This is a genomic window from Dactylosporangium aurantiacum (assembly GCF_000716715.1).
In the GTDB taxonomy this organism is placed as follows: Bacteria; Actinomycetota; Actinomycetes; order Mycobacteriales; family Micromonosporaceae; genus Dactylosporangium; species Dactylosporangium aurantiacum.
Genome location: NZ_JNYJ01000020.1, coordinates 115344 through 170805, shown reverse-complemented (window position 1 = coordinate 170805; position 55462 = coordinate 115344). Strand labels below are relative to the sequence as shown.

The following is a 55462-nucleotide window of genomic DNA, read 5'->3' as shown; positions in this document are numbered from 1 at the left end:
ACCGACTGCGCCGACGGTACGAGCACCGCCTGCCCCTCGCGGTCCCGCACGTGGGCCGGACCGCCGGCGGCCGTCCAGAACACCTCGCGCGCGAACGGGTCGGCGGACACGGCCACGGCGGTGCCCGCCGGGGTGCGCAGGGCCACGTTGACGGCGACGAGCATGGCGCCGGCGGCGTAGTTGAGCGTGCCGCACAGCGGGTCGACGAGCCACGTGCGGTCCCCGCCGCCGCTGCGGCCGCTCTCCTCGCCGTGCACGGCGTCGCCGGGGCGGGCGGACCGCAGCACGTCGAGGATCGCCCGCTCCGCCTCGATGTCGGCGACGGTCGCGAAGTCGCCGCCGCCCTTCGCGAAGCGGTCCAGCCGGGTGCCGAAATGCGAACGGACCACCGCCGCGCCGGCTTCGGCGGCGGCGATGGCCAGTTCGAGGTCGTCGATCGTCACCGTCCGACCATAGCCGGGACCGGATCCGGCGCCGCGGCGATCGGCGCCCGGTTGCCGGGCCGCAGGGCGAGAGCGGCGGCGGCCGCGACGGCCACCGCGAGCATGCCGGCCGCGAGCAGGGTGCGGGCGTCCGGCTCCAGCAGCGGCTGGCCGCGCAGCGCCTGCCAGGTCAGCAGGGCGATCAGGCCGCCGTACCCGAGCGCCGCCGCCCGTACGAGCCCGCGGGCGGCCCGCGGCGCGCCGAACGGCCCGTCCGGGCGGCGCCGGGCGGCCGCGGCGAGCAGCAACGCCAGCAGCGGCAGCGCCTGCAGCGCGTGGATGCCGACGAAGTGCGCGACGCGCAGGTCGCCGCCGGTGGTCGACCAGCCGGTGACCGGCATCGCCGGGCCGCCGTCGGCGACGCCGACGCTGTGCGCGCCGACCATGCCGACGGTCTCGCCGCGGTCGAGGGCCGCCCGCTGCTCGTCGGTGGCCGTCGTCATGAGGAACGCGACCAGCATCCCGGCCAGCGACAGGGTGAACCCGAGCCGGGCGGCCGACTTGAGCACCGGGTCGCCGCCGCGCTGCACGGCCACGACGACCGCGACGACGAGGCTCGCCGTCCACAGCACCACGACCATGTTGCCCATCAGCGACCAGACGGCCTCGTCGAACGGCGTGCCCTGGTTGAAGTGGCTGGCCCGGCCGCGCACCGCCTGCAGCACGATGAGGACCATCTCCACGGTCGCGGCGAGCGCCACGACGGTGCCCGCCCACCAGCCGGTCCGCCGCGCCCGCCGGGCGGCGCGCAGCAGCCAGGCGAGGGTCACCGCGTACACCCCCATGGAAACGGCGAACTTGAACGGCTTGAGCCATGCGGGGCTGCCGACGACGAGCCGGTCGTCGACGAGGACGCCGACGGCGGCGACGAGCGCGAGCAGGCCCATCACCGCCGCGAACCACAACAGCGGGCGGTGCCATCGGAGGGGCTGCGGACCGGTCATGGCGGACTCCACGATCGAGGACTGATGATGCCCTCAGCCTGCCGGGCGCGCGACACCCGGCACGATGCCGTCGCCCCCCGGATCCGGCGTCCCGTCCGCCCCAGCCGCGATGGTGTGGCTGTCCCTACCACCTCGGTGCATCTTCAGGCGAGCATGCCGGCGACGAAGGCGAACGCGGCCGGCACGAGCGTGCTCCAGTACCCGAAGTCGTGCCGCCCGGCGCTGTACCCGCCCGCGGCCGGCGCCTCGGGAAGGCGGCGGTGCAGGGCGCGGACGTCGCCGTACAGCGGGTCGTCGCGACCGCACCACAGGCCGACCGGGGTGCCGCGGAGCCGGTCGGCGCCGGCGAAGACGTCGTCGCCGGGCGCGACGGCGGGGGAGAACGCGGCGACACCGCGGGCGAAGCCGGGGAACGCCTCGGCGAGCCGCAGCGCGCCGGCACCGCCCATGGACCACCCCCACACGGCGACGCGGGCGGTGTCGAATCCGCGGGCCGCGCACCAGCCCGGCAGCTCCTCGTGCGCCATGCGCTGCGGGTCGTCGCCGCCGGAGGGCCGCCACGCGAGCCGGTCACCGGTCGCCCCGGCCAGCACGAACGGCGCGGCACCCCGCTCGACGGCCGCGGTCAGGTGCCGGCCGAGGCCGAGCGCGGGGAAGTCGCGGGCGGTCTTCGACCCGCCGTGCAGCACCAGGCAGACCGGCAGGCCCCGACCGTCGCCGTGCCCCGCCGGCACGCACGTGTACACGTCGACGGTGCGCCCCCGCGCCGCGGACCGGCGCTGTTCGAGGCGCTCGTCGCCGAGGGCCGCGGCCGGCACGAACGGCGCCGCGCCGGGCCCGGCGCCGGGGAGCCGGACACCGGCGTACCGCGCGCCGCCGACCGCCGCGCCCGCCACGAGAGCGGCGGCGCCGGCGAGCACGTGCCGCCGCCGCATCCCGCCTCCTCGCGTCGCCTGTCGTACCCCCTCCGCGGTGCCCAACGACGCGCGCCGTGCTCAGGTGACCGGCACCGGCGGTGACCAGCGGGCGCCTCGGGTCAGTGGTAGAAGCCCACGATGCCCTTGTGCTCGGCGGTGGCCGCGGTGGCCCAGGCGGCGACCGTGCGGACCTCCTCGGTCGTGCCCGACTGCAGCGGGCCGGCCGCGGCCTCGACCTCGCCGGCCGTCCAGTACCCGATGCCGGGGAAGTCGTCCGGTGGTGGGAAGTCGACCGGGGCGCCGCGGAAGATGAGGTCCGACATGCTGATCGCGGCGCCGGTCGCCCGCAGTGCCGGGTCGACGGTGCTGTCCAGGTACGACGACGGGCACGGGTAGAACGGCCGGTTGTCCAGGAACCGGCCGGAGAACTCGACCATGTACTTGAAGCCGTAGCCGTACAGGTGCCGGGGCAGGGTCTTTTCGCCGCCCATGACGAGGTGCTCGACCGCGGTGAAGACCGACGGCGCGCCGCGGTCGTTGGAACAGTCGAGGTCCTCGTTGAGCCGGGCGATGTCGGCCCGGAACCTGCCGCAGATCGCCCGCCGCGCCTGGTTGTCGCCGCTGCCGCACAGCGCGCGGAGCCTGTCGATGTCGACCCGGTAGGCCATCACGCCGTACCCCATGCCGTGTTCCTCTCGCGTCGATCGATCCGGTGCGTGCCCGACCCGGACCCTAGCGCCTTCCGGCGGTGAAGGAGTCGTCGCCCGCGTGGCGATCAACCCGACACCATGCTCAAGGCGTACCGCGAGCTGGAGTACGAGGACCTCGTGCCGGCCCGGCCCGGCATCGGCGCGTTCGTCACCCGGACCCTCGGCGACGACACCCTCGCCGCGCACGAGCCGCTGCGCCGGGACCTGCGCCGCTGGCTCGCCGCCGAAGCCCGCGGTGCCGGGCTGGACGAGGAGAGCATCGAGGCGCTGTTCGTCAGCACGTTCCGTGAGCCGGTCGGGGACCGGGCATGACTTGGCCTGCGCTTCGGGCTTGGTTTGCGCTTCGGGCTTGGTTTGCGCTTCGGGCTTGGTTTGCGCTTCGGGCCTGGTTTGCGCTTCGGGCCTGGTTTGCGCTTCGGGCCTGGCTTGCGCGGAGTCGCCGGGGACGGGCATGACCCCGGCGGCTCCGCTGGTCCTAGCTTGACATCAACCGTGCGATGCTGGGGGGCGTGCCGATCATCGGGTTCCTGCACACGGCCGAGGTGCACGTGGCGACGTTCCGCGACCTGCTCGCCGACCTGGCGCCCGGCGCCGCCGACGTGCACGCCGTCGACGAGACGCTGCTCGCCGACGCCCGGGCCCACGGGGTCGGCGCCGACGTCCGGGCCCGGCTCGCGGCGCACGTCCAGGCCCTCGCCGACGCCGGAGCCCGGGTGGTCGTGTGCACCTGCTCCACACTCAGCGGCCACGCCGAGACCCTCGCCGCCGCGGTGCCGGTGCTGCGGGTCGACCGGCCGATGGCGCAGGCCGCCGTCGCCGCCGCGGCGGCCGGGGGAGGGCGGGTCGCGGTGGTCGCGGCGCTCGCCTCGACGCTCGCGCCCACCACCGCGCTGCTGCGCGAGTGCGCCGGCGATGCCGCCGTCGAGCTGGTGGAGGCGCCGTGTCTCGACGCGTGGCCGCTCTTCGAGTCGGGCGACATCGACGGGTACGTGCGCCGGATCGCCGGACACGTGCGTGCCGTCGCCGCGCCGGTCTCTTCCGCGCCGGTCTCTTCCGCGCCGGCTCCTTCTGCGCCGGCCTCTTCCGCGCCGGCTTCTTCTGCGCCGGCTTCTTCTGCGCCGGCTTCTTCTGCGCCGGCTTCTTCTGCGCCGGCTTCTTCCGCGCCGGCTTCTTCTGCGCCGGGGGGTTCGGCGGTGGGGTTCGACGTGGTGGTGCTTGCCCAGGCAAGCATGGCGCCGGCCGTCGATCTGCTGCGTGACCTGCCCGTGCCGGTGCTCAGCAGTCCCCGCGCGGCGGTCGCCCGGGCGGTCGCCGTTGCCGGCTCCCCGGGTACCGGCGTATACGGTTGACGGGTGATGGCACAGCAGCCCGAGCGTCGGGCACCGCAGGCACACGTCGGGCGGGTGGTGCGCACCGAGCGGCTCACCCCGAACATGCACCGCGTGGTGCTCGGCGGCGAGGGCCTCGCCAGGTTCGACGCCGGACAGTACACCGACCACTACGTGAAGCTCATGTTCCCGCCCGCCGGCGCCACCTACCCGCACCCGTTCGACCCCGCCGTGATCCGCGCCGAGCTGCCGCGCGAGCAGTGGCCGGTGACCCGCACGTACACGGTGCGCGACTGGGACCCGGCGACCCGCGAGGTCACCCTGGACTTCGTCATCCACGGCGACAGCGGCCTCGCCGCCCAGTGGGCGATCGCGGCCCGCCCCGGCGACGAGATCGTCTTCGGCGGCCCGGGCGGCAAGTACGCACCCGACCCGGCCGCCGCCTGGCACCTCCTCGCCGGCGACGAGAGCGCCCTGCCGGCCATCGCCGCGTCCCTGGAACGCATCCCTGAGGGCGCGACCGTCGAGGCGTTCGTCGAGGTAGCCGACGCCACCGAGGAGCAGAAGATCCCCGGCGTGACCTGGGTACGCCGCAGCGGCCGCCCGCACGGCGAGGCCCTGATCGAGGCCGTGACCACCGCCCCGTGGCACAGCGACGACGTCCACGTCTTCGTCCACGGCGAGGCCGGTTTCGTCAAGGAGCTGCGCCGGTACCTGCGCCTCGACCGCCGAGTCCCGCTCGACCGCCTGTCCATCTCCGGGTACTGGCGCCTCGGCCACGACGAGGACGGCTGGCAGGCCTCCAAGCGCGACTGGAACACCCAGGTCGAAGCCGAGCAGGAACGCTGACGGCACCTTACGTCCCGACCCGGCCGGAGCAGTGGCCCTGACGCGGCGGTGCTCTGGCGCGGCGGTGCTCTGGCGCGGCGGCGCTCTGGCGCGGCGGCGCCCTGACGCCGGCGGCGCCCTGGCGCGGCGGTGCCCTGGCGCGGCGATGCTTTATGCGCGGGTGCGTTGGTGAGCGGCGTAACGCGGTCGTTGGCCGGTCACGGTCTCCGGGATCCGCGACCCTAGGCTGCCGCGGTGACGCTGCTACTGAAGCTGGTGCTGGCTCCTCTCCTCGTCGTCGGCTCCTCCCTGGCGGGCCGCCGCTGGGGCGCCGCGGTCGCCGGGACCCTCGTCGCCCTGCCGATCGTCGCCGGCCCGATCCTGTTCATCACCTGCCTCGAGCAGGGCCTTCGCTTCGGCGCCCGCGCCGCCTCCGCGTCCCTGCTCGGCCTCGTCTCCCTCGCGACGTTCACGGTCGTCTTCGCCTGGTGCTCCCGCCGGACGGGCTGGCTCGCCTCGCTTTCCGTGGCGTGGCTCGCCACGCTCGCCCTCGACCTGGGTCTCGCCCGCCTCGACCTCCCTCCGTTGGTCGGTTTCACGCTCGTACTCACCTCCGCCTGGCTCGCGCTGCGCGCGTTTCCACACGTACCGACGCAGACGACAACCACGACGTCGGGCTGGCCGTGGTGGGACCTGCCCGGACGCGCCCTGGCGACCGCCGGCCTCGTCGTCGCCGTCACCACCGCGGCAGCAACCCTCGGCCCGTCGATGACCGGCGTCCTCGCCCCGTTCCCGATCGCGACCAGTGTCGTCGCCGCGTTCGTCCTGGCCCAGCAGGGCACCGACGCCACCGTGCACACCCTGCGGGGCGTCCCCCGTGGGCTGCTCGGCTTCGCCGTGTTCTGCCTGCTCGTCGCGATTCTCGTTGAGCGTCTCGGCACCGCCGGCGCGTTCGCCGTGGCTGTCGCCGGCACGTTGACCATACAACTCATCTGGCGCCGAGTGCTCGCGTCGACCGCCTGATTCGACGTGGCGTGATGGTTTGGTGGCTTTGGGTGATGGCGCTGGACGTGGGGTTGTGCGGCCTCGAGAATGGAGGGCAGCGCCTACAGGGGGGAGGCGGCAAGTGCCACGACCATGCTTTTCTTTGGACGCACCGGGTGCAGGCCGGGTGACGTCGTTCGATGCGATCGACTGGGACGCGCGGTTCGCGGCGGCCCGAGCTGAGCGGCAGCGGCAGCGCGATGAGAAGGCGCGGGCCCGGGCGGAGTTCGCTGAGGCCCGGCGCCACGGACTGGCCGCGCGGCATGCGACGAAGCTGGCACGGCTGCGGACAGCCAGACTGCTGGCCGCGACGGACGCTGCGGCGCGGTCGGGAACGTGCGCCGAGGTGCGGGCCGCAGCTGAAACCGAGGCGCGGGCTGCCATCGAGGCGCCGGCTGCCGCCGAGGCGCGGGCTGCGGCTGAGGCTGGTGCGGCCGCGGTTGGGGCTGGTGTGGCCGCGATTGGGGCTGGTACGGCTGCGGCCGTGCGGGTTGCGGTGGATGCTGTGATGCCGGCTGGCGAGGCGACGCGGATGGCGGACGGTGCGGACGTGCCCGATGCGACCGGCGCCTCGGCCCCGCCGAATGCGGCGCCCACGTCCATCTCTCCATTTTCTGCTGCTCCCGCGTCTTTGCCTGCTGTTCCTGGCGTTGCGATGGCGGTGACGCATGTCGCCGCTGAGGTTGTTCGTCCGCATCGGCAAGGGGACACGCTGCGTTCGGAGTGCTCATTATCGGAGGCGGCCGTGACGGTGCCGTTGGTCGCGGGTGCAGGGCGGCGTCGCGTTGCGGGGGAGTGCGGCAGTCTGGGTGCCTCAAAGGGCTGCCACGGTGTGCATGCCGTGTGCAGACCGGGGCGGGTCTTGCTCGATGCGTGTGGCTCGCGACTTGCAGCGGCATCGAAGGCGCGAATCGTGTGCCGGATCCGGGGTTGGCTTGGCGGATCTGTGTGCTTGTCGGCCGCGTTCCGTGTCTGTCCTTTGTGGACTGGTGTACGTTCCGGTGCGTGGCCTGGCGGAGTGGTGGTCGCTTGTGTCGGCTGTCGCTGTGGGTGCGCAAGGTGGCGCAGTGGTGGCAGCGGAAGGTGTACACCCGTAGGTCGGGCTCGCCGTCGGGCGCCGCCAGGCCGTGGGTCCAGGCGTCCTCCATGATGGCTGGGTCGAGGACGGTGACGATCTCGGTGGACAGGTCGTAGGGGTGCCTGGCGGGGGGCTTCGAAGTCGGGCTGGGTCCACTCGCCGAGGTGCGGCGTCGGGGGTGTTGTGGCAGTGCAGCCAGCGTTCGCCTTGAAAGGTTGCGTAGCGCAGGGCCCGGCTCAGCTGAAGGGTGGCGTCCCCAGGGAAAGGTGGTGGCGATAGCGCCTGCTGCGTCGACAGCTCCGGGTGCGGTGGCGCCGAAGGCTGCGCCGACATCGGTCGTCGGGCTGGCTGCGCTGGCTGCGCTGGCTGCGCTGGCTGCGCTGGCTGCGCTGGCTGCGCTGGCTGCGCTGGCTGCGCTGGCTGCGCTGGCTGCGCCGGCTGCGCCGGCCGTGTCGACTGTGTCGGGCGCCCCCGGGGACGCCGGAGCCGTCGATAGTGCCAGAGCCGCTGGTCGTGACGGAGCCGCCGATAACGCCTGAACCGCTGGGGTCGCCGGACCGTGGCTGTGCTGGGGTAGTCCGTCGTGCTGGAGCCGCTGGCTGTGTTGGGGCCGGTCGTGCTGGAGCCGCTGGAACCGTTGGCTGTGTTGGGGCCGGTCGTCGTGCTGGAGCCGCTGGAACCGTTGGCTGTGTTGGGGCCGGTCGTCGTGCTGGAGCTGCCGGAACGGCTGGCCGCGGTGGAGCCGGTGGCGTGTTCGAGCCGACCGTGGGGCTGGAGGTGCGTGGTGGGGTGGTGGCTTCGGCTGTGAGGGGTCCGCTTGGTTGAGGCCGGCTGTCGGGGCAAGGAGAGCCGGCCTCGGTGGTGTGGGGTTCGGTCCAGCGGCCGGCTCGTCGGCAGGTGATGCACCCGCGGGGTGGGGGCGGCCAGGCTGGAGGCGAGTGTCGGGGCCGGTTGTGGGCGGGGGTGGGTGACCGGAACGGCCCCGCGGTGGCAGGTGTCGGTCCAGCGAAAGGCGGCGCCTGTCGTGGGCCCAGGCGCCGCGGGAGACCACGATGGCGGCGATCGGTAAGCAGGGGGCGCGGGTCGCGTCCGGAGTGGCGGTGGCCGGCCGGGAACAACCGTACCGGCACACCGAGGTCAGCGGATGGGGGGACAAGCGGGGCAGGAAGGTTCAGCGCACGGTGCGGAAGAACGTGCGGACCTCGTCGACGAACAGGTCAGGGACCTCCAGGGCGGCGAAGTGGCCGCCGCGGTCGTACTCGGCCCAGTGGGTGATGGTGTTGAGCGGCTCGGCGAACTGGCGGATCGCGACGTCCTCGGCGAAGTTCGCCACGCCGGTCGGCACGGTGGACGGGGTGGGCCAGTGGCTGGTGTGCATGGATTCGTAGTACATCTGCGCCGAGGACGAGCCGGTGTTGGTGAGCCAGTACAGGGTGGCGTGGGTCAGCACGTGGTCGGCGTCGATGGCGCCGGCCGGGTGGGCCCAGTCGTGGAACTTCTCGCCGATCCACGCCAGCTGGCCGACAGGGGAGTCGGCGAGCGCGAAGCCCAGCGTGTGCGGGCGGCTGGCCTGGATCTGGAAGTAGCCGTTGCCGTCGGCGAGGAACCGCCGCATCCGCGCGAGGCGGACCTGCTCGGCGGGGGTGAGGACGGTGCCCTCGGGCGGGTCGCCGAACGGGATGAAGCCGACCGTCGCCGCGTTGACGTGCACGCCGACGACGTGGTCAGGGGCGACGCGGCCGAGATCGGGTGCGATGAACGCCCCGAAGTCGCCGCCCTGCGCGCCGTAGCGCTCGTAGCCCAGGCGGGCCATGAGCGCGGCGTACGCGGTGGCGATGCGGCGGGCGTCCCAGCCGGCGCCGGCCGGGCCGGTGAAGCCGAAGTTCGGATGCGACGGGATCACCAGGTGGAACGCGTCGGCCGGGTCGGCGGGGTTCGTCAACGGCTCGATGACCTGCAGGAACTCGGCGAACGAGCCGGGCCACCCGTGCGCGAGCAGCAGCGGCAGCGCCCCCTCGTGCGGTGAGCGGACGTGCAGGAAGTGGAGCTCCTGGTCGTCGATGCGGGTCGTGTACTGCGGGTACCGGTTGATCCGATCTTCGACCGCCCGCCAGTCGAACGTCGTGAGCCACCGCTCGACCAGCTCCCGGAGGTGGGAGACCGGCACGCCGCGGGTCCAGCCGGCGTCGGGCACCTGCGCGGGCCAGCGGACCCCGGTGAGGCGGCGGCGCAGGTCGTCCAGGTCGGCCTGGTCGACGGCGATCCGGAACGGCGTGATCTCGGTGCCCATCAAGGCGAACTCCTCAGCGTCGGTGGCGGGCGCCCTGCCCGCTGGAGCCCCAGCGTGCCAAGAGATGCGGACAGCTTCTGACCGCGACAAAGTCTGAAAGCATCTTTTACATCTGCAGGGAAGCGTGGCATCCTGAAAGAGACTTTCAGGAATGGGGGGCGCGGCATGGGACGCGAGGCGCGACGCACGATCACCGAGCCGGAGGTGCTGCGCATCCTCGCCCATCCGGTGCGGTACGAGCTGCTCAGCCACCTGCTCGCGGTCGGGCCCGCCACCGCCTCACAGTGCGCCCGCGCCGTCGGCGACACCCCGTCCAACTGCAGCTACCACCTGCGGGCCCTGGCGAAGGCCGGCCTCGTCGCGCCCGGCGACTCCGCCGACGGGCGGGAGCGGCCGTGGCGGGCCCTGGTCACCGGGTTCTCGGTGCCGCACGACGCCGACCCCGGCTCGTCCGACGGCCGGCAGGCGGCGGTCATCGCCGCGCTCGCCGTCCAGCGTGACCAGCGGCTCGTCCGGGAGCGGCTGGCCCGCCGCGACCGGTCCCCCGAGCGGTGGCGCGACGCCGAGCAGTACGGCCTCTACACCCTGCGGCTCACCCCGGCCGAGCTGCGCACGCTCGGCGACCGGATCGACGCGCTCATCCGCCCGTACATCGCGGCCACCCGCGACGACACCCCGACCGGCGCCGAAACCGTGCACTTCGGCTTCCACGGCTTCCCGCTGAACGACGCCGGGAACCACGACGCCCCGGAGGAAGGGGAGACACCGTGACGAAGGGCCCGCTGGCGCGGCGCGACTTCCGGCGGCTCTGGCTGGCCGGGCTCATCTCCGACACCGGCGACTGGCTGCTGCTGGTCAGCCTGCCGATCCTGGTGTACCAGCTGACCGGATCGCCGCTGCAGACGTCGTTCGCGTTCCTCGTCGAGCTGGTCCCCGCCGTCCTGCTCGGCCCGGTCGCCGGGCACCTCGCCGACCGGTTCGACCGCCGCCGGATGCTCGTCGCGATCGCCGCCGTCCAAGCGGTGGCGCTGCTGCCGCTGCTGGTGGTGCGCGACCGCGGCGATCTGCCCGTCCTGTACGCGGTGATCGCCGTCGAGGCGGCCATGCTCGCCCTGTTCGCCCCGGCGAAGAACGCTTTGCTGCCGACCCTGGTGCCGGACGACCAGCTGGTGGCGGCCAACTCCCTGGTCGGGCTCAACCAGAACCTCGGCCGGCTGGCCGGCGGCGCGCTCGGCGGCCTGTTGCTCACCGTCGACGGCCTGCCCGTGATCGTGGCGGCGGACCTGGTCACGTTCGTCGTCGCGGCGGTGCTCATCGCCGGAGTCCGCGCCGGTACCCCCACCCGCGACCACACCACGCCGCCGGACCGGCCGGGCCCGGGCGGCGCCTTCCGCGGGCGCCGGATCCGGGCCGGCCTGGCGGTCGCCGCGCTGGCCGGATCCGCGCAGGGCATCTTCGCGGTGCTGTTCGTGGTGTGGGTGGCCCGCGAGCTCGGCGGCGGCGCGGCCGAGACGGGCCTGCTGCGCGGCGTCCAGGCGATCGGCGCGATCGGGCTCGGTCTGCTGCTCGCCACGGCGCGGCGGACCCCGGGGCCGGCGACCCTGATCGCGGCCGGGGCAGGGGTGTTCGGGCTGCTGTCGGCCGCGGTGTGGAACGGCCCGGCGGTGACCTCGGCGCTGCCGGTGTACGTGGCGCTGTTCATCGTCGTCGGCGCCCCCGGCATCGCCATGCTCACCGGGCTGGTCAGCCTGCTGCAGCAGGAGAGCACCGACGGGGCCCGGGGCAGGGTCTTCGGCGTCTTCGGCGCGGTCTTCGACGGCAGCAGCGGCGCCGGCATGCTGGCCGCCGGCCTGCTCGCCGACCGGCTCGGCGTCATGCCGCTGCTGGACCTGCAGGCCGCGCTCTACCTCGCCGCGGGCGGGACGGCCCTGCTCCTGCTGCGCCGCCCCGCGCCGTCAGCCCTTGTCGGCGGACGGGGGCACGGTGTCGAGCGCGATACCGAACGTGTCGCGGTACACGGCCACGAACTCCGCGTCGTCGAGGAGCCGTTCGGTGCGCCCGTCGCCGGTCGTGGTGATGAGGGTCCGGCCGCTGACCGTGACCCGGCCGTCGGCGGTGAGGATCGAGCAGGTCAGCTTCCGGGTGAAGTGCGACGCCGGTGACGTGCGGTGCCACCAGCACAGCGGCTCGAAGTCCAGCAGCTCGTACGGGCGCTGGTCGAGCAGGTACTCCCAGCCGCCGTCGCCGCGGACCGCCAGGTCGGGACCGTCGGGCAGGACCTCGTAGACGCCACCGGGGTCGGGCTGGGGGTCGGTGACGTCCAGGCGGAGCGGGTGGTGCGCGAACTTGCCGAAGCCGACGTCGACCAGGTACGGCCCGTCGGGCAGCAGCACCCGCACCGCCATGTGGTCCAGCGGCACGCCGAAGCGCCGGCCGGTCCAGACCCGGCACGAGTGCAGGGTGACGTCGTAGCCGAGGGCGGACAGCAGCGCCGCGAAGGCGCCGTTGAGCTCGTAGCAGAAGCCGCCGCGCCGCCGGTCGACGACCTTCGCCACGAGCGCGTCGGCCCGCAGCACGATCGGCTCGCCCAGCTGGACGCTGAGGTTCTCGAACGGCACCGCGGCCAGGTGCGCGCGCTGCAGCACGCGCAGCGTGGCGAGGTCGGCGGCGGCCGGCCGGGGCACGCCGATGCGGTCGAGATACGCGTCCACCCGTGCGTCGTCCATCCGGCCAGCCTACGACCCAGCCCGCGCGGCTAAGCGGCCCTGATCCGCCACATCGCCAGGCCGGCGAGCGCGAGCCCTGCCCCGAGGAACAGCAGCGACTCCAGCCACTGGAAGCGCCAGTAGCGCCCGCCCGGCTGGTACGCGACGTCGACGTGCAGGTCCAGCGCGGCCAGGCACTGCGCCATGACGTCGAACTGGCCGGAGAGGCAGCCGTGGTACCGGTCGAGGTCGACGGTCCGGCCGTCGGCGGTCAGCAGCCGGCTGTTCGACACGACCCACACGTCCGGCGCGCGGAGCCCTTCGACCTCGGCCCGCTCGCCGAGGAAGCTCAGGCTCCGGATCGTCTCGGCGGTCATGGTCTGCGAACCGTGCACGGGCGTGACCAGGTGCGGCCGGACCAGGGTCGGCACGGCGACCTGGACGGCGGCGAACAGCAGCGCGGTCACCGCCATCGCCGGCACCGTCCGGCGCAGGACCAGCCCGGCCAGGGCGCCGAGCACGACCGCGCAGCAGGTGTACGCGACGGGCACGACGTTGCGCGTGCCGAACAGCAGCGCGGTGAACCGGTCGCCGGCGACGGCGTCGTACGGGCTGGCCGCCCACGTCAGCAGCAGGCTGAACAGGCCCGTGACGGCCGCCGCGGCCGTGCACACCACGGCCAGCCGCACCGCCAGCCAGCGGTGCCGGGACACGCTCTGGTTCCACACCAGGCGGTGCGTGCCGGTCTCCAGCTCCCGGGCCACGAGCGGCGCGCCCCAGAACATGCCCAGCAGCGCCGGCGTCAGTACCAGCAGCGCGTCGAGCAGCTGCACGCGTCCCTGGTACCGCGACTGCAGCGCGCGCAACGCCGGGCCGCACGCGTCGCCGCAGGACGCGACCGCGTCGTGGTGGCCGTCGCGCAGCTGCGTGCCGAGGACCACGAGATACCCGGCGAGCACCGCGAGGGCGACACCGGTCACGAGCAGCTGCGCGCGCAGCTGCCGCCAGGCCAGCCAGGTCATCGGGTGCCCCTCTCGGTGCCGCGGTGCAGGTACGCCAGGACGAGCTCCTCCAGCCGCACCGGCCCGGCGCCGGTGCCGGCCGGCACCGGCCCGCGCACGACGGCGCCGTGCACGACGTCCGCGCCCGCCGGCGGCGACGGCACCCGGTGGTGCGCGTCGAGCAGCGCGGTGACGTCGCCGGCCAGCTGGACCCGGCCGCCGGCGAGCACCACGAGGTGGTCGCAGACCCGCTCGACGTCCGACAGCAGGTGCGAGGACAGCACCGCCGTCGCGCCCAGCTCGGTCACCGACTCGATCAGCGTGCGCAGGAACCCCTCCCGGGCGAGCGGGTCGAGGGCGGCGACCGGTTCGTCGAGGATGAGCAGCTCGGGCCGCTTCGCGGCGGCCAGGGTCAGCGCCAGCTGGGCGCGCTGCCCGCCGGAGAGCCGGCCCGCGCGCTGCCGCGGGTCCAGCCCGAGCGCCGCGACCCGCCGCGCGGCGAAGGCGGCGTCCCAGGCCGGGTTGAGCCGGGCGCCGAGGCGCAGGTGGTCCGCGACGCTGAGGGTGGCGTACACCGGCGTGTCCTGCGCGACGAACCCGACCCGCGCCAGTCGCGTCCCGGGCCGCGCGCCGAGCACCCGCACGCTGCCCGACGTCGGCGCGATCAGGCCGCAGGCGAGCTGCAGCAGGGTGGACTTGCCGGCGCCGTTCGGCCCGACGAGCCCGACGACCCGCCCCGGCGGGATGCGCAGGCTGCAGTCGGCGAGCGCGACCCGCCGCCCGTAGCGTCTGGTGAGGCCCTCGGTGACGAGGGCGGCTGTGGTACCGGAATCGACCATGCGCCCATCGTCGGCAGCCCGGCGGCGTCGCACATCCGTCCGTCGACGGGGCCGGTGGACCGTACTTCTGACCGGTCCGGCGCGGGCCGCGCCGCTCGTACGCTGGTCGCGTGAGGTTCGTCGGAAACATCGGGCTCGGCGCCCTGCTCGCCACGGTCGTGGCCGGCACGGCGGTGGCGATCGCGGCCAGCTGGGGCGGTGCCTACTTCCTGCCCGGCGCGCTCGCCGGGACGCTCGCCGGCGCCGCCGCGCTGCTGCGCCTGCGCGGGCGGGTCCGGGCGGCGGTCGCCGGGCTGGCCGTCGCCGCCGTCGCGGTGGTCGCGGCCGGGGCGGCCGGGCTGCCCGCCGAGCCCGGACCGGCGAGCGCCGTCGCCCTCGCGGTGCTCGTCGGGTCGGTGACGCGGGTGGCGCCGGCGCGGGTCGTGGCGGCGGTGGCGACGGCGGGGCTGGCGGTGGTGGCCGCGGGCGGGTTCACCCGGCCGGGGTCGTCGGGAGCGTTCGCGGTGACGACGTTCGCACTGCTCGCCTGGGCCGGCGGGGTCCTCACCGGCGGGGCGCTGCGGCTGCTCGACGCGCGCCGGCTCGCGGCCGTGGCGGCGGTCCGCCGCGACGAGCGGCTCACCATCGCCCGGGAGCTGCACGACGTCGTCGCCCACCACGTCACCGGCATCGTCGTGCAGGCGCAGGCGGCGCAGCTGGTCGCGCGCAAGGACCCGGCGAAGGCGGGGGAGTCGTTCGCCGGGATCGAGGCGGCCGGCGCCGAGGCCCTCGCCGCCGTGCGCCGGGTCGTCGGGCTGCTGCGCGACGACGACGGCACCGACCCCGGCGCCCGGGCGGTGTCGACCGGACCCGAACGCATCGCCGACCTCGTGCGGCGGTTCGAGCGCGTGGGGCCGCCCGTACACCTGCAGCTGCCACCGGACGAGGACCGCTGGCCGGCGGAGGTGGCCGCGGCGGTGCACCGCGTCGTGCAGGAGGCGCTGACCAACGTGGCCCGGCACGCCGCGCACGCCGGCGGCGTCACGGTCACCGTGTCCGAAGTGGACGGTGCGGTGACGGTCCTGGTCGCGGACGACGGCGACGGCGGCCCGCCCGGCGTCCACAGTGGATACGGCATCGTCGGCATGCGGGAGCGCGTCGAGGCGCTCGGCGGCACCCTCCGCGCGGGGCCGGGCCCCTGCGGCGGCTGGCAGGTGCACGGCACGCTGCCGCTGCCGGCGGCCGGAGCGCGGGCGCGATGACGATCCGGGTGCTGGTCGCCGACGACCAGGCGATGGTCCGCGGCGGGCTGCGGCTCATCCTCGAGGACCAGCCCGACATCACCGTGGTCGGCGAGGCCGCCGACGGGGTCGCGGCCCTGGAGCTGGCCCGCCGCCTGCGGCCCGACGTGTCGCTGGTGGACATCCGCATGCCCGGCGTCGACGGCCTCGAGGTGACCCGGGCGCTGGCCGGCCCCGGCGTCGCGGACCCGTTGCGGGTCATCGTGGTGACCACGTTCGACCTCGACGAGTACGTGTACGGCGCGCTGCGCGGCGGCGCCGTCGGGTTCCTGCTGAAGGACGCCGGGCCGGCGCTGCTCGTCGAGGCGGTCCGCGCCGCGCACGCCGGCGACGCGCTCATCTCCCCGTCGGTCACGGTGCGGCTGCTGCGCCGGCTGGCGGTGCCGGTGGCGGCGGGCCGGCCCGCGACCCCGCTCACCGACCGGGAGCTGGAGGTGGTCCGCGAGATCGCCCGGGGCCGCACCAACCTGGAGGTCGCCGCGCAGCTGTTCATCTCGCTGAGCACCGTGAAGAGCCACGTCTCGGGCATCCAGACGAAGCTCGGCCTGCGCAACCGCGTCGAGATCGCCGCGTGGGCCTGGGAGCACGGCATCGTCACCGGCCCGGCGTAGCTCCGCGCGGTCACGTCGGGCCGCCGGCCGAAGCTCATCCCTGCCGCCGGTGAACAGCCGCGCCAGGGAGCGAGCGTTCGCGCCGGCGTGCCGGGCCCAGCCGTCGAGGTCGGTCGGGCCGCGCGGCAGGGTCCTGGAGATCGGCCCGGGGTTCGGCCGCGAGGACCCGCGTCCTGGCCGGCGCGTGCGGCGACCTGACCGCCGGGGAGGTCGACCCGCGGCGCGTGGCACGGCTCGCGGCGGCCCGTCCCCGCACGGGCGCCGTCGTGCGGGGCGACGGCGCGTTCGGCGCCGTGGTCTGCCGCACGGTGCTGCGCCACGTGCCGTCCGCGGAGCCGCGGGACCGGCGGCTCGCCGAGGCGCTCCGGGCGCCCACCGCGCCGGCCGACGGCGGCCGGGCGGCGGGCCGTGTCCGGAATCGATCAGAACGGGGCGGGTCCCGAACCGTTCAGGGTCATGAGCACCTGGGTCGCCAGCAGCCGCCGCACGTTGGTGACGGCGACCGTCCCGACCTGGTCATACGGCAACTCCAGGTGCAGCCCGTCAGCGGCGGCCCGGATGTCGTCGTTGACCTCGTTCGGCCGGAATGTACCGCTCCAGCCGCCGGGGGCGCCGCGGCGGTTGAGGCCCAGCGACGCCATGCCGGTGACCCGTGCCCCGTTGGTGAGGATGAGCGTCGCAGGTCCCGAGTACGTGGTCATACCTACGACCGTAGCGGTCGGTGGCGGCGACGACCGCAGGAAGCGCCGGTGCGCGGGCCAGTCTGAAGTGTCCCTTAAATGTCGGTCCACCGCGGGCGATCACGGTGACGTGCGCCTATCGTTCCACTTCGATCGGATGATTCGATCGGGTTACCGCTCGTTTGTGCCGAAAGGGAGGCGATGATGCGGGTGTCGAGATGGGTGGCCGCGGGCGTGACGGCCGCCGGCGTGCTCGCCGTCGGCGTGGTGGCGGCCAGGACCCCGGCCGACGCCGCGGCCGGAGCGACGGTGGTGAGCGCCGCCTCCGGGCGCTGCCTCGACGTGGTCGGCCAGTCGCAGGCGGACAAGGCGGGCGTGGACATCTACGATTGCAACGGCCAGGCGAACCAGGCCTGGACGTACACGGCCGCGGGTGAGTTCCGGGTGTACGCCAGCCCCAAGTGTCTCGACGTCGCCGGGCAGGACACGACCGCGCCGGCCGTGGTGCAGATCTACACCTGCAACGGCGGTGCCAACCAGCGGTGGCGGATCAACGCCGACGGCACGATCACCGGCGTGCAGTCGGGGCTGTGCCTGGACGTCACCGGCGCTGCCACGGCGAACAGCACCCCGGTCGGGCTGTGGACCTGCAACGGGCAGAGCAACCAGCGGTGGAGCACCCGGGCGGGCGACACGCGGCCGCCGACGGTGCCCGGCAACCCGAGGATCAGCAACCTGGTCTGCGACGCCGTCACGTTCTCGTGGAACGCGGCCACCGACGACGTGGGCGTGGCGTTCTACGACGTGTACCACGACGGGCAGCTGATGAAGTCGATCACCACTCTGTCCACCGACCTGACCGTCGTCCCCGGGGTCACCTGGGGGCTCTACGTCAACGCCCGCGACGCCGCCGGCAACGTGTCGCAGGCCAGCGCGACGGTGCCGGTCACCCCGCCGCAGTGCCAGGCCGACACCACCCCGCCGACCGCGCCGACCGGGCTGAGCGGCTCCGCCGCCGGCACCACCGTCACCCTGCGCTGGACCGCGGCGACCGACAACGTGCAGGTCCGCGCGTACGACGTGTACCGCGACAACGCGAAGGTCGGCACGATCACCGGCACCGCCACGAGCACGCCGGGCACCACGTTCGTCGACAGCGCCCTCGCGCCGAACCGGGCCTACGCCTACCAGGTCGTGGCGCGCGACGCGCAGGGCAACAGCTCGCCGCGCAGCGCCACCGCGACCGTCACCACCGGGGCGGCGTGCGGCAGCTCGGTGTGCGCCGTGACGCAGATCGGCACCGACACCGACATCCCGTGGGGGCTCGCGACGCTGCCCGACGGCACCATCCTCTACACCCGCCGCGACGCGCACGACATCGTGCACCTCGACCCGGCCACCGGCGTCAAGCGCAGCATCGGCACCGTGCCGAACGTGCAGAACACCGACGGCGAGGGCGGGCTGCTCGGGCTCGCGATCGCCGGCACGTACAGCGGCGACCACTGGCTCTACATCATGCACACCTCGCCGACCGACAACCGCATCGTGCGGATCCGGTACGAGAACGGCACCCTGAACACCGCCAGCGAGCAGGTGCTGCTCAGCGGCATCCTGCGCAACAAGTTCCACGACGGCGGGCGGCTGCGCTTCGGCCCCGACGGCAAGCTCTACGCCAGCACCGGCGACGCGCAGAACGGCGACAACGCGCAGAACCTCAACAGCCTCAACGGCAAGGTCCTGCGGCTGAACCCGGACGGCACCGTGCCGTCGGACAACCCGTTCGGCAACTCCGTGTGGAGCTACGGGCACCGCAACCCGCAGGGGCTCGCGTTCGACTCGCAGGGCCGGCTGTGGGAGCAGGAGTTCGGCAACTCGCTGATGGACGAGACGAACCTCATCACGAAGGGCGGCAACTACGGCTGGCCCGCCTGCGAGGGCACCAGCGGCAGCTGCGGCACCGCCGGCTACATCGCGCCGAAGCGCACGTACCCGACCGCGGAAGGCTCCTGCTCCGGCATCGCGATCGTCCGCGACGTGCTCTACATCGCCTGCGAGCGGGGCGCCCGCATGTACCGCGCCGTCATCAGCGGCAGCTCGCTGACCGGAGTGCAGGCGTACTTCACCGGCACGTACGGGCGGCTGCGCACCGTCGAACCGGCACCGGACGGCGGGCTGTGGCTCACCACGAGCACCGTCGGCGACAAGGACAGCATCCCCGACAACAGCAACGAGAAGCTGTTCCACGTGACCCTCGGCGGGTGACGTCAGCCCGCCGACAGGTAGGGCCACAGCTCGTCCCAGCTGACCTCGAAGTCGTGGCCGGCGAGGCGGACCCGGAACAGGTCCGGCTCGCCGGCACGGACCGGCAGCACGGCGGCGACCCGGCGGCGGTCGCCCGGCGACCCGGGCAGGTGCACCTCGGCGCCCACCGCGGGCACCGGCGGCGGGTCGTACCGCAGCAGCCGCCGCCGGAACGCGACCGGCCGCCAGTCCGGGTCGGGGCGGCACACCGTCGGCACCCGCGGCGCGTCCGCCGGCAGCGGGTGGCGCTCGAGCGCGGCGAGCAGCCGCGGGCCGTCGCACCGCCAGGCCCGCCGGGCGGGCAGGTCCAGGTCGCCGTCGAGGTGCCGCACGACGCGGGCGGCGACGGCGTCGGGCTCGGGCAGCAGCCCGTCGAACCAGTGCCAGACCCGCTGGCCGCCGGACGGCAGCACGCCGCCGGGCGGCTCGATCACCGTCGACCAGCCGCGGGCGGTGTCCCACGCGACGGCGACGCCGTGGGTCGCCGGGTGCGCGCCGACGGCCCGGGCCAGGTCGAGCACCAGCCGGCCGTGCAGGTCCAGCGCCCCGGTGCCCACCTCCCGGCACAGCACGCCGACGCCCCGGCCGGCGAGCGCGCGCTCGACCGCGACGAGGTACCCCAGCTGCGGGTACCGCCCGGCCAACCGCGCCGGGTCGGTGCCGTCCGCCCGGGCGCGCAGCGCCATGACGGCGGCGGTCGCCTCGAGCAGCCCCGCCAGGTCGCCGCCCCAGCCGGCCGCGAGGGTGCGCGCGGCCAGGCGCAGCTCGAACCCTTCGACCTCGCGGTCGGCGGCCAGCACGACGAACGCCTCGGCGCGCCGCATGGTCGACATGCCGGCAGATCGTACCGGCGTCGAAAACACCACGAGTCCGGCGACAAGTCCATCGACTCATGACGATGCCGCTCCTAATGTCGGTCGGGCCCCGGCACGACCGGGCCGACCAGCGAACCGAGGAGCCGGCGATGACAGGCCAGCACGACGATCCGCTCGACGCCACCGCGCAGACCAGCACCGGTGGCCCCGCCCTCACCCGCAAGCAGCTGCTGCGCGCCGCGCTCGTCGCCGCGCCGCTGCCGATCCTGCTCGCGGGGGTCCCCGCGCTCGCCCGCGACGGCGACGCCCTCGACCCGACGCCGGTGTGCGACGACGGCGACGACGAGACCCCGCCGCAGATGGAGGGCCCCTACTTCAAGCCCGACTCGCCGCAGCGCGCCGCGATCGCGACCGGCCTGCCGGGCACCCGCCTCACCGTGTCCGGCTACGTCTTCGGTACGTCGTGCCAGCCGATCGCCGGCGCACTGCTGGACTTCTGGCAGGCGGACAGCGCGGGCGCGTACGACAACGTCGGCTACCGGCTGCGCGGCCACCAGTACACGAACGCCCAGGGCGCCTACAGCCTCACCACCATCGTGCCGGGGCTCTACCCGGGGCGCACCCGCCACCTGCACGTCAAGGTCCAGGCGCCGGGCCGGCCGGTCCTCACCACGCAGCTGTACTTCCCCGGCGAGCCGCGCAACGCCACCGACAGCCTCTACGACCCGCGACTGCTCATGACGGTCCGCTCGGTCGCCGGCGGGCGGGAGGCGACGTTCGACGTCGTGCTCGAGGTGCCCGGGGTGCCGCCGACAACCCCGCCGGCCACCCCGCCCTCCACCCCTGGGGGTACCTGGGCGGTGGGGCAGGTCTACGCCGTCGGTGCGCAGGTCACGTACGGCGGCGCGGCGTACCGTTGCCTGCAGGGGCACACGGCGCAGCCCGGCTGGGAGCCACCGAACGTACCGGCGCTGTGGCAGCGCCTGTGACCGGTTGCGAATCCCATCTAAATCTATAGAGTTTATGGGTATGTCGACCGACCGCACCGACGAGCACGAGTACGACGCGCTGCGGATGCGGCAGTGGCTGGCGGGTGAGGCCGACGCGCGCGGCCTGTCCCGCCGGCACCTGCTGCGCCTGGGGACCGCCGCGGCCGCCGCCGTGCCGCTGGCCGCCACCCCCGCCCTGGCCGTCGCCGCGCCCGGGTCCGCCGCACCGGCCGCACCCGCCACCGCCGCCGAGCCCGCCGGGCCGATCCGCAAGCCGCTGCCGCCGGAGCTGTTCTTCACGTACGGCACGAACGCCGAGACGCGCTGGGAGGCGATGGCCGGTCAGGGGTACCACACGCCGGTCGACCGGTTCTTCGTGCGCAACCACACCAGCACGCCCGAGATCGACCCCGAGACCTGGCGGCTGCGGCTGTTCGGCAGCGGCCTGCGGCACGGGCCCGTCGAGCTGTCGCTGCGCGACCTGCGCCGGCTGCCCGCCGACACGTACGACGCCGCGATCGAGTGCACCGGCAACGGCCGCAGCTTCTTCACGACCCAGCAGGGCCAGCCGGTCAGCGGCACCGCGTGGAAGCTCGGCGCGGTCGGCGTCGCCCGCTGGCGCGGGGTGCGGCTGTCGACCGTGCTGCGCCGCGCCGGCATCCGCCCGGACGCGGTCGACGTGCTGCCCGAGGGCCTGGACGACGAGTGGGTCAGCGGCGGGGTCAACCTCGGCCGGGTGCGCCGCCCCCTGCCGGTCGCCAAGGCGATGCGCGACGTGCTGCTGGCGTACGAGATGAACGGCGAACCGCTCCCGCCCGACCATGGCTTCCCGGTGCGGGTGGTGGTGCCCGGCTGGATCGGCATCGCCGCCATCAAGTGGCTCGGCCGGATCGAGGTGTCCACCGGCCCGCTGTTCTCGCCGTGGAACACGCAGTTCTACCGGCTCTTCGGGCCCACGTACCCGGCCGACGGCGAGCTGATCGGCCGGCAGGTGGTGAAGAGCGCGTTCGAGCTGCCCTGGGCGGCCACCCTCGCCGCCGGCCGCACCCACGTCCTGCACGGCCGGTCCTGGTCCGGCAACGGCCCGATCCGCCGGGTCGAGGTCAGCACCGACGGCGGCGCCTCCTGGCACCCCGCGACGGCGACCGGCCGGCGCGGCGGCGCGTGGCAGCAGTGGAGCTACCGCTGGCGCCCCGCCGGTCCTGGCGCCTACGCGCTGCGGGCCCGCGCGGTCGACGTCACCGGCGCCGGCCAGCCCGAGGTGACGCCGTTCAACACCCTCGGCTACCTGTTCGACGCGGTCGTCGCCCACCCGGTGACGGTCGCCTGAGCCCTGCCTCCCGGGCCGGCTCCGGTTCAGCCGGCCCGGGCCGGCAGTGACCGTCGCGCGGTCAGCGGTGCTGGTCGCGGAACCGGGTCGGGCTCACGCCGACCTCACGGCGGAAGAACCGGCAGAAGTACGCGGGATCGGCGAACCCGACGGCGTGCGCGACCTGCGCGACGCTCAGCCCGGTGCCGGCCAGCAGGCGGCGCGCCTCCAGAGCCTGGGCGCGGCGGATCAGCCGGCCCGGCGGCTCACCGGTGGACGCCTTGACCGCCTCGGTCAGATGGCTGGTCGACACGCCGAGCCGGGCCGCGTACGCCCGCACGCTCGGCGCGAGTCCGGCGCCACCCGCACGGCCGGCGCCACCCGCACGCCCGGCGCCACCCGCACGCCCGGCGCTGCCCCTGCCGCCGGTGCCGCCCGTGCCCCCGGTGCTACCCCTGCCGCCGGCGCCGCGGCCGGTGTCGCCGCCCGGGTCGCCGATGAGGTCGCCGATGAGGTCGCCGCCGGTGTCGCTGCCGGTGTCGCCGGTGAGGTCGCGGGTGAGCAGCCGGCCGAAGCGCTCGGCGATGCCGGCCTCCCGGCGCGGCCGTCCCGCCGCCGCACCGGCCGCCGCGACGGACGCCGGGCCAGGTGCCGGACCGGATCGTGGGATCCCGCCGGTCATCACCCCTCGCACCCCGCCGTGCCCGGTGTCAGGTCCGCCGGAGGGCAGGTGTGGCGCGGGGCCGATGCGCAGCGCCTGCACCACGAGGACGTGCAGCAGCGCCGCCAGGACCGAGGTGAAGCCGGCCGGCCGGTCAGTGTACTCGCGCGCCATGACGGCCAGCAGCGACCGCAGCTGCGCGGCGTGGCCGGCGCCGGGCCGCAGCCCGCCGGCCCCGGCGAGCACCGCGAGCGCCCGGCGGTCCGCGGGGTGCTCCAGCAGCGCGTCATCGGTGAAGACGACCACCCAGCCGTCCAGCCCGCGCACGTCCCGCCAGTGGTGCACCTGCCCCGGCGCGACCACGAACAGCTGTGGCGGGCGCAACCGGTGCGCGGCCAGGTCCACGACGTGCGTGCCGCTGCCGCGGGTCACGTACGCGATCTCGTGGAACGCGTGCCGGTGCGGGAAGCCGGCCCGCGCCATCGGGCCGAACCAGTCGAACGAGCCGATCGCGAACGGCAGCGGCGCCGGGTCCGGCACGTCCAGCTCGTGCCTCGGCAGCACCGCCTCCCACCTTTCTGTAAACAATCCTCAAAGTAGCGCCGCCATGCATCATGGTCAATGCCGTAACGCTTGCGACGGGGCGGCGGGGCGCGCGGTGGGTACGGTAGGGATCATGACGGCACCGGTCGCCACCGTGCTGCTGGTGTTCGGGCGAGGGGTCACGACCGCCGGCGGGCGGCACGTGCTCACCCCGGCCAGCGCCGCGCGGGTCGGGGCGGCGATCGACTACGTGCACGCGCACCGGGACGCGTTCGCCGCCGCCGCGGCGCCGCTGGTGGTGTTCAGCGGCGGCTGGGCCGGGGCGTCGCGGGGGGCGCCGCGGCCGCCGGAGGGCTGCCGGGAGGGTGACCTGATGCTCGCCGCGGCACGGGCCGCCGGGCTGTCCGCGCACGCGGCGCTGAAGCTCGAGTGCCGCTCGCGCAGCACCCTGGAGAACCTGCTGCACACCGTCGAGGACGGGCTGCTCGCCGGGCACGCGTTCGGGCCGGGGCACCCGCTCGGGCTGGTCTCGCACGCGTGGCACCTGCCGCGGATCCGGTTCCTGGCGCGCAAGGTGCTCGGCCTGCCCGGCGCGGCGCTGCTGGACGTGCCGGCGACCGGCGGCGAGCCGGCGTCACGCCGGGAACGGGCCCTGCACGTGGCGTCGCGGCTGTGGTTCCTCGGCGTCACCGACCCCGCCGGGCTGCTGCGCCGCGAGCGGGCGATGGTCGCGTCATTGCGCCGGCGCGCCACGGGGTAACACGCACTCGACCGTATCGAGTGAGGAACCCCGATGATCATTCTGCTGCCGGTGTACCAGCCGGGCCACGGCCTCGTCACCACCGTCACGGCACTGCGCGACGCCGCGCCCGGCGCCCACCTCGTGGTGGTCGACGACGGCAGCGGCCCGGCGTCGGCCCAGGTGCTCCGCGACGCGGAGGACCTCGGCTGCACCGTCCTGCGCCACGAGGCCAACCGGGGCAAGGGCGTGGCGCTGAAGACCGGGTTCCGGCACGTCGCCACCGCGCACCCCGGCCAGGCCGTCGTCTGCGCGGACCCCGACGGGCAGCACCGCGTCGCGGACATCCTGCGCGTCGCCGAGCACGTCGAGGTCAGTGGCAGGATGGTGCTCGGCGTGCGCCGCTTCGAGGGGCGGGTGCCGCTGCGCAGCCGCTTCGGCAACGCCGTGACCCGGCTGCTGTTCCGCGCCGCGACCGGCCGCCCCGTGCTGGACACGCAGACCGGCCTGCGCGGGTACCCCGCCGGCCTGCTCGACTGGCTGTGCCGGGTGCCCGGCGAGCGGTTCGAGTACGAGATGACCGTCCTGCTGCGCGCCGCCCGCGAAGGCCTGCCGATCGAGCAGACGGTCATCGCCACCACGTACCTCGGCGACAACGGCTCGTCGCACTTCAGCTCGCTCAAGGACTCGGCCCGCGTCTACCGGCCGCTGCTGCGCTACGCCCTGGCGCCGTCCACCCGGTCGCGCGGGTGAGCGGCCGGCGGTGGGGTGCGCGTAGCCGTCCGATTACGCGATGAGGGATCATTGGGGGATGGAACCGACCGCTGGCCGCCGTGCCACCCGCGCGGCAAGACCCTCGACCACCGACGTGAGCGGGGGCGATGCGGCGACGCGATGGGTGCCGATCACGGAGCTGACCGAGCTCGCCCGGGCCCTGCTCGGCGAGCGCCCGAGCGGCCGCGACGTCGTACCCGCGCAGGTCGCGGAGCGCATCAGCCACCTGGCCGCGCAGTGGGCGGCGCACGGCTTCACGGCCGCCACGGTGGGACCGTGGACCGACCTGCGCCCGGCCGCCGCCGCGGTCCTCGCCGCGGCCGGCGCCACCCCGCAGGCCCTGGAGCGGCACGTGATCACGACGGCCGGCACCACCACGACCCTGTGGCGGGCGGTCTGCACCGGCACGATGTCCGCGGAGGATGCCGCGGCCGCGTTCAAGCCGGCAGCGTCCGAGCCGGCAGCGTCCGAGCCGGCCGCGTCCAAGCCGGCCGCGGCCAAGCCCGCGGACGCCGCCGCGCAGCTGCGCGGGCCCTCCCGCAATGCCTTCAGCTCGCAGGAGACGGACACGCCGGGTGCGTTCAAGGCCGCCACGCGGCCCGCCGCGGAGACGTTCAAGGCACCGCCGGCCCAGGGCGCGGAGCCGGCGCAGGAGGAGGCACCGGTGCGGGCCAGGGTCGCGCCCGCGGTGTTCTCCCACCCGGCCGCGGACCACCCGGCCGCCGGCACCGACGACGGCACCGACGACCGCCGGCGCCGCTCGGCCCCGCCGCAGACCCCGTTCAGCACCTGACCGCGGGCCGAGCGGGCGCTGTGGCGGGGCGTCGCCGCACTCCGGTCAGCCGGTGTAGGCGGCGAAGATGCGGCTGAACTCGTAGGGCTGCTGCGGGATGTTGGTGCACATGTACAGCGCGCCGGTGCAGGCGTTGCGGTCGCGGGTGGTCTCCCAGAACGACAGCATGCCGAGGTGGTTGGCCTGCGCGAAGGCGACCAGCTGGCGGGCGTCGGCCTGGTCGTAGGTGCCGCCGTCGTCGTTCTTGCCCAGCATCGGCGTCACCCCGACCATCCGCCACAGCTGCGCGTCGGTCTTCGCCGGGTACAGGGTCTTGAGCTGGGCGAACGTCGACTGTGCGGCCTGCACGGCGAAGTTGCCGTAGTCGCCGCTCGAGCGCTGGTAGTCCATCGCCATGACGTTGACGAGGTCGAGGTCGACCCCGGCGTCGCGGGCGGAGCGGACCACGGCGACGCCGTCGGCGGTGAGGCCCTCCGGCAGCACCGGCAGCGTCAGCGAGATCTTCAGGTTGGGCCGGGCCGCCTGCAGCAGCGCGAGCGCCTGCGAGCGGCGCGCGACCGTGGTCGGGTCGGCCACCGCCGCGCCCTCGATGTCCAGGTCGATGAAGTTGAGCTGGTACGCGTCGACGACGGCCTGGTACTCCGCCGCCACCGCGGCCGGGGTCGAGCAGGCCTGGGCGAGCTCGATGCCGCTGGCGCCGCCGAAGGAGATCTTGACGTCGCCGCCGCGGGCGCGGACCGCGTCGATCTGGTCCTTCGCCCACGCGGCCCGCGGGTCGTACGCGTTGAACCACGACGCCTTGCAGCCGGCGCTGTTGACGAACGCCAGGGTGAAGCTCTTGAGGTTGCCGGCGGTCGCCATGTCGAGCAGCGACGGCGTCGGCCAGGCACCCATGTCGACGTAGGGCGCCACGGGCAGCGGGCTGCCGGTGCCGCCGCCACCGCCGGCGGTGGTGCTGACCGTGACGGCGTTGCTGGCCGCCGAGGTGTTGCCCGCGGCGTCGCGGGCCTTGACGGTGAACGTGTAGGCGGTCGACGCGGACAGGCCGCCGACGGTGCCGGTCGTGCCGGTGACCGTGGTGGCGAGGGTGCCGCCGCGGTAGATGTCGTACGCGGTGACGCCGACGTCGTCGGTGGCGGCGTTCCAGGCCAGGCTGACGCTGGACGAGGTGGCGCCCGTGCCGCGCAGGCTGGCCGGGGCGGTCGGCGCCTGGGTGTCGGCGACGCCGGCGCAGCCGGCGCCGTTGAGCTTGCAGCCGGTCGGCTTGCCGGATCCCGAGACCAGGAAGCCGAAGCTGGTGGACGCCCCCGGCGCGAGGGTGCCGTTGTAGGTGCGGTTCGTCGCGGTGACGTGCGTGCCGGACTGGCTCGCCAGGGTGTCCCAGTAGCTGCCGAGCGTCGTGCCGGCGGCCAGGTCGAACTCGACCTTCCACGCGGTGACGGTCGACGCGGTGCCGTTGGCGATCGTGTACTTCGCCTGGTAGCCGGAGCCCCAGTCGGAGTCGTAGGTGAGGGTCGCGGTCAGCGAACCGGCCGCGGTCGCGGGAGTGGTGGTGATGACGGCGGTGCCGCCGGCCACCAGGAGCGTCGCGGCGGCCAGGACCAGCCGGAGTCGGAGCGCCATCAATGCCTCCAGGACGAGGTATATTGAGGCACAACGATAAAGAAAGTTAACTAAAAGTCAATGGGTGGCGCACCCGACGCAGGTGCGGGCCGCGGGCCTGATCTCGAGCCGCTCCGCCGGGATCCGCCGGCCGCACACCTCGCACCGGCCGAACGTGCCCGCCGCGACCCGCGCCAGGGCGTCGTCCAGCTCGGCGAGCCGCCGGCGGGCGGCATCCAGCAGCGCGGCGACCTGCGCCCGCTCGAACGCGATGGTGGCGCCCTCCGGGTCGTGCTCGTCGTCGGCGTTGGAGGACCGCGACGCGTCGATGACGCCGTCGAGGTCGCGGTGCAGCGCGGCGATCTGCGCCGCCGTGTCCTCACGGGCGCGCCGCAGCGCCTGGAGCGGTTCCCCGGGCATGATGCCCATCCTGCCCCGCGGACGCCCCGCCCGGGAGCACGATGAGGTGTCACGACGCCGAAACGGGGTAGTCCGGCCCGGCGTTCTTGTCCTGAGGAGGGGCCATGGTGCACCCGAGTCGGCGCGTCGAGTGGCCGCGGACCGACCTGACGGTCCTGCTCGGCGAGCAGCAGCAGCGTATCGAGTGGCAGTTCCGGCGGACCCTCGTCGCCGTGGGGGAGGACCGGCACACCCGGTTCGGTGAGCTCGCGTGGCTGATCGCGGTCCACGAGAGCATCGAGGAGGAGATCGTCCACCCCATCACCCGCCACCTCGAGCCGGCGCAGCACCTCGCCGAGCACCTGCTCGACGAGGAACGCCGCATCAGCGACGCCCTCGACGACGCGACCCGCGCCGACGCCGCCGCCGGCCTCGGCAGGACCGACGGCCTCGGCGTGCTGCACGGCATGCTGCTCGCCCACATGCGGCACGAGCAGCGCGAGGAGTTCCCGCGCCTGCGGGCCGCCGTCACCGCCGGCGAGCTGTGCGCGCTCGGCGACGCGGCCCGCGCGGCGCAGGCGGTCGCGATCGCCGAGAGCCCGCTCAGGCCGGGCGTGCCGGGCGCGTCCCTCGCCGTGCGCGACATGCTGCGCCCCGTCACCCTCCAGGTGGCCGTCTGAGCCGGCGCGGCACGCCGCGTCCCGTCACGCTCCAGGTGACCCCCTGCGCCGGCGGGGCGGGTCAGGTCTCGGTGGTGCGCAGGGCGCCGCGGTGCTGGGCCCGGATCCCGGCCAGGACCACCGCGAGGAGGGCCGCGGCGACCAGCCCGGCGGTCGCCGCCGGCGGCCACGCGGTCGGGGCGCCCGCGGCCACCACGAACGGCACCGCCGCCAGCGGCCACGGCCACGCCGCCCGCCAGCTGCGCGCCGTGCCGGCGATCACCGCGGCGGTGCCGAGCAGGAACAGGGCCGCGCCGGCCGGCAGCATCCACCGCCCGAGCGTGGAGACGTCACCGTCCGGGTGCAGGATCAGCTGCTCGGCGCCGACCGCGCCGGCGGCCAGGCCCAGCGTCAGCGGCAGGTGCGCGTAGACGTAGCCGTCGGTGGCGTCACCCTGGTCGTCCTCGTCGTTGCGCACCAGGTGCCGCTTGCCGGCGGCGCCGCCCAGATCGAAGTAGTTCCACCACAGCGCCGCCACCGCGACGAAGCACACCGCGGCGACGAGCGTCGGCGCGGTCGCCCAGTGCGTGTCGTGCACCCCGAGGACGACCGAGGCGACGGACTCGCCGAGGACGAGGATCACGAACAGCCCGAAGCGCTCCGGCAGGTGCTCCAGGTGCAGTGGCACGTTGCCGCCGAACCTCGTCGCGGCCGGCGGGCCGAGCGCCTCGACAAGGATGCCGCAGCCCCACAGCGCGAACTTCCACGGCGCCGGCAGCGCCAGCGACGCCAGCCAGCACGCCGCGCCGGCACCGGTGCCGGCCAGGTAGATGCCGATCGTCGCGCGCGCCTCTTCGACGTGGCGGTAGGCGCGGGCGTACAGCAGGAACAACACCACCCGGGTCGCCAGATAGCTCAGCGTGAACGCGACGGCCGTGCCGCGGGTCGCCTCCGGGGCGCTGGCGGCCATGCCGAGCACCGCGGCGGCCGCGGCGAGCTTGCCCAGCCGGTACAGCACGTCGTTGGTGTCGAAGCGGTTCGCGTACAGCGTCGTGGTCACCCACGACCACCAGGCGACCGTGAACAGCCCGGCGAACACCGCGACGCCCTCGGCCGTGAGATCCTTCGCCAGCCGCGCCGCGAGCTCGGCGATGACCAGCACGTACGCGAGATCGAAGAACAGCTCCAGCCGGGTCGCGGTGCGGTCCACGTCGGTCAGCAGGCGGGGCGGGCGGATGAGGGGTGCGGGGCGCTCCTCGGCGTCAGGCATTCACCGCCGTTACCCAACGCCGCCGCCCGCCACGCCTCAGGGCGCGGGCGGCCCGGACAGGATCGCGTTGACGCCGGTCAGTTCGAACGCCTCGTCGACCTGACCCTGGGCGCCCCGCACGTGCAGGGTCCGGCCGGCCTTCTGCGCGTTGAGCTTGCAGCCGACGAGGGCGCCGATGCAGCTGGAGTCGATGAACTCGACCGCCGACACGTCGATGACGATGCCCGTGACGGCGGCGTCCTCCAGCAGCCGGTCGACGTGCCCGACGAGCGCCGAGCGGGTCGCCAGGTCGAGGTCGCCGGCGATCTCGAGGCGCGTGGTGCCGTCCGGGCCGGGGCCGCCGGTGGTGTACGACGCCGTCATGCCGCCTCCCTCGTGACCGGTCCGGATCTTGTCCGCGCCGATGGTACCGCCTCGGCCCGGCCGTCACGGTTGGGCGGCGCGCGCGATGGGTACAGTCTCAGCGGGGGACGGCATGGTCGGACACGGCGAGGCTCAGGGGTGCGGTGACGGATGACACGTGACCGCATCCGCGCCGTCTCCAAGGAGTTCACCGCCGACGGCCTGCGCCTCGTCCGGGATCTCGTCGAGCAGACCGCGCACGCCGCCGGGGTCTCCGCGGCCAACGTCCACTGTCTCGTGATCTCGGTCAGTGAGCTGGCCGCCAACGCGGTGCGCCACGGCGGCGGCCGCGGCCGGATCGTCATCGAGCAGACCGACGACGGCCTCCGCGTCGAGGTCAGCGACCACGGCCCCGGCCTGCCCGCGGACCTGCCGCAGGAGCTCCCGCCACCCGACGCGGTCAACGGCCGCGGTCTGTGGATGGTCCGCAGGCTCTGCCGCGACCTGCACATCTCCAGCACCGCCGACGGCGTCACCGTCCGCCTGTCCATGCCGCGCGCCGAGTCCGCGGCCTGACCGGGGTTCCGGCGACGGCACGGCCCGCGGGCGCTACCCGTCGCCGTCGAGGAACCGCAGGTAGTCCGCGAGCCGGCCGGCGGCGGTCAGCATCGCCCGGCCCCGCGCGGCGAGCCCCTGCCGCCAGGCGCGCAGGGACGCGTCCAGCGGCGCGGGGCCGGCCGTGGCGCGCACGTGCCCGACGACCTCGGCGATGTGCCCCAGCAGGTAGCCGCCGCGCCGGAGCAACTGCGCCAGCTGGGCGTCGCGGACGTCGTCGGCGTCGTACAGGCGGTGGTGGCTGACCGGGTCACGGCGCGGCGTGAGGATCCCGGCCCGCTCCCAGGTGCGCAGCGTCGCCGGTGTCACGCCGAGCCGGTGCGCGACGTCGCCGACGGTCAGCGGCCGGGCCGGCCGGGCATGGGCCGCCGGGGCAGTGGCCGCGGGCGGGGCGGGGGTCGCGAGCGTGGTGACGGCGACCTCGACCGCGTCGAGCGTCTCCCGGTCACGCTGCAGCTGGGCGTGGCCGCGGTCGACGGCGCGCAGCACCGCGTCCAGGTCGCCGGCGTTGGCGGCGCGCATCACGTCGCCGGCCGCCGCGTAGCCGTGCGCCGGGATCAGCGCGACGTAGGCCCGCAGCGCGTGCGCGTGGGCGGCGGTGTAGACGCGGTAACCGCTCGCGGTGCGCGCCGCCGCGGGCAGGCACCCGTCACGCTCGTAGTTGCGGACCGCCTGCGTGGACAGGCCGTGCTCCCGGGCGAGGTCCACCGGGCGGTAGGTCACCTGTGACGCGGTTTGAGACTTCATCGCGGCCTTCCGTGCTGTGCGCGGTCAAAGTTTCAACGGGCGATGCAACGATACGGTAGAGGTCATGACTGACGTTCCCGCACCGGTCGCCGCCGGGCTCCGGGCCCTGGTCGGGGCGCTGCCGGCGCCGCCGGAGCTGCTCGCCCTCGGTGAGCCGACCCACGGTGAGCCCGCGTTCGCGGCGCTGCGCAACACCCTGTTCCAGGCGCTCTCCGACGACGGCTTCCGTTCCGTCGCCGTCGAGTCCGACCGCGTCGCCGCGTTCGCCGTCGACGCCTATGTCCGCGGCGGCGACGGCACCCTCGACGCGGTCATGGCCGCCGGCTTCAGCCACGGCTTCGGGCGGCACGCCGCCAACCGCGACCTCGTCGCCTGGATGCGTGGGCACAACGCCGGCCGACCGCCCGGCGACCGCCTGGCGTTCCACGGCTTCGACACCCCGCTGGAGATGACGTCGGCGCCCAGCCCCGGGTCGTACCTGCGGCACCTGCACGACTACCTGACCGCGCACCTCGGGCCGGACGGGTTCGCGCACGGCCGGACCGACCTCGGGGCGCTGCTCGGCGACGAGCGCCGCTGGAGCGACCAGGCCGCGCTGACGGATCCGGCGGTGTCCGTCGGCGCCACGCCCGAGGCCGTGACGCTGCGCGTCGTCGCCGACGACCTGCTCACCACCCTGCACGCCGAGGCGCCCCGGCTGGTGGCGGCGTCCTCGGCGCAGGCGTGGCGGCACGCCGAGGCGCACGGCACGACCGCGCTCGGGCTGCTGCGGTACCACGCGCGCGCCGCCGACCGGATCCCGCCGGCGCTGCGCACGTCACGGCTGCTCGGCACCCGCGACGCGCTCATGGCCCGCAACCTGCTCGACATCCGCGCCGCGGAGCGGCACCGCGGCCCGACGCTGGTCTTCGCCCACAACCGCCACCTGCAGCGGCACCCGAGCACCTGGCACCTCGCGGGGATGGACCTGACCTGGTCCAGCGCCGGCGCCGTCGTCGCCACCCAGCTCGGCGAGCGGTACGTGTACCTCGCCGGCAGCCTCGGCTCGAGCGCCGCCCTGGGCCTGGCCGCGCCGCCCCCGGGCACGTTCGAGGAGGCGCTCGCGGGGGCGGCGCCGGCCGTCGTGCCCGCCGCCACGCTCCGGCGGACCGTGCGCGGGCGGAGGCCACGCACCGACATCACCGCCGAGCAGGGGTACTTCCCGCTCGACGCGCCGACCGTCGAGGACTGCGACGCGGTGCTGCACGTCCCCACCGCCGCCCCCGACGGGCCGGACCCGGAGGCGCTCGCCGCGCGGATCGTGGCGCTGCCCGGCGTCGAGCTGCTGCTCGCCACGCCGGAGTCGGGTGCGCCGGAGACGAGCTGGGGCGACCGGTTCTTCTACGTCGGCCCCGACCGGCGCATGCCGTTCGCCACCGTCGTCGGCCGGGACACCCCGGGCTGGGACGAGGCGTCGCGGCTGGACCGCCCCGGCGTCTTCCGGGTCAACGTCCACGCCGGCCGCGAGTGGTTCCAGCGCCTGTTCGGCTACGGGCCCGCGGAGCTGGAGCAGCACCGCGACGGGGTCGACTTCGCCGCGCTCGACGAGTTCCTGCCGCATCCCGCGTACGGCCGGCAGGGCTGGGTCTGCGTCCTCAACCCCGGCCCGCGGACCGCCGCGGACCTGGAACGGATCCTGCTGGTCGCGCACCGCCGGGCGGCGGACACCGCCCGGTTGCGTCGATCCGGTTGACCGCGCGGCGGGCGGGGTACCGGGGAACTCCAACCGATCACCTGAGGAGTTCAACGATGGCGCTCAACGACGACGACATCACCACCACCCCGCCCGGCCCCGGCCCCGAGGGACCCGCCGACGGCGGTGCCGTGCCCGCCGCGCACGACGGCGGCGCCGACGGCGGCGCGACGATGGACGAGGGCACCGCGGACGGTGGCGCCAACATCGAGGGCGAGGACGGCGGCGCCGACGGCGGCGCGGACGACCTCGCCGAGGGCCCGAACGACGGCGGCGCCAACGCCCAGGCCACCGACGGCGGGGCCGACGGCGGCGCGAGCGAATGACCGACGGCAGCGGCGGCGCGCGGCCCGCGCTGCGGCGATGTGTCCCGCTGCCCGCCGGCGAGTTCGCCGAGCGGAACTGGGACCGCGCGCCGCTGCTGTCGCGCCGCGTCGACGACTACACCGACCTGCTCGACCTCGACGACGTCGACGAGCTGCTGAGCCGGCGGGCGCTGCGCACGCCGTTCGTGCGGATGGCGCAGCAGGGCAAGGTGATCCCCGCGTCGCGGTACACCGGCGGCGCCGGACCCGGGGCCGAGGTCGGTGACCAGGTCCGCGACGAGCGGGTCTTCGAGCTGCTCGCCGGCGGCGCGACGCTGGTGCTGCAGGGCCTGCACCGGCTGTGGCCGCCGCTGGTCGACCTGGCCGGCGGGCTCGGCCGGGAGCTGGGCGTGCCCGTGCAGATCAACGCGTACCTGACGCCGCCGGGCAACCAGGGGTTCGCCACCCACTACGACACGCACGCCGTCTTCGTGCTGCAGGTCGCCGGCACCAAACGGTGGCGGGTCCACCCGCCGGTGGTCACCGACCCGGTCGAGCGCCAGCCGTGGGGCCACCGCGCCGACGAGGTCGCCGCCGTCGCCGCCGGCGAGCCCACCATCGACGAGGTGCTGGCGCCCGGCGACACGCTGTACCTGCCGCGCGGCTGGCTGCACGCCGCCGGCGCGCTCGACGACTGGTCGCTGCACCTGACGGTCGGGCTGCGCGCACCGACCCGGCTCAGCGTCGTCGAGGCGCTGCTGGACCTCGCCGCCGAGGAACCGGCGTTGCGGGCCGGGCTGCCGATGGGCACCGACCTCGGTGACGGTTCGTCGATCGCCCCGGTGCTCGCCGACACCGTCAAGGCCCTGCACGAGTGGCTCGACACGCTCGCGCCGCACGACGTCGCCGACCGGTGGCGGCGCACCACCACCTCCGTCGCGCGGCCGGCGCCGATGCGGCCGGTCGCGCAGGCCGCGGCTCTCGCCCGGCTGTCCGCGGGCGACCGGGTCAGGCTGCGGCCGGGCCTGCCGGTGCGGATCAGCACCCCCGACCCGGACCGGGTCTCGATCGAGGCGCCGGACCGGACCGCCACGGTGCCGGCGGTGTGCACGGCGGCGGTGCGGGCGCTGCTCGACGGCGCGCCACGCCGCGTCGGCGACCTGCCGGGCCTCGACGGCGACGACCGGCTGGTGCTGGCCCGCCGGCTGCTCACCGAGGCGATCCTGATCCTGGACGACTGAACTGGGACGACTGGACGCCGGCGCCCCGCGGGGCGCCGGCGTCCAAGGTGTTCGCGGCGATCAGCTCTTGAACGCGTCCTTGACCTTCTCGCCGGCCTGCTTGAGGTTGCCCGAGGCCTGATCGACCTTGCCCTCGGCCTCCAGCTGCTCGTCGTCGGTGGCCCGGCCCACGCCCTCCTTGACCTTGCCCTTGGCCTCTTCCGCCTGGTTGTCGATCTTGTCGCTCAGTCCCATCGCGAACCCCAATCACAGTCGGTCCGTCAGGTGCCGTCGATCCGGCACGTACCAGTAGTGGTGCCCAGCGCTGACCCGGCGAAACGGTTCCCTCATACGCACCGCCGCGCAACCGATCTGCACTGTGGGAAGTCCTGCGACCCACGGGGTGATCGGTGATGAAGGATTGGCTCGCCAACCGGGCGGTCCGCACGAAGGTGCTGCTGGTAGTGGCGATCCTGGGGGTGGTCGCGCTGGCCGGCAGCGGGGTGGCGACGGCGCGCCTGCACGAGCTCAAGACCGAGGCGGAGGCCCTGTACGTGCGGGGGCTGCTGCCCGTCGCCGGGCTCAGCGAGGTCCGCGACGACATCTCGACCCTCCGGGTCGCCGCGCTCAACCACGCCATCAGCAGCGAGGCGGCGCAGAAGGCGTCCTTCGAGCAGCGGGTGGACCAGGCCGCCGCCGCGTTCGCCGAGGACCTCGCCGCGTACCGGGGCATGACCGGCACCCCGGCCGCCGCGGACGAGCTCGGTGCCGCGTTCGTGCGGTACCGCGACGCGATCACCGGGCAGCTGCTGCCGGCGAGCCGGGCCGGGAACACGGCCGAGGTGGAGCGGATCCGCGACGACGTCACCGCGCCGCTCGCGACGAAGGCGTTCGACCTGGTGGAGCGCATGGGGGAGGGGGAGCGGCAGGCCGCGCAGCGGCGCAGGGACGACGTGCGCGACGCGTACGGCAACGCGCTGCGCTGGACGTGGGGGCTGCTGGGCGCCGGTCTCGCCCTCGCGGTGCTGTTCGCGCTGCTCGTCGCCGGCCAGCTCGTCCGGGCCGTGTCGCGGGTCGGGCACGTCGTGGCCGGGATCGCCGCCGGCGACCTGACCCGCACCGCCGACGTGCGCGGCCGCGACGAGCTCGGCACGATGGCGTCGGCCCTGAACACCGCCACGGCGCAGCTGCGCGAGTCGATCCAGGCGGTCGGGGCGAACAGCGCCTCGCTGGCCGGCGCGGCGCAGGAGCTGTCCGCGGTCAGCAACCAGATCGCGACCAGCGCCGAGGAGGGCAGCACCCAGGCGGCCGCGGTGTCGCAGTCGGCCGAGGAGGTGTCCAGCAACGTCCAGACGGTCGCCGCCGGCACCGAGGAGATGAGCGCGGCGATCGGGGAGATCGCCCGCAGCGCCGCCGACGCCGCCCGCGTCGCCGGCGGCGGGGTCATGACCGCCCAGGCGGCGACGGAGACGATCCGCAAGCTCGGCCACTCCAGCGGCGAGATCACCAACGTGCTGAAGACCATCACCGCCATCGCGGAGCAGACGAACCTGCTGGCGCTCAACGCCACCATCGAGGCGGCCCGGGCCGGTGACGCGGGCAAGGGCTTCGCGGTCGTCGCCGGCGAGGTCAAGGACCTGGCGCAGGAGACCGCCAAGGCGACCAGTGACATCTCCGCCCGCATCGAGGCGATCCAGCAGGACGCGGCCGCGGCGGCCACCGCGGTCACCCAGATCGCCGCCGTCATCGACGAGGCCAACCAGTACGCCACGACGATCGCCGCCGCCGTCGAACAGCAGAGCGCCACCACCGGCGAGATGACCCGCAACGTCGCCGGGGCGGCGTCCAGCGCCAACGAGATCGCCAGCAACATCAGCGGGGTCGCGCAGGCCAGCCAGGTCACCAACGAGGGGGTCGCGCAGACCCGCACCGCCGCCGACGACCTGGCCCGGATGTCGACGCAGCTGCAGCAGATCGTGTCCCGCTTCCAACTCGCCTGAACTTTTCCCGCGCGGGTGTCCGATCGGCGCGGCGGTGATCGTCACTATCGTGAGATCCCGTCGAGCGGAGGATACGAAGCCATGAAGTACATGATGTTCGTCTGCACCGACAGCGAGCCGGACACCGACCCGGCGCCCGAGCCGGACATCGAGCGGTGGGTGTCGGAGCACGACGCCGCCGGCCGCCGGGTCCGCGGCGACCAGCTGGCGCCGACGTCGGCGGCGACGACCGTCCGGGTCCGCAACGGTGAGCTGCTGGTCTCCGACGGCCCGTTCACCGAGACCAAAGAGGTGATCGTCGGCTACGACATCCTGGACTGCGCCGACCTCGACGAGGCGATCGAGGTCGCGCGGGCCCACCCGATGGCCAGAGGGGGCCGCCTGGAGCTGCGCCCGTTCGCGTATGGCGCCTGACGGCGAACAGGCCGCGACGGCTGCGGCCGTCGCGGCCGCCGAGGCCTACCCGAGGATCGTCGCGACCCTGATCCGCGTCACCGGCGACTGGACCCTCGCCGAGGACTGCGCGCAGGAGGCGCTCGCGGCGGCGCTGGAGCGGTGGCCCGGCGACGGCGTGCCCGGCAACCCCGGCGGGTGGCTGATGACGGTCGCCCGCAACCGCGCCGTCGACGTGCTGCGCCGCGCGACGGTCGAGCGGCGCAAGCTGCACGAACTCGCCGTGCTGACGCTGACGTCGGCCGAGCCGGAGCAGGCACCGGGCGCGCTCGACGACCGGCTGCGGCTGATCTTCACCTGCTGCCATCCGGCGCTGCCGCTCGAGGCGCGGGTCGCCCTGACGCTGCGCACCATCTGCGCGGTGCCGACCGGCGACATCGCCAGGGCGTTCCTGGTCACGGAGTCGGCGATGACCCGGCGCCTCACCCGGGCCAAGGCGAAGATCGCGGCGGCCGGCATCCCGTACCGGGTGCCGACCGGCCGGGCGCTCACCGAACGCCTCCCCGGCGTCCTGGCCGTGCTGTACCTGCTGTTCACGCAGGGCTACAACGCCGCCGGGGAGCCCGCCTTCGCCGAGGAGGCGATCCGCCTGGTCAGGCTGGTGCGGCGGCTCATGCCGGACCAGCCGGAGGTGGCGGCGCTGCTGGCGCTCTTCCTGTTCCAGCACTCGCGCCGCGACGCCCGCCGCGACGCCGCCGGGGACCTGCTCACCCTCGACCGGCAGGACCGTGCCCGCTGGGACCACGCGGCCATCGCCGAGGGCGCGGCGATCCTGGCCCGCACCGGCCCGCCCGACGGCCCGTACGCGCTGCAGGCCCGCATCGCGGCGTGCCACGCCACCGCCGCGTCGGCGCGGGACACCGACTGGGCGACGATCGCCGCCTGCTACGACCGGCTCGCCGCGCTGCAGCCGTCGCCGGTGATCGAGCTGAACCGGGCCGTCGCGCACGGCTACGCGTCCGGGCCGCGGCGCGGGCTGGACCTGCTCGCCGCGGCCCGGGCGGGCGGCGCCCTCGACGGGTACCCGCACGCCCTCGCGGTCGAGGCCGAGCTCACCGGGCGGCTCGGCGACCGCGACCGCGCCGCAGAGCTGTTCCGGCAGGCCGCGGCGGCCGCGTTCAGCGACGAGGAGCGCCGGGCGCTGCTGGCCCGGGCCGATTCGGTGCCAGATCTCAGTGGTGCTACCGATGCCCCGCCGCGCCCCGGGAGCGCACGCTCAGTGACGTGACCACTGTCCTGCGCGCGGGCCGGCTGTTCGACGGCACCGCCGGTACCCTGATGCCCGACCCCGTCGTCGTCATCGACGGCGGCACGATCACCGCCGTCGGCAGCGCGCTGCCCGTCCCCGACGGCGCGACAGTCGTGGACCTCGGCACCGCCACCCTCCTGCCGGGGCTCATCGACACCCACGTGCACCTGGCGTTCGACGCCTCCACCGACCCGGTCGGCGGCCTCGCCGCCCGCGACGACGCCGCGGCGCTCGCGGCGATGACGGCCGCCGCCAGGCAGGCCGCCCGCGGCGGCGTCACCACCGTGCGGGACCTCGGCGACCGCGGCTACCTGTCGCTGCGGGTGCGCGACGCGGCGGCGGCCGACCCGTCGCTGCCGACCGTCGTCGCGGCCGGCCCGCCGATCACCACGCCCGGCGGGCACTGCCACTACCTCGGTGGCGCCGCCGGCACCGCCGACGGGGTCCGTGCCGCCGTGCGGGAACGCGCCGAGCGGGGCGTCGACATCATCAAGATCATGGCGAGCGGCGGGAACCTCACCCCGGGCAGCCGCCCGGAGGTGTCCCAGTTCGGCCCCGCCGAGCTGCGCGCCGCCGTCGACGAGGCGCACCGCCTCGGCCTGCCGGTCACCGCGCACGCGCACGGCACCGGCGCCATCGTCGACGCCCTGGCCGCCGGCGTCGACGGCCTGGAGCACGTCTCGTTCATGACGGCCGACGGCGTCGACCCGGTCCCCGACGCGGTGCTCGCCGCGATCGTGTCCCGGCGGGTGGCACTCGGGCTGACGATCGGGATCAGGCCCGTGCCAGGGGCGGTCCTGCCGCCGGGCATCCTGTCCCGGATGCCGCTCATGATCGCCGCACTGCGCCGCCTGTACGAGGCCGGCGCGGTCATGACCGCGGGCACCGACGCGGGGATCGCCCCGATCAAGCCGCCGGACGTGCTGCGGTGGGCCGTCGCGCAGCTCGGCCAGGTCGGCATGACGCCGGCGGTGGCGCTGCGGGCCGCGACGTCCGTGGCCGCCGAGAGCTGCGGGCTCGGGCACCGCAAGGGCCGCCTGGCGGCGGGGTACGACGCCGACATCCTCGCCGTCGACGGCGACCCGCTGCAGGACCCCGCGGCGCTGCACCGCATCCGCGCCGTCTACGTGCGGGGCATGCCCGCCGGCGACTGAACCGGCACACCGGCGCCCGGCCGGCGCGTCGAGGGGGCGCGCCGGCCGGTCAGTCGGTCAGCATGCCGTGCTCGCGGGCGTAGATCGCCGCCTGGGTCCGGTCGCGCAGCCCCAGGCGGCTCAGCACCCGCGACACGTGGTTCTTCACGGTGCCCTCGCTGACGAACAGGGCCCGGCCGATCTCCCGGTTCGTCGCACCCTTCGCGACCAGCCGCAGGATCTCCACCTCGCGACCGGTCAGCGCGCCGGCCGCCGCGGCCGGTGGCCGGGCGGCCCCGGCAAGCCGGGCGGCGACCCCGGCGGCGAGCTGCGCCACGCCCGCGTGGGTGAGCCGCACCGCGGCGGCGAGGTCGGCCGCGCCGAGGTCCTTGAGCAGGTAGCCGCTCGCGCCGGCGCGCAGCGCCCGGGTCACGTACTCGTCGTCGTCGAAGGTGGTGAGCATGACCACCCGGCACGCGGGCAGGTCGCGGCGCAGCGCCTCGGTGGCCGCGACACCGTCCGTGCCGGGCATGCGCACGTCCATCAGCACCACGTCCGGCGCCGTCTGCAGGGCCAACGCGACGGCCTCGGCGCCGTCGGCGGCGGTGCCGACGACCTCGATCCCCGGCTGGATGCCCAGCAGCGACGCGATGCCGTCGCGGACCAGCTGCTGGTCGTCGACGACCAGGACCCGCACGGTGCCGCCGGGCGGGCCGGCCGGTCGGGTCATGCGTCCTCACTCCGTTCCGGGCGCATGACCCAACACTGCGCCCCTGATGACCGGCCCGAGACGCTTCGCTGGCCGGTCATGCGTCCTCACTCCGTTCCGGGCGCATGACCCGACACTGCGCCCCTGATGACCGGCCCGAGACGCTTCGCTGGCCGGTCATGCCGCCCGCCGTGGCACGGTCACGGTGAGCGTGACCCCGGACGTGCCGGTCACGTCGACGCTGCCGCCGACCGCGGCCACCCGCTCCCGCATGCCGCGCAGCCCGAACCCGTCGGTGGCCCCCTCGGCGAACCCGTGCCCGTCGTCGGCGACGACCAGCCGCGCGGCGTCGTCGCCGATCGTGGCGCGGACCGTGACCCGGGCGGCGCCGGCGTGGCGGCGGGCGTTCGTGACGCCCTCCTGCGCCGCCCGGAACAGCGCGACCCGCGCCGCCACCGGCAGCTCCCGCTCGTCGCCGAGCACCTCCACGTCGACGGTGCACGGCCCGCCGCCGTCGGCCAGCTCGGCGAGCGCCCCCGACAGCGAGAACGGCTGCGCGAGGGTCCGCACGGCGCCGCGGACCTCGTCCAGGGCGCGCGCCGCGGCCGACCGCGCGTCGCGGACGGCCTGCTCCGCCGCGGCCGCGTCGAGGTCCCGGAACGCGGTCGCCTTCTCCAGCTGGATGCTGACGGCGGTCAGGTGGTGCCCGAGGCTGTCGTGCAGGTCCCGGGCGACGCGACCGCGCTCGGCCGCCGCGGACAGCTCCGCGACCTCGGCGAGGGCCAGCCGCAGCCGGGCCCGCGAGTCGCGCTCGCCGACCGCCGCCGACGCCATGGCCACGGCGAGGGCCATGCCGACGCCGAGCATGAGCACGTCCGTGAGGTGCTCGCCGTCGCGGTACCAGCGCGGCTCGACGATCGTCGCCCAGCCGGCGGGCACCGCGACCAGCGCCACCGCGAGGGTCACCGCGACCCGCCGGCCGTAGGCGAAGTACGCGGTGAACGGCACGAGCAGGAACAGCAGGTTGGACAGGCCCGACCCGTCCAGCGCCGCGACCAGCACGCACAGCGCCGTCCGCGCGGCGAGCAGCACCGCCGGCGGGGCGCCGCCCCGGCGCTGCAGCGGCTCCAGGGCGGCGAGCGCCCCGACCGCGGCGGCGAGCGCGGCGGCCCGCGCGATGCCGCCGTGCCCGCGGGCCTGGTCGTGCAGGCCCGCGAGGAGGACGGCGCCGTACATCACGTACGGCAGCCACGACACCGGACGCGGCGCAGCTACCATGCCGACCAGGTTACGCAGCCGCGGCCGGCTCGTGCGCGACCGCGCGGCGGGCCGGCAGCACCGACAGCGACAGCCACCCGACCGACAGTGCGGCCACGACGTGCACGACGCTGGTGAGCGGGCTGTCCGGCAGCGGCGCGAGGACCGCGAGCAGGGTCAGCGCCACGCCGTACCCGGCGGCGGGCAGCTTCGGGAAGCCGCCGGAGCGCACCATCGACACGCCGAACAGGACCGTGCCGGTGACGAACACCGCGGCGCTGACCAGCAGCACCGAGCCGGTCGGCCCGGCCCGCAGCGCGTCCACCGTGGGCTCGTCCAGGTAGAACAGCACCGTGTTCAGCGCGAACGCGACCCCGGTGAACAGGCCGAGCCCGAGCAGGTGCACCGCGTAGGCGACCGCCCCGAACCGGCCGGCGGTGGCCCGGTGGTGCAGGTAGAGGGCGGTGACCGCCGGGGCGCTGAACGTGACCCCGAGCCCGAGGACCAGGCTCGTCGCCGACGTCTCGCCGGTGAACGCCTCGACCGCGCCCGGTACGCCGATCGACAGTGCGAGCAGGACGCCGCTGGCGGCGCCGAACCGTTGCAACCACGTGAGTTCCATGCCGGGACCGTATGGTCCGGCGGCGGCGCGCCGGCAGTGCCGGCCGGCCAGACCCCGCCGCCGGACGTCATGTGCCGTCCGGGGACCCGCGCCGGGGTGAGCGGCGCGGGTCGTCGTGCGGGTGCCCGGCGTCAGTGGCAGGTGCCGGTGCCGGTGTCGCTGTAGGACTGGCCGGCGACGGGCACGAACTGCCAGTCGTACGTGGTCGCGTGCAGGGTGAACTTCAGCACGCCGTAGGCGGAGCTGTTGCGGGCCTCGCTGTTGGGCTGGATGGTGCCGAAGGCGTAGTGGCTCGCGCCGCCCATGCCGGCGACCCAGGTGCGCAGGCCGCGGGCGGTGTCGAGGGCGCCGCTGGGGTTCATCGGGGCGAAACGCTCGTAGACGTGGTTGTGACCCCACAGCACGACGTCGGCGTCGTAGTCGTACAGCGCCTGGTAGAGCGGGCGGGTCGAGGTCGACGGCGCGTGGTTGGAGCTGGACGTGAACAGCGGGTGGTGCCAGTAGGCCAGGGTGCACGGCTTGGTGCTGGCCGCCAGGTCCGCGCGCAGCCACTGCTCCTGCGCCGAGCCGGCGGACATGCTGATGTTCGAGTTCAGCGACACGATGTGCCAGTTGCCGAGGTCGAACGAGTAGTACCCGCGGCCCGACGGCCCGGCGAGCGAGCCGAAGTAGCCGTAGTAGCCCGTCGCGCCCGAGGTGTTGTAGTCGTGGTTGCCGGGCGAGGGGCGGGTGCGCGCCTTGTGCCGGCCCCACGTCGGGTCGTAGTACGAGCTGAACTCGCCGGCGGTGCCGTTGTCGTACACGTTGTCGCCGAGCGTGTAGACGGTGCCCGGGATGGTGTCCAGCAGCGCCGCGGTCGCGCTGTCACCGGAGCCGGAGTTCGCGATGTCGCCGGCGCCGACGAAGACGGGGTCGCCCGTCGGTGGGGTCGTGGTGCCGGTGGTGAGCACGAGCTGCGGGGCGTCCGCGCCGCTCTCCCGCGAGTCGTAGTAGGCGCCGTCGGTGCTGGTGGAGCTGGCGCCGATGCTGAACGTGCCGTTGCCGGTCACGAAGCCGGTGACGTCGATCTCGTACCAGCCGTCGCGGCTGACCGAGCCGAGCGTGCCGAGGGTCGCCCCGTCGATCGCCGGCTGGTTGCTCCACGTGGTGCCGGTCTCCGACCACGAGGTGTTGCTCATGGCCTTGAACGTGCCGCCGTTGGCGCTGCCGTCGTTGCCGCTGATGGCGCGCAGCCGCAGCTTCGCGGCGGTGACCGTGCCGCTGACGCCGGAGACCGCGAACCGCAGGAACATGCGGCGCACCGGCGAGTTGTCCACGACGATCTGCGTCGCGGTGCCGTAGTTGGTGGACGTGGTGTCGCTCTGGACGTACGTGTCGGCGACGGGGGTGAACGTCTGCGTGGCGGCCGACGCGGGAGCCGCGGCGGCCACGACGACGGTGGCGGTGGCGGCGACCAGCACCGCGGCCGTCCCCATCGTCAGCGGGGGGCGGGTGAGACGGATGCCCATCCAGAAACCCTTCTCTGGGCGTGTGCGGGAGCCCAAGGAACGTAGGGACGTCGATGGGCCGGCGCGGTGCCGGCAGGTGAACGCGCAACGAAATCATTCGATGTCAGGTGCTGTTCACGAACTGCACGCCGGCCCGCCGTCCGCGGTGCGTTGCCCGGTGCCGCGGTGCCGTCGGACGATGGCGGACCGTCACCGCAGGAAGGGATGCCGGGTGTACCTGTCGACCGTGGCAAGTCCGGTCACCGCCGCGCCGGCCGGCCCGCGCCGCCGCCGGCTCGCGCTCGTCAGCGGCAACGTCGTCGCGCTCGGCGCGGTCAGCCTCATCACCGACGTGTCCGCGGAGATGGTCACCGCGGTGCTGCCCCTGTACCTGGTGCTGGGCCTGCACGTCAGCCCGCTCGCGTACGGCGTGATCGACGGCGTGCACACCGGCGCGACGGCGGTGCTGCGGCTCGCCGGCGGGTTCGTCGCCGACCGCACCCGGGCCCGCAAGCCCGTCGCCGGGTTCGGCTACGCGCTGTCCGCCGCCGCCAAGCTCGGCCTGCTGCTGGCCGGCCGGTCGGTGCCGGCGATCACCGCCGTCGTCGCGGTCGACCGGCTCGGCAAGGGCGTGCGCACCGCGCCCCGTGACGCGCTCATCACCGCCTCGTCGCCGCCCGAGGCGCTGGGCCGGGCGTTCGGCGTGCACCGCGCGATGGACGCGACCGGCGCGTTTCTCGGCCCGCTCGTCGCGCTGGCCGTCCTGGCCGCGTCGGGGGAGTCCTACGACGCGGTGTTCGTCAGCAGCTTCTGCGTCGCCGTGCTCGCCCTCGTCGTGCTGGTGCTGTTCGTCCGCGAACGACCGGCCGGCGCGCCGGACACCGTGGCGCCGCCCGGCGCGCCGAAGGTGACCGCGGCCGAGGCGTTCGGCCTGCTGCGGGCCGCGCCGGTGCGCCGGCTGGCCGCGGCGGCCGTCCTGCTCGGGCTCGCCACGATCGGCGACGGCTTCGTGTACCTCATGCTGCAGCGCCGCGAGGACCTCGGCCTCGTGTGGTTCCCGCTGCTGGCGGTCGGCACCAGCCTGGCGTACCTGCTGCTGGCCGCCCCGCTCGGGGCCCTCGCCGACCGGGTCGGGCGGCTGCCGGTGGTCCTCGGCGGCTACGCCGCCCTGGGCCTGGTGTACTGCCTGCCGTTCGGCCCGCTCGGCGGCTGGCCGCTGCTGGTGCTCACGCTCGCGCTGCACGGCCTGTTCTACGCCGCCACCGACGGGGTGCTCGTCGCGCTCGCCGGCCCGGTGCTGCCGGCGCGGCTGCGCACCACCGGGATCGCGCTGATCCAGACCGGGCAGGCGCTGGCGTACCTCGCCTCGTCCGTCCTGTTCGGCCTCGCGTGGCAGGTGTGGGGGCCGCGGACCGCCGGCCTGGCCGCCGCGCTGGGCGTCGCCGTCGTCGTGGCCGCCACCCCGGCGCTGCTGAGGAAACGAGGATCGCTGCGATGAGGCCCATGTCGAACGGGGTACGCGCCGCCGTCCTCGCCGCCGCCGCCGTCCTGCTCGCCGGCGCCGCGGCCGGGTACACGACCCTCGCGGCCGACCGCGCCGAGCCCGCGCCCGCCGCGGCCGGGGCGGGCGCCGGCACGCTGACCCTGAGCCCGGGACCGCGGCTGCTCACCGTCACCGACCGGCACCTGGCGTCCGTGTCCGCCGCCGACCCCGCCGGCCCGCGGGTGGTGTCCACTGTGGAGTGTGTGCGGGCGTACGCGGCCGCCGGCACCGGGATCTGCCTGCGGCCGCAGACGGCGTGGGCGTACGAGGTCGTGGTGCTCGACGCCGACCTCAGACCCCGCCAGGCCGTCGCCGTGCCGGGCCTGCCGAACCGGGCCCGGGTGTCGCCGTCGGGCCACCTGGTCGCCTGGACCGTGTTCGTCGGCGGCGACTCGTACACCAGCAGTGGCTTCTCCACCCGGACCGGCATCATCGACACCCGCTCCGGTGCCGTCGTGCAGACGCTCGAGGACTTCACGGTCGTCCGGGACGGCCGTGCCTACCGCAACGCCGACGTGAACTTCTGGGGCGTCACCTTCGCCGCCGACGACAACCGGTTCTACGCCACGATGTCGACCACGGGCCGCCGGTTCCTGGTCCGCGGCGACCTCGCGGCCCGCACCGTTGAGACCGTCACGGACAACGTCGAGTGCCCGTCGCTGTCGCCGGACGGCACCCGGATCGCGTTCAAGCGGGCGGTCGACGCGGACCCGACGAAGGGCTGGCGGCTGTCGGTGCTGGACCTGGCGAGCCTGCGCGTCACCGCGACCGCGGAGCAGGCGAGCGTCGACGACCAGGCGGCCTGGCTGGACGGCTCGACCCTGGCGTACACGCTGCGCCGGGACGACGGCCGCCCCGACGTGTGGGCGGTCCCCGCCGACGGCACGGGCGCCCCACGGCTGCTGGTCCCGGACGCGGAGTCCCCGGCCACCCTGGCTGTCTGAACCCCGTCACCGCGAGGGTGGCCGCCGTGTCGCGAACCGGACCGACCGTGGCACCCGCAACCTGAACCGCTCACTGTGTGCCTGTCAGCACACGCAGTGACAACGGACAAGGGGACGTGATGACAGGACGAAGGCTTCTGGCCGCGCTCGGCGCGCTCATCGTGGCGGCCGCGGCGCTGGTGGCCACGGCGGCGCCCGCCGCGGCGGCCGTCGGCTACTTCAAGCTGTTCCAGAACCAGAACAGCGGCAAGTGCCTGGAGATCAGCTACGGCGCCACCGCGAACTTCGCCCGCGCCGGGCAGTACTGGTGCTACGGCGGGCCGGTCGAGCAATGGAACTACGACACCAACACCGGCATGATGGTGAACGTCAACAGCGGCAAGTGCCTGGAGATCCAGTACTCCAGCACCGCCAACTTCGCGCCGGCCGGCCAGTACGACTGCCACGGCGGGGCGAACCAGAAGTGGTACTTCCTGAGCAACGGCTCGATCGTCAACCGCAACAGCGGCAAGTGCCTCGAGGTCGCGTACTCCAGCACCGCGGACTTCGCGCCCGTCGGCCAGTACGACTGCCACGGCGGTCCGAACCAGAAGTGGTGGTGGTCCTGACCCCGGCCGGCGCCCCGGGACGGTAGCCCGCCCGCCGGGATCTCGCAGCCCGGCGGGCGGGCGGCCGCCCCGCTTCGATACGGTCGCGGGCGTGAGGATGCGCGCCGCCGTGGCGGCCCTGCTGCTCGGTGGTGCGGTGGCGCTGCCGGTCCCGGCGCCCGCGCACGCCGAGACCGTCCGCGAGCAGCAGTGGTGGCTCGGCGCGCTCGGCGTGGCGAAGGCGCAGCAGGTCGCCAAGGGTGACGGCGTCGTCGTCGCGGTCCTGGACACCGGCGTCGACGGCACCCAGCCCGACCTGGCCGGCGCCCTGCTGGCCGGCACCGGCACCAACGGCGTCGCCAGCGAGAAGGGCTGGGACGACCCCGACGGCCACGGCACCCAGATGGCCACGGTCCTCGCCGGTCGCGGCGGCGACGGCCCCAACCGCGTGCTCGGCATCGCCCCGAGGGCCAGCATCCTCCCGGTCGCCATCCCGATCGGCAAGCGGACGGCCGCCGGCGCCGCCACCAGCGGCACCCTCGCCGAGCCGATCCGCTACGCGGCCGATCACGGTGCGAAGATCATCAACATGTCGTTCACCCTCGCCGACGACGCGCTCAAGCAGCCCGAGCTCGACGCCATCGGCTACGCGAGGGCCAAGGGCGCGATCGTCGTGGCCGCCGGCGGCAACCGCCCGCAGGGCGACGACCACGTGCCGCTGCCGGGACGGTACCCGGGCGTCGTCACCGTCGCCGGCACCACCCGCGCCGGCGGGCTCTGGGACGGCTCGATCGCCGACCCGACCGTCGACATCGCCGCCCCGGCCGAGGACATCATCGGCGCCGCCCCGAAGGCCCGCTACTCCTCGGGGTTCGCGGTCGGCTCCGGCACCAGCGGCGCCGCGGCCATCGTCTCCGGCGTCCTGGCGCTGATCTGGTCGAAGTACCCCCGGCTGGACGCCGCCAACGTCCTGCACCGCCTGCTGGCCACGGCCCGCGACAAGGGCACGGCGGGCCGCGACGACGCGTTCGGCCACGGGCTCGTCGACCCGTACGCGGCGCTGACCGCTACGGTGCCGCCGGTCACCGCCGACCCGCTCGGCCCGGTCACCACCGCCACGGCGGCCCCGCAGCCGGCCCCGCCGACGGCCGCCGCCGCCCGGCCGCCCGCGCGGAAGGGCACCCCGGCGGTCCGTGCCGCGCTCGTCGGCGGCGGGTCGCTGCTGCTGGCGCTGCTGCTCATCTTCGGCGTCGCCCGCCCCCTGCTCCGCTCGCCCCGCCGCCGCTGAGCCGGCGCCATATCCACTGGGCTCGCTGCCCGCAACCGACCGTTGATGCCCGTGCGGTCGCCGGTACGGCCGAGCCCGGTTACACCGACCGGTCCGAACCGGCGCGACGCGGTTGGCGGGACGTGAGCGGACGCCTACGGTATGGAGCGTCGGCTATGGGGAGGCGCAACGATGACCAGCGGCGGGCTCGGCCCCCTGCCGTCCCTGCAACGGTGGCAGGAGCAGGTCCGCGAGGCGATGGCCGAGCACGACCCGGCCCGCCCGCGGCTGCGCTGGACGCGCCGCGACGACTTCACCCGCTGGGACCTGCACGGCGAGTGCCCGCGCTGCGGCGACCAGACCTCGAAGCTCGTCAGCGGCGTCGTCGTGTCCGACGCCGCGGTCGAGGCCTCGACGCTCGTCGAGCTGATGATGGCGTGCGCCTGCGACGTCGAGCACCGGCCGGGGCACCGCGGCTGCGGCGCCGGCCACGGCCTGTACATCACCGTCCCGGCGCCCGGAGCCTGACATGACGACCTTCGCCGACGAGGCCGCCCACTACGAGGCCCGGCTCGACGAGCTGCGCCGCGGCCAGCTCAGCACGGTGCAGGCGGCGGCCCGCCGCTGGTCCGCGCTGATGACCGGGGTGCTCGGCGTGTTCGGCACCGTAGCGTTCGCCGGCGGGCTGACCACGATCGACAAGCTCGCCGCGCCGTACGGCACCGTCGCGAAGGTCCTCACCACCGTCGCCGCCGCGACCGCGGTCGCCGCCGTCACCTGGCTGGCCCGCGCGTCGGGCGGGCTGCGCCTGGACGACCTGGCCTTCCCCAGCGGCCGGACGCTCATGAACCGTGAGGCGCGCCTCGCCGCCGAGGCCCGGGCGCTGCTGCGGACCGGCCGGTGGCTCGCCGCCGCCACCGGAGCGCTCGTCGTCGCCGGTTCGGTGCTCGTGCTGTGGGCGCCGGCCGCCGCGCCGGACCCGTCGAAGGTCCTCGTCCGGTTCCCCGACGGCGCCGTCTGCGGCGCCCCGGCCCGGGTCGGCGGGCAGCTCACCGTCGGTGGCCGCCCGCTGCGCGACGCCGTGGAGATCGTCCCGGTCGGGACCTGCCCGCGATGACCCACCCCTTCTTCGACGGCGCCGCCTACCCCTGGCACCGCAGCGAGGGGCGGGCCTTCCACAAGCTGCTGTACCAGCGGTTCGACAAGCAGGCCGACATCGAGCTGGTGTACAAGCAGGTGTCGGCCGACCTGCCGCCGCTGCCCACCGGGGCACCGGCGCACGTGTGGCAGGAGGCGCTGGACCGGTGCGCCAAGCTCGGCCTGCTGCGCACGCTGCACCAGCAGCTGCTCGACAACGGCGACTTCGGTCGGCACGAGCGGTCGCTCGCGGTGCTCGAGGCGGTGCGGCAGTCCCGCGCCGCGGTCGACCTGGCCGTGCTGCCGGGCGTCCCCGGTCTGGTGATGCTGGACCGGGCGCAGCTGCGCCGGTACATCCGCCGCCTCGCCCCGGCCGGCAACCCGCTCAAGGTGCTCGTCGTGCGCGGTGAGCCGCAGAGCGGCAAGAGCCACGGCCGGCACCTGTTCGAGTCCGCGGCCCGCGACGCCGGCGCCAAGTCCGTCTACCTCTGCGACGGGCTGGTCGCCACCGTCGACGACGTGCTGGTCGAGCTGTTCGGCGCGTACAGCGCCACCGCCGAGATCCCGCCGGCCGAGTCCACCGAGCACGGCTGGTACAAGGCGGCCTGCGGCAAGCTGCGCGCGATCGCCGAGCGCAACGGCTGCGCGCTGTGGATCGCCGTCGACGACCTCGGCGTGGCCGAGGACGGCGCGCCGCTGCTGGACCCGCAGATCCGCGCGTTCTTCGAACAGTTCGCGCTGCACCTGGTCAGCGGCGTGTACAAGGACTGGTTCCGGCTGATGCTCATCGACTACCCGGAAGGCGCCGTGCCGAGCCGGTGGCACCGCGACCTGTGGGCCGAGGACCGCACCGCCCGCGCCGACATCACCGTCGAGCACGTCGTCGAGCTGCTCACCACGTGGTCCGCCCAGCGCGGCCGGACCGCGGTCGAGGAGAGCGTCGCCGACGTCGCCGCCGGCATCCTCGGCACCGTCGACGGCCCGGACGGCGCCCGCGCCGGCGACGCCGGCCGCCTGCCGCACCTGCACGACCTGCTGGTCGCCAGCCTCGAGGCCGACGGGGAGCACGGATGGACCTGATGCCACCCCGCGCGTACGTGCCGGTGACCGCCTTCGCCGCCGCGCTGGAACGGGCCGCCCGGTCGGTCGTGCTGGTCACCGTCGAGACCGACGTGACGCGCTCCTCCAGCACCGGCTGGCTCATCACCGACGACCTGGTCGTGACCACCGGACACCTGGTCGGCGGCAACGTGGACGTCGAGTGCCACGTCGGCGACGACGTCGTGCCGGCCGACGTCGTCCATGTCGCCGGACCGCTGGCCCGCTCCGTGCAGTTCCCGGACTGGCGCGACGTCGCGCTGCTGCGGCTGCGCCGGTTCGCGCCCGGGATGGGGCTGCCGCTGGCGGCCCGCACCCGCAGCGCCGGCGAGCCGGTCCTCCTGGTCCACCGCCCGGAGAGTGGGCGGGCCGCGCAGGTCTCGTTCGGGCGGCTGGCCGAGGCCACCGCGCCGCAGCTGGTCCACGACGCCGACACCGGACCGGGCTCCGCCGGCGCGCCGGTGCTGTCCATGCGGGGGCACGTCGTCGGCATGGCCATCGGCACCGTCAGGTCGGTCACCGCCGCCGTCAACGCCGGCGTCACCATCGGCGGGATCCTCGACGTGCTGCAGGACTCCCGGTGCTGGCACGAGATCGTCGAGTACCACGACCTGGTCGACTGGGCCGCGGTCCGGGCCCGGCTGCGCGACGCCGGCGCCGGCCTGCCGCCGGGCGCCCGGCCGGGCGGGCAGCTGTGGTGCGCCGTGCGCTGGAGCATCGACCCGGCCCGTCTCGACCCCGCCGACAGCGACGCGGTCCGGCCACTGGTCGGCGACCCGGCGGCGGACCGCTGGGTGCTGCGCGGCGCCGACCGGCAGCGCATCCTCGCCGGCGCCGGCTCCCTCGACGCGCTGCGCGCCGCGCGCGGCGCGGACCCCGTCGACGACCCCCGGCAGCGGGTCATCGACCGGATCCTGGCCGGGCCGCCGTTCGCCGTCGACGAGGTCGCCGAGGACGCCCTGCCGCTGTGGCTGCAGGCGGTGCGCTGGTTCGCCGGCACCGTGCCGGGCCTGCCGAGCGCCGCGACGGTCAGCCGGCAGCTCGAACGCCGCCGGCTGCGCGGCCGGCTCGCCGCGCTGACCCGCCCCCACTTCTGGGGCCGCCAGGCCGAGCTGCGCGCCCTCACCGGCTGGTACGGCGAGGACGACCCGCCGCCGATGACGGTCACCGGCATCGGCGGCATCGGCAAGTCCTGCCTGGCCGCCCGGTTCGCCGGCGACCTGCCGGCCGACACGGTGATCCTCTGGCTCGACTTCGACCGCGCCGACCTCGCCCCCGACGACGCCGAGTCGATGCTGAGCGTCCTGGCCGAGCAGCTGTCGACCCAGGCCGACACCGGACCCGACCTGGCCGGGGTGCCGGGTCCCGGCCCGTTCGGCGCCGAGCTGGCCCGGGCCACCGCCGGCGGCCCGCCGCCGCTGCTCGTCCTGGACGGCTTCGAGATCGCCCAGCACGCCGAGCGGCACAGCGAGGTGTGGCGGCTGCTGGACCGGGTGCTCGGCCAGGCGCCGCGGCTGCGGGTCCTCGTCGTCGGCCGGGCCCCGGTGCACGCGCTGGCGCTGCGGGACCGGCCGGCGCGGCGGCTCGCGCTGGAGGGCCTCGACGACACGGTGGCCACCGAGTGGCTGGCGCGGCACGGCGTCACCGATCCCGGCGTCCTCACCCGGGTCCTCACCGCCGCCCACGGCGTGCCGCTGGTCCTGCAGCTCGCCGAGCGCCTCCTCGCCGCCGGCGGCAGCGTCGAGGACCTACCGAAGCACCTGGTCGAAGGCTTCCTCTACCGCCGGATCCTGGACCGGGTGGTCGACGCGGAGCTGCAGCCGCTGGCCCGCGACGCCCTCGTCCTGCGCCGGGTGACCCCGGACATCATCGGGGCCGTCCTGCACGACAGCCGCCCCGCCGGGGCCGACGCCACGGCCGTGTTCCGCCGCCTGGCGCACGAGCTGGCGCTGGTCGCGCCGGACGGGCACGACACGCCGGACCTGCTGCTGGAGAGCGGCCCGGACGTGCTGCGCCTGCGGCCGGAGGTCCGCGCCGCCACCCTGGCGCTGCTCGCCCGCGACGACGCCGACCGGGTCCGCGAGATCGACGCCCGCGCCGCCGCCTGGTACGCCGGCCGCCCGCCCACCGACGGCACCCTCGCCGAGCTGGTGTACCACCGCCTGCGCCTCGACGACGTGCCGGCCGCCGCGGCGGTGTGGCGGGAAGAGGTCGCCCCGCTGCTGGCACACGCCGCCGACGACCTCCCACCGGCGGCCCGCGCCTGGCTGGTCGAGCGGCTCGCCGGCCCCGTCGGCATCGCGGCGAACCTGGCCGCCTGGGAGCGCAACGCCGCCGCCCGCATCCGCGACGTGCTGGCCCGCGGCCTGGACCGCCTCGTGCCCGACATCCTGGCCGAGCACCCGGAGCGCGGCCCGCAGAGCCCTCTCGTCGTCTACGACGCCTGGGTCCGCTGGTCCCAGGGCGACGTCGAAGGCGCGCTCGCGGTGCTCGGGGCGGCCCCCGACGCCGAAGGACCGGTCGAGCGCGACCGCAGGCTCCTGGCCGCGCTGCTGGCGAGGCATACGAGGAAGCAGGCGATGGCGGACGAGTTGCTGGCGTCGGTAAAGTCGGGGGAGCATTGGCAGGGCACGTCGGACCCTGAGTTGATGGCGCTGGGCGTGTGGGCGGCCCGCATCCGTCTCACCGTGGACGTTGCCGCGGAGCTGCGGTTGCTCCGTCAGCCCGTGAAGGGTCGGCACGCGTCTTTTCTGCCGTTTCTGAGTGACAAAGTGATCCTTCCTGCACTAGTTGCCGTGGCTCGGCAGGGCATCGCGATTTTCGGTGAACACAAACCATTGACGATTCCGGTCAGCGAGCACGAGGTGCCGGGATTCGCCGCCGCCCTCGCAGAGGGCGCGAACGTCCCTTCCGACGAGGCGGCGGCACCAACGCCGTTCACGCGCGTGACAAGGGTGGATGTCTGGCGGATGGTTGATGACCGCATCGTTCAGACCATATTCGCCAACGATCCCACCATGCGAGAGGATCTCTGGTGGTCGTCGTATGTGACGGGACTTCACTGGCGCCGGCTCGCGGTGGCGGCGAGCGACACCGCGCTCAGCCGGGTCTGCGCCCGGGCAATGGGGACCAGCGCCTCCACGCTTTCCATCGCCGTGGTGGCGACACTCTACGCACTGCGGGGCAACAACCTCAGATACCACGACGTGCCCCTGGATGACCTCGTTGAGGAGGTGGGACGGCTGTACGCCTCTTACGAGGGGTCCCCGCAGAGCCCGCTGGCCGAGGAGCTCGCCGCGACCGGCAACCTCGACAGCCCCGCCGCGCGGCTCTACTTCACCGGGCCGGACCCGTTGGAGACGCTGGTGAGCACGGTGCTGCGCGGATGACGGACGTGCTGGCGGCGTGGCCGTACCCGTGGACCGAGCCGGCGGCGCGGCAGCTGCACCGCACCCTCACCCAGCTGTTCCCGTCGCCGAAGGCGGCCGCCGACGTCGCCGCCCGGGCCGGGATCGAGGTGTGGGCGCTCGACCTGCAGCAGCCGCCGGTGCACATCTGGAAGGACGTCCTGGACACCGCCGCGAAGCTCGGGCTGAGCCGGGCCCTCGCCGAGACGGTCCGTGACCTGGTGCCCGCCACCAGCCCGGCGCGGCCGCTCGTCGACGACCTGCTCGCCGCCCGGCCGCCCCGGGCCGAGGCCGAGCCGGTGGGGCGGGACGGCGCGCCGCGGTTCCTGGCCGCGTCCGACACCGTCAGCGTCGAGGAGGCGCTGCTGTACCACGACAGCCTCCTGCTGCCGATCGGGCGGGTACCGGCGCTGATCGGCACCCTGCGGCGGCTGCTGGCCGTCGCCCCGTCGGTGTGCAAGCTGGAGGTCGCCCTACCGGGCGGCGGCGGGACGCTCGGCACCGGTCTGCGGGTCGGCCCGCGCAGGATCCTGACCTGCTGGCACGTGCTGCACCCGGGCGGGACCCCGGCGAGCGCGGTGGTCGCCGAGTTCGGCTACGACGACGACGGTGCCGGCGGCGCGGTGCCGTCGACCGCCGTGCGGTGCGACCCGGCCACCGTCACCGGCGACCCCGCCGACGACTGGGCCCTGATCGGCACGGCCGAGGACCCCGGCGACACATGGCCCGTGGTGCCGCTGGATCCCGGCGCCGTGCCCAGGCTGCACGGCCCGGCGTACATCATCCAGCACCCCGGCGGGGTCAGGAAGCGGCTCGGGTTCGTCCGCAACCACATCTCCTACGTCGACGACCGGGTGGTGCAGTACCTGACCGACACCCAGACCGGCTCCTCGGGCGCGCCGGTGCTGGACGCCGACGGCACCGTCATCGCGATCCACCACGCGGGCGGGCGGCCGCAGGAGGTGGCGGGCAGACCCCCGACGAACAAGAACGAGGGCATCCGGATCAGCCGCGTCCGTCTGGGCTGAAACCGCCTGGGCTGAGACCGGGTGGTCAGTTGGTGGTGGTGACCGCCGACGGGACGCCCTTCAGGCAGCCGACCGTCATCCGCACGGTGTGCTCGCTGTTCTTGAACGCGATCCGCGCCCTGATCGCCGGGCCCGCCTCGACCTTCGCCACCGTGTAGGTCTCGGCCGGCTCCCACGACAGCAGGTGCGCGGCGCCGTCCGCGGTGCACGTGGCGAGGACGGAACCGCCGACGGAGGACAGCGTCCGCTGCTGGGGCTCGGGCTGCGCGTCCGGTGTCGTCGGCTCGGCGGTGGGCTCAAGGTCGGCGCCGGTCGGTTCGGTTCCGGTGCCGGCCGTGACCCCGGTGCCAGGCTGGCCCGGGACCGGGGGCGTGCCGCCGCCGGCCGTGGTGGTGCCCCCGCCGGCGGGGCCGCCGGGGCTGGTGTCGCCGGGTGCGCCCGGGGACGCCTGCGCGCCGGGCGAGCCCGTCGCGCTGGGCGGGGTGGCGGCGGCCCGCTCGCCGGTGGGCGCGCCGGCGACCGCCGCGGCGACCAGGCCGCCGGCGATCAGGGCGACCGCGGCTCCCGCGGCCACCAGCAGCGTCCTGGGGCGCCGCGGCGCGGGGGCCGGTGGCGGTGGTCCCGACGGTGACGCGGCGCGGATGCCGGGCGGCGGGATGAGCACCGCCGACGGCTCGCCGTCCTCGGCCGGGACGGCCGCCGCGTGCGCCCGCTCGTCGGCCACGACGCGCAGGCCGGCGGCCGCGGCCAGGATCGCCGCCGCCTCGGGCGCGTCCGGGCGCAGCGCCGGGTCCTTGCGCAGGCAGCGGTGGCACAGGTCGATGACGTCGTCGGGCACCCCGGTCAGCGACGGCAGCGGCGCCGGCTCGGTGTACACGTGCGCGACGAGCAGCTGCACGGTGTTGTCGACCTGCCACGGCAGCTGCCTGGTGAGCAGCTTGTAGAGCAGCACGCCCAGCGCGTACACGTCGGAGGCCGGCTCGACGGCG

Annotated in this window: 54 protein-coding genes and 1 pseudogene (2 of these 55 only partly in view); 33 read left to right on the top strand and 22 right to left on the bottom strand. The window is 75.2% G+C overall.

Annotation, left to right across the window (positions count from 1 at the left end; genetic code table 11):
- From OP18_RS22505 to OP18_RS22490, 4 genes are all read right to left on the bottom strand, one after another.
- A protein-coding gene (locus OP18_RS22505; RefSeq protein WP_033360937.1) for an inositol monophosphatase family protein crosses the window boundary here: on the bottom strand, positions 1–443 show its 5' portion. It extends 352 nt beyond the left edge of the window; the window shows 443 of its 795 coding nt (coding positions 1–443); it begins with the start codon at positions 441–443; its stop codon lies off the left edge, out of view.
- The gene (locus OP18_RS22500; protein WP_033360936.1) at positions 440–1426 is read right to left on the bottom strand and encodes a hypothetical protein; all 987 of its coding nucleotides are present in this window, start codon (positions 1424–1426) and stop codon (positions 440–442) included. The genes OP18_RS22505 and OP18_RS22500 overlap by 4 nt, the downstream gene beginning before the upstream one ends.
- A 143-nt stretch (positions 1427–1569) precedes the next feature.
- On the bottom strand, positions 1570–2361 hold the full coding sequence (locus OP18_RS22495; RefSeq protein ID WP_033360935.1) for an alpha/beta hydrolase-fold protein: 792 nt from the start codon (positions 2359–2361) through the stop codon (positions 1570–1572).
- A gap of 101 nt (positions 2362–2462) precedes the next feature.
- Entirely contained in the window at positions 2463–3026 is a 564-nt protein-coding gene (locus OP18_RS22490) for a DUF7691 family protein (protein WP_033360934.1), read from the bottom strand.
- A 105-nt stretch (positions 3027–3131) separates the two neighbouring features.
- Here OP18_RS22490 and OP18_RS51390 point away from each other — a divergent pair, with 105 nt between their 5' ends.
- The 5 genes from OP18_RS51390 (at position 3132) to OP18_RS22460 (ending at position 8139) form a co-directional block, all read left to right on the top strand.
- Positions 3132–3365, top strand: coding sequence for a GntR family transcriptional regulator (locus OP18_RS51390; protein WP_211273635.1), 234 nt, complete (start codon positions 3132–3134; stop codon positions 3363–3365).
- Positions 3366–3562: 197 nt separating this feature from the next.
- Entirely contained in the window at positions 3563–4402 is an 840-nt protein-coding gene (locus tag OP18_RS57445; RefSeq protein WP_156089697.1) for a hypothetical protein, read from the top strand.
- A gap of 6 nt (positions 4403–4408) precedes the next feature.
- Positions 4409–5230 (top strand): siderophore-interacting protein, encoded by an 822-nt coding sequence (locus OP18_RS22475; protein ID WP_033360933.1) that lies wholly within the window; start codon positions 4409–4411, stop codon positions 5228–5230.
- Positions 5231–5464: 234 nt separating this feature from the next.
- The gene (locus tag OP18_RS22470; protein WP_033360932.1) at positions 5465–6232 is read left to right on the top strand and encodes a hypothetical protein; all 768 of its coding nucleotides are present in this window, start codon (positions 5465–5467) and stop codon (positions 6230–6232) included.
- A 1682-nt stretch (positions 6233–7914) separates the two neighbouring features.
- Complete coding sequence (locus tag OP18_RS22460; protein WP_033360930.1) at positions 7915–8139, top strand: hypothetical protein; 225 nt, start codon at positions 7915–7917, stop codon at positions 8137–8139.
- A 363-nt stretch (positions 8140–8502) separates the two neighbouring features.
- Here the strand turns inward: OP18_RS22460 and OP18_RS22455 are convergent, their stop codons facing one another.
- The gene (locus tag OP18_RS22455) at positions 8503–9621 is read right to left on the bottom strand and encodes an epoxide hydrolase family protein (protein ID WP_033360929.1); all 1119 of its coding nucleotides are present in this window, start codon (positions 9619–9621) and stop codon (positions 8503–8505) included.
- 165 nt (positions 9622–9786) lie between these two features.
- Here OP18_RS22455 and OP18_RS22450 point away from each other — a divergent pair, with 165 nt between their 5' ends.
- Together OP18_RS22450 and OP18_RS60770 are read left to right on the top strand one after the other, a co-directional pair.
- Positions 9787–10392 (top strand): helix-turn-helix domain-containing protein, encoded by a 606-nt coding sequence (locus OP18_RS22450; RefSeq protein WP_052387140.1) that lies wholly within the window; start codon positions 9787–9789, stop codon positions 10390–10392.
- Positions 10389–11558 (top strand): annotated as a pseudogene (locus OP18_RS60770) (MFS transporter); the annotation flags it as partial. The gene OP18_RS22450 and the pseudogene OP18_RS60770, both read left to right, overlap by 4 nt.
- Before the next feature lie 18 nt (positions 11559–11576).
- On the opposite strand, the gene OP18_RS22440 reads toward OP18_RS60770, so the two are convergent.
- Genes OP18_RS22440 through OP18_RS22430 form a run of 3 tightly spaced genes read right to left on the bottom strand, consistent with a single transcriptional unit; the run spans position 11577 to position 14166 of the window.
- Entirely contained in the window at positions 11577–12347 is a 771-nt protein-coding gene (locus OP18_RS22440) for an arylamine N-acetyltransferase family protein (protein ID WP_033360928.1), read from the bottom strand.
- A 29-nt stretch (positions 12348–12376) separates the two neighbouring features.
- Positions 12377–13348: a hypothetical protein gene (locus OP18_RS22435; protein WP_033360927.1), complete on the bottom strand. Its 972-nt coding sequence runs from the start codon at positions 13346–13348 to the stop codon at positions 12377–12379.
- Positions 13345–14166, bottom strand: a complete 822-nt coding sequence (locus tag OP18_RS22430; RefSeq protein ID WP_033360926.1) for an ABC transporter ATP-binding protein — start codon at positions 14164–14166, stop codon at positions 13345–13347. Before OP18_RS22430 ends, OP18_RS22435 begins: the two co-directional genes overlap by 4 nt.
- Before the next feature lie 110 nt (positions 14167–14276).
- Here OP18_RS22430 and OP18_RS22425 point away from each other — a divergent pair, with 110 nt between their 5' ends.
- Both OP18_RS22425 and OP18_RS22420 read left to right on the top strand, forming a co-directional pair.
- Positions 14277–15407, top strand: coding sequence for a sensor histidine kinase (locus tag OP18_RS22425; protein ID WP_033360925.1), 1131 nt, complete (start codon positions 14277–14279; stop codon positions 15405–15407).
- Positions 15404–16057, top strand: a complete 654-nt coding sequence (locus tag OP18_RS22420) for a response regulator (protein ID WP_033360924.1) — start codon at positions 15404–15406, stop codon at positions 16055–16057. Before OP18_RS22425 ends, OP18_RS22420 begins: the two co-directional genes overlap by 4 nt.
- A gap of 422 nt (positions 16058–16479) precedes the next feature.
- Here OP18_RS22420 and OP18_RS22415 read toward each other — a convergent pair whose 3' ends face one another.
- Complete coding sequence (locus OP18_RS22415) at positions 16480–16758, bottom strand: hypothetical protein (RefSeq protein ID WP_033360923.1); 279 nt, start codon at positions 16756–16758, stop codon at positions 16480–16482.
- Positions 16759–16941: 183 nt separating this feature from the next.
- On the opposite strand from OP18_RS22415, the gene OP18_RS22410 reads away from it, so the two are divergent.
- Positions 16942–18999, top strand: a complete 2058-nt coding sequence (locus OP18_RS22410; RefSeq protein ID WP_245635494.1) for a PQQ-dependent sugar dehydrogenase — start codon at positions 16942–16944, stop codon at positions 18997–18999.
- A gap of 2 nt (positions 19000–19001) precedes the next feature.
- Here the strand turns inward: OP18_RS22410 and OP18_RS22405 are convergent, their stop codons facing one another.
- Complete coding sequence (locus OP18_RS22405) at positions 19002–19871, bottom strand: DUF6292 family protein (RefSeq protein ID WP_033360921.1); 870 nt, start codon at positions 19869–19871, stop codon at positions 19002–19004.
- A 131-nt stretch (positions 19872–20002) separates the two neighbouring features.
- Between OP18_RS22405 and OP18_RS22400 the strand changes: the two genes are divergently transcribed.
- Together OP18_RS22400 and OP18_RS22395 are read left to right on the top strand one after the other, a co-directional pair.
- The gene (locus OP18_RS22400; RefSeq protein WP_033361026.1) at positions 20003–20842 is read left to right on the top strand and encodes a dioxygenase family protein; all 840 of its coding nucleotides are present in this window, start codon (positions 20003–20005) and stop codon (positions 20840–20842) included.
- 40 nt (positions 20843–20882) lie between these two features.
- Positions 20883–22172, top strand: a complete 1290-nt coding sequence (locus tag OP18_RS22395) for a sulfite oxidase (RefSeq protein WP_033360920.1) — start codon at positions 20883–20885, stop codon at positions 22170–22172.
- 61 nt (positions 22173–22233) lie between these two features.
- On the opposite strand, the gene OP18_RS22390 is transcribed toward OP18_RS22395, so the two are convergent.
- Positions 22234–23376, bottom strand: coding sequence for an AraC family transcriptional regulator (locus tag OP18_RS22390; protein ID WP_052387139.1), 1143 nt, complete (start codon positions 23374–23376; stop codon positions 22234–22236).
- A 112-nt stretch (positions 23377–23488) separates the two neighbouring features.
- On the opposite strand from OP18_RS22390, the gene OP18_RS22385 reads away from it, so the two are divergent.
- From OP18_RS22385 to OP18_RS22375, 3 genes are all read left to right on the top strand, one after another.
- Complete coding sequence (locus OP18_RS22385) at positions 23489–24115, top strand: ElyC/SanA/YdcF family protein (RefSeq protein ID WP_033360919.1); 627 nt, start codon at positions 23489–23491, stop codon at positions 24113–24115.
- 33 nt (positions 24116–24148) lie between these two features.
- Complete coding sequence (locus OP18_RS22380; RefSeq protein WP_052387138.1) at positions 24149–24847, top strand: glycosyltransferase family 2 protein; 699 nt, start codon at positions 24149–24151, stop codon at positions 24845–24847.
- Positions 24848–24992: 145 nt separating this feature from the next.
- Positions 24993–25661: a hypothetical protein gene (locus OP18_RS22375; protein WP_033360918.1), complete on the top strand. Its 669-nt coding sequence runs from the start codon at positions 24993–24995 to the stop codon at positions 25659–25661.
- Between the two features lie 45 nt (positions 25662–25706).
- On the opposite strand, the gene OP18_RS22370 is transcribed toward OP18_RS22375, so the two are convergent.
- Both OP18_RS22370 and OP18_RS22365 read right to left on the bottom strand, forming a co-directional pair.
- Positions 25707–27284 carry a cellulose binding domain-containing protein gene (locus tag OP18_RS22370; RefSeq protein ID WP_043787801.1) on the bottom strand — a complete coding sequence of 526 codons (1578 nt, stop codon included), beginning with the start codon at positions 27282–27284 and terminating at the stop codon, positions 25707–25709.
- A gap of 57 nt (positions 27285–27341) precedes the next feature.
- Positions 27342–27683 (bottom strand): TraR/DksA family transcriptional regulator, encoded by a 342-nt coding sequence (locus OP18_RS22365; protein WP_033361022.1) that lies wholly within the window; start codon positions 27681–27683, stop codon positions 27342–27344.
- A 104-nt stretch (positions 27684–27787) separates the two neighbouring features.
- On the opposite strand from OP18_RS22365, the gene OP18_RS22360 reads away from it, so the two are divergent.
- Complete coding sequence (locus OP18_RS22360; RefSeq protein WP_052387137.1) at positions 27788–28342, top strand: hypothetical protein; 555 nt, start codon at positions 27788–27790, stop codon at positions 28340–28342.
- Positions 28343–28403: 61 nt separating this feature from the next.
- On the opposite strand, the gene OP18_RS22355 is transcribed toward OP18_RS22360, so the two are convergent.
- Both OP18_RS22355 and OP18_RS22350 read right to left on the bottom strand, forming a co-directional pair.
- Positions 28404–29591 (bottom strand): low temperature requirement protein A, encoded by a 1188-nt coding sequence (locus OP18_RS22355; protein ID WP_033360917.1) that lies wholly within the window; start codon positions 29589–29591, stop codon positions 28404–28406.
- A 36-nt stretch (positions 29592–29627) separates the two neighbouring features.
- Positions 29628–29954 carry an STAS domain-containing protein gene (locus tag OP18_RS22350; protein WP_033360916.1) on the bottom strand — a complete coding sequence of 109 codons (327 nt, stop codon included), beginning with the start codon at positions 29952–29954 and terminating at the stop codon, positions 29628–29630.
- 150 nt (positions 29955–30104) lie between these two features.
- Here OP18_RS22350 and OP18_RS22345 point away from each other — a divergent pair, with 150 nt between their 5' ends.
- The gene (locus OP18_RS22345) at positions 30105–30509 is read left to right on the top strand and encodes an ATP-binding protein (protein WP_052387136.1); all 405 of its coding nucleotides are present in this window, start codon (positions 30105–30107) and stop codon (positions 30507–30509) included.
- A gap of 33 nt (positions 30510–30542) precedes the next feature.
- On the opposite strand, the gene OP18_RS22340 is transcribed toward OP18_RS22345, so the two are convergent.
- The gene (locus OP18_RS22340) at positions 30543–31295 is read right to left on the bottom strand and encodes a MerR family transcriptional regulator (RefSeq protein ID WP_033360915.1); all 753 of its coding nucleotides are present in this window, start codon (positions 31293–31295) and stop codon (positions 30543–30545) included.
- 64 nt (positions 31296–31359) lie between these two features.
- Between OP18_RS22340 and OP18_RS22335 the strand changes: the two genes are divergently transcribed.
- The 3 genes from OP18_RS22335 to OP18_RS22325 are packed head-to-tail and all read left to right on the top strand — an operon-like array spanning position 31360 to position 34573.
- Positions 31360–33027, top strand: a complete 1668-nt coding sequence (locus tag OP18_RS22335) for a DUF6194 family protein (RefSeq protein ID WP_033360914.1) — start codon at positions 31360–31362, stop codon at positions 33025–33027.
- A gap of 56 nt (positions 33028–33083) precedes the next feature.
- The gene (locus tag OP18_RS22330) at positions 33084–33353 is read left to right on the top strand and encodes a hypothetical protein (RefSeq protein WP_033360913.1); all 270 of its coding nucleotides are present in this window, start codon (positions 33084–33086) and stop codon (positions 33351–33353) included.
- Positions 33350–34573: a cupin domain-containing protein gene (locus OP18_RS22325; RefSeq protein WP_033360912.1), complete on the top strand. Its 1224-nt coding sequence runs from the start codon at positions 33350–33352 to the stop codon at positions 34571–34573. The genes OP18_RS22330 and OP18_RS22325 overlap by 4 nt, the downstream gene beginning before the upstream one ends.
- Before the next feature lie 60 nt (positions 34574–34633).
- Here the strand turns inward: OP18_RS22325 and OP18_RS22320 are convergent, their stop codons facing one another.
- Entirely contained in the window at positions 34634–34807 is a 174-nt protein-coding gene (locus OP18_RS22320; protein WP_033360911.1) for a CsbD family protein, read from the bottom strand.
- A 158-nt stretch (positions 34808–34965) separates the two neighbouring features.
- On the opposite strand from OP18_RS22320, the gene OP18_RS22315 reads away from it, so the two are divergent.
- From OP18_RS22315 to OP18_RS22300, 4 genes are all read left to right on the top strand, one after another.
- Positions 34966–36552, top strand: coding sequence for a methyl-accepting chemotaxis protein (locus OP18_RS22315; protein WP_033360910.1), 1587 nt, complete (start codon positions 34966–34968; stop codon positions 36550–36552).
- A gap of 81 nt (positions 36553–36633) precedes the next feature.
- Positions 36634–36966, top strand: coding sequence for a YciI family protein (locus OP18_RS22310; protein WP_033360909.1), 333 nt, complete (start codon positions 36634–36636; stop codon positions 36964–36966).
- On the top strand, positions 36956–38233 hold the full coding sequence (locus OP18_RS22305) for an RNA polymerase sigma factor (RefSeq protein ID WP_081970997.1): 1278 nt from the start codon (positions 36956–36958) through the stop codon (positions 38231–38233). The genes OP18_RS22310 and OP18_RS22305 overlap by 11 nt, the downstream gene beginning before the upstream one ends.
- Positions 38230–39408, top strand: a complete 1179-nt coding sequence (locus OP18_RS22300; protein WP_033360908.1) for an amidohydrolase family protein — start codon at positions 38230–38232, stop codon at positions 39406–39408. Before OP18_RS22305 ends, OP18_RS22300 begins: the two co-directional genes overlap by 4 nt.
- Positions 39409–39457: 49 nt before the next feature.
- Here OP18_RS22300 and OP18_RS22295 read toward each other — a convergent pair whose 3' ends face one another.
- The 4 genes from OP18_RS22295 to OP18_RS22280 all read right to left on the bottom strand — a co-directional run bounded on the left by OP18_RS22295 (position 39458) and on the right by OP18_RS22280 (position 43483).
- On the bottom strand, positions 39458–40117 hold the full coding sequence (locus OP18_RS22295) for a response regulator (RefSeq protein ID WP_033360907.1): 660 nt from the start codon (positions 40115–40117) through the stop codon (positions 39458–39460).
- A gap of 156 nt (positions 40118–40273) precedes the next feature.
- Complete coding sequence (locus OP18_RS22290) at positions 40274–41374, bottom strand: sensor histidine kinase (protein WP_033360906.1); 1101 nt, start codon at positions 41372–41374, stop codon at positions 40274–40276.
- A 10-nt stretch (positions 41375–41384) separates the two neighbouring features.
- Positions 41385–41975, bottom strand: a complete 591-nt coding sequence (locus tag OP18_RS22285) for a hypothetical protein (protein WP_033360905.1) — start codon at positions 41973–41975, stop codon at positions 41385–41387.
- A 131-nt stretch (positions 41976–42106) separates the two neighbouring features.
- Positions 42107–43483, bottom strand: a complete 1377-nt coding sequence (locus tag OP18_RS22280; RefSeq protein ID WP_033360904.1) for a CBM96 family carbohydrate-binding protein — start codon at positions 43481–43483, stop codon at positions 42107–42109.
- Positions 43484–43694: 211 nt separating this feature from the next.
- Here OP18_RS22280 and OP18_RS22275 point away from each other — a divergent pair, with 211 nt between their 5' ends.
- From OP18_RS22275 to OP18_RS22235, 9 genes are all read left to right on the top strand, one after another.
- Positions 43695–44960, top strand: a complete 1266-nt coding sequence (locus OP18_RS22275; protein WP_033360903.1) for an MFS transporter — start codon at positions 43695–43697, stop codon at positions 44958–44960.
- On the top strand, positions 44957–45949 hold the full coding sequence (locus OP18_RS22270; protein ID WP_156089696.1) for a TolB-like translocation protein: 993 nt from the start codon (positions 44957–44959) through the stop codon (positions 45947–45949). The genes OP18_RS22275 and OP18_RS22270 overlap by 4 nt, the downstream gene beginning before the upstream one ends.
- 119 nt (positions 45950–46068) lie before the next feature.
- Positions 46069–46557 carry an RICIN domain-containing protein gene (locus OP18_RS52885; protein ID WP_081970995.1) on the top strand — a complete coding sequence of 163 codons (489 nt, stop codon included), beginning with the start codon at positions 46069–46071 and terminating at the stop codon, positions 46555–46557.
- Positions 46558–46654: 97 nt separating this feature from the next.
- Complete coding sequence (locus OP18_RS22260; protein ID WP_033360901.1) at positions 46655–47824, top strand: S8 family serine peptidase; 1170 nt, start codon at positions 46655–46657, stop codon at positions 47822–47824.
- A gap of 171 nt (positions 47825–47995) precedes the next feature.
- A complete protein-coding gene (locus OP18_RS22255) occupies positions 47996–48331 on the top strand; it encodes a hypothetical protein (RefSeq protein ID WP_033360900.1) in 336 nt (111 codons plus the stop codon).
- Position 48332: 1 nt separating this feature from the next.
- On the top strand, positions 48333–48920 hold the full coding sequence (locus OP18_RS22250) for a hypothetical protein (RefSeq protein ID WP_033360899.1): 588 nt from the start codon (positions 48333–48335) through the stop codon (positions 48918–48920).
- Complete coding sequence (locus OP18_RS22245) at positions 48917–50020, top strand: P-loop NTPase family protein (protein WP_033360898.1); 1104 nt, start codon at positions 48917–48919, stop codon at positions 50018–50020. The genes OP18_RS22250 and OP18_RS22245 overlap by 4 nt, the downstream gene beginning before the upstream one ends.
- Entirely contained in the window at positions 50011–53427 is a 3417-nt protein-coding gene (locus OP18_RS22240) for a trypsin-like peptidase domain-containing protein (RefSeq protein ID WP_033360897.1), read from the top strand. Before OP18_RS22245 ends, OP18_RS22240 begins: the two co-directional genes overlap by 10 nt.
- On the top strand, positions 53424–54473 hold the full coding sequence (locus OP18_RS22235) for a trypsin-like serine peptidase (RefSeq protein ID WP_033360896.1): 1050 nt from the start codon (positions 53424–53426) through the stop codon (positions 54471–54473). The genes OP18_RS22240 and OP18_RS22235 overlap by 4 nt, the downstream gene beginning before the upstream one ends.
- A gap of 25 nt (positions 54474–54498) precedes the next feature.
- Here the strand turns inward: OP18_RS22235 and OP18_RS22230 are convergent, their stop codons facing one another.
- On the bottom strand, positions 54499–55462 hold the 3' portion of the coding sequence (locus OP18_RS22230) for a serine/threonine-protein kinase (protein ID WP_052387133.1). The gene runs 596 nt beyond the window's last position; 964 of the gene's 1560 nt are visible here — the last part of the coding sequence; the start codon falls outside the window, past its right edge; it ends in the stop codon at positions 54499–54501.

Excerpts from the sequence above, each read along its gene's own strand:
- OP18_RS22500 (WP_033360936.1), bottom strand. The coding sequence starts at position 1,426 with ATGACCGGTCCGCAGCCCCTCCGATGGCACCGCCCGCTGTTGTGGTTC.
- OP18_RS22495 (WP_033360935.1), bottom strand. The coding sequence starts at position 2,361 with ATGCGGCGGCGGCACGTGCTCGCCGGCGCCGCCGCTCTCGTGGCGGGC.
- OP18_RS22490 (WP_033360934.1), bottom strand. The coding sequence starts at position 3,026 with ATGGGGTACGGCGTGATGGCCTACCGGGTCGACATCGACAGGCTCCGC.
- OP18_RS51390 (WP_211273635.1), top strand. The coding sequence starts at position 3,132 with ATGCTCAAGGCGTACCGCGAGCTGGAGTACGAGGACCTCGTGCCGGCC.
- OP18_RS22475 (WP_033360933.1), top strand. The coding sequence starts at position 4,409 with ATGGCACAGCAGCCCGAGCGTCGGGCACCGCAGGCACACGTCGGGCGG.
- OP18_RS22455 (WP_033360929.1), bottom strand. The coding sequence starts at position 9,621 with ATGGGCACCGAGATCACGCCGTTCCGGATCGCCGTCGACCAGGCCGAC.
- OP18_RS22450 (WP_052387140.1), top strand. The coding sequence starts at position 9,787 with ATGGGACGCGAGGCGCGACGCACGATCACCGAGCCGGAGGTGCTGCGC.
- OP18_RS22440 (WP_033360928.1), bottom strand. The coding sequence starts at position 12,347 with ATGGACGACGCACGGGTGGACGCGTATCTCGACCGCATCGGCGTGCCC.
- OP18_RS22435 (WP_033360927.1), bottom strand. The coding sequence starts at position 13,348 with ATGACCTGGCTGGCCTGGCGGCAGCTGCGCGCGCAGCTGCTCGTGACC.
- OP18_RS22430 (WP_033360926.1), bottom strand. The coding sequence starts at position 14,166 with ATGGTCGATTCCGGTACCACAGCCGCCCTCGTCACCGAGGGCCTCACC.
- OP18_RS22420 (WP_033360924.1), top strand. The coding sequence starts at position 15,404 with ATGACGATCCGGGTGCTGGTCGCCGACGACCAGGCGATGGTCCGCGGC.
- OP18_RS22415 (WP_033360923.1), bottom strand. The coding sequence starts at position 16,758 with ATGACCACGTACTCGGGACCTGCGACGCTCATCCTCACCAACGGGGCA.
- OP18_RS22410 (WP_245635494.1), top strand. The coding sequence starts at position 16,942 with ATGCGGGTGTCGAGATGGGTGGCCGCGGGCGTGACGGCCGCCGGCGTG.
- OP18_RS22405 (WP_033360921.1), bottom strand. The coding sequence starts at position 19,871 with ATGTCGACCATGCGGCGCGCCGAGGCGTTCGTCGTGCTGGCCGCCGAC.
- OP18_RS22400 (WP_033361026.1), top strand. The coding sequence starts at position 20,003 with ATGACAGGCCAGCACGACGATCCGCTCGACGCCACCGCGCAGACCAGC.
- OP18_RS22395 (WP_033360920.1), top strand. The coding sequence starts at position 20,883 with ATGTCGACCGACCGCACCGACGAGCACGAGTACGACGCGCTGCGGATG.
- OP18_RS22385 (WP_033360919.1), top strand. The coding sequence starts at position 23,489 with ATGACGGCACCGGTCGCCACCGTGCTGCTGGTGTTCGGGCGAGGGGTC.
- OP18_RS22380 (WP_052387138.1), top strand. The coding sequence starts at position 24,149 with ATGATCATTCTGCTGCCGGTGTACCAGCCGGGCCACGGCCTCGTCACC.
- OP18_RS22370 (WP_043787801.1), bottom strand. The coding sequence starts at position 27,284 with ATGGCGCTCCGACTCCGGCTGGTCCTGGCCGCCGCGACGCTCCTGGTG.
- OP18_RS22365 (WP_033361022.1), bottom strand. The coding sequence starts at position 27,683 with ATGCCCGGGGAACCGCTCCAGGCGCTGCGGCGCGCCCGTGAGGACACG.
- OP18_RS22360 (WP_052387137.1), top strand. The coding sequence starts at position 27,788 with ATGGTGCACCCGAGTCGGCGCGTCGAGTGGCCGCGGACCGACCTGACG.
- OP18_RS22355 (WP_033360917.1), bottom strand. The coding sequence starts at position 29,591 with ATGCCTGACGCCGAGGAGCGCCCCGCACCCCTCATCCGCCCGCCCCGC.
- OP18_RS22350 (WP_033360916.1), bottom strand. The coding sequence starts at position 29,954 with ATGACGGCGTCGTACACCACCGGCGGCCCCGGCCCGGACGGCACCACG.
- OP18_RS22345 (WP_052387136.1), top strand. The coding sequence starts at position 30,105 with ATGACACGTGACCGCATCCGCGCCGTCTCCAAGGAGTTCACCGCCGAC.
- OP18_RS22340 (WP_033360915.1), bottom strand. The coding sequence starts at position 31,295 with ATGAAGTCTCAAACCGCGTCACAGGTGACCTACCGCCCGGTGGACCTC.
- OP18_RS22335 (WP_033360914.1), top strand. The coding sequence starts at position 31,360 with ATGACTGACGTTCCCGCACCGGTCGCCGCCGGGCTCCGGGCCCTGGTC.
- OP18_RS22330 (WP_033360913.1), top strand. The coding sequence starts at position 33,084 with ATGGCGCTCAACGACGACGACATCACCACCACCCCGCCCGGCCCCGGC.
- OP18_RS22325 (WP_033360912.1), top strand. The coding sequence starts at position 33,350 with ATGACCGACGGCAGCGGCGGCGCGCGGCCCGCGCTGCGGCGATGTGTC.
- OP18_RS22320 (WP_033360911.1), bottom strand. The coding sequence starts at position 34,807 with ATGGGACTGAGCGACAAGATCGACAACCAGGCGGAAGAGGCCAAGGGC.
- OP18_RS22315 (WP_033360910.1), top strand. The coding sequence starts at position 34,966 with ATGAAGGATTGGCTCGCCAACCGGGCGGTCCGCACGAAGGTGCTGCTG.
- OP18_RS22310 (WP_033360909.1), top strand. The coding sequence starts at position 36,634 with ATGAAGTACATGATGTTCGTCTGCACCGACAGCGAGCCGGACACCGAC.
- OP18_RS22305 (WP_081970997.1), top strand. The coding sequence starts at position 36,956 with ATGGCGCCTGACGGCGAACAGGCCGCGACGGCTGCGGCCGTCGCGGCC.
- OP18_RS22295 (WP_033360907.1), bottom strand. The coding sequence starts at position 40,117 with ATGACCCGACCGGCCGGCCCGCCCGGCGGCACCGTGCGGGTCCTGGTC.
- OP18_RS22290 (WP_033360906.1), bottom strand. The coding sequence starts at position 41,374 with ATGGTAGCTGCGCCGCGTCCGGTGTCGTGGCTGCCGTACGTGATGTAC.
- OP18_RS22285 (WP_033360905.1), bottom strand. The coding sequence starts at position 41,975 with ATGGAACTCACGTGGTTGCAACGGTTCGGCGCCGCCAGCGGCGTCCTG.
- OP18_RS22280 (WP_033360904.1), bottom strand. The coding sequence starts at position 43,483 with ATGGGCATCCGTCTCACCCGCCCCCCGCTGACGATGGGGACGGCCGCG.
- OP18_RS22270 (WP_156089696.1), top strand. The coding sequence starts at position 44,957 with ATGAGGCCCATGTCGAACGGGGTACGCGCCGCCGTCCTCGCCGCCGCC.
- OP18_RS52885 (WP_081970995.1), top strand. The coding sequence starts at position 46,069 with ATGACAGGACGAAGGCTTCTGGCCGCGCTCGGCGCGCTCATCGTGGCG.
- OP18_RS22260 (WP_033360901.1), top strand. The coding sequence starts at position 46,655 with ATGCGCGCCGCCGTGGCGGCCCTGCTGCTCGGTGGTGCGGTGGCGCTG.
- OP18_RS22255 (WP_033360900.1), top strand. The coding sequence starts at position 47,996 with ATGACCAGCGGCGGGCTCGGCCCCCTGCCGTCCCTGCAACGGTGGCAG.
- OP18_RS22250 (WP_033360899.1), top strand. The coding sequence starts at position 48,333 with ATGACGACCTTCGCCGACGAGGCCGCCCACTACGAGGCCCGGCTCGAC.
- OP18_RS22245 (WP_033360898.1), top strand. The coding sequence starts at position 48,917 with ATGACCCACCCCTTCTTCGACGGCGCCGCCTACCCCTGGCACCGCAGC.
- OP18_RS22240 (WP_033360897.1), top strand. The coding sequence starts at position 50,011 with ATGGACCTGATGCCACCCCGCGCGTACGTGCCGGTGACCGCCTTCGCC.
- OP18_RS22235 (WP_033360896.1), top strand. The coding sequence starts at position 53,424 with ATGACGGACGTGCTGGCGGCGTGGCCGTACCCGTGGACCGAGCCGGCG.